General features: G+C 63.7%; 37 protein-coding genes. 20 read left to right on the forward strand and 17 right to left on the reverse strand.

Features of this window, described 5'->3' with window-relative positions; translation table 11 throughout:
* Positions 1–434: 434 nt before the first annotated feature.
* A complete protein-coding gene (locus VJS90_RS20265) occupies positions 435–1,655 on the reverse strand; it encodes a CaiB/BaiF CoA-transferase family protein (protein WP_324123414.1) in 1,221 nt (406 codons plus the stop codon).
* A 15-nt stretch (positions 1,656–1,670) separates the two neighbouring features.
* Complete coding sequence (locus tag VJS90_RS20270; RefSeq protein WP_324123415.1) at positions 1,671–2,852, reverse strand: acyl-CoA dehydrogenase; 1,182 nt, start codon at positions 2,850–2,852, stop codon at positions 1,671–1,673.
* A 159-nt stretch (positions 2,853–3,011) separates the two neighbouring features.
* Between VJS90_RS20270 and VJS90_RS20275 the strand changes: the two genes are divergently transcribed.
* From VJS90_RS20275 to VJS90_RS20320, 10 genes are all read left to right on the forward strand, one after another.
* A complete protein-coding gene (locus tag VJS90_RS20275; protein ID WP_324123416.1) occupies positions 3,012–3,929 on the forward strand; it encodes a LysR family transcriptional regulator in 918 nt (305 codons plus the stop codon).
* Between the two features lie 271 nt (positions 3,930–4,200).
* The gene (locus VJS90_RS20280) at positions 4,201–5,322 is read left to right on the forward strand and encodes a Re/Si-specific NAD(P)(+) transhydrogenase subunit alpha (RefSeq protein ID WP_324123417.1); all 1,122 of its coding nucleotides are present in this window, start codon (positions 4,201–4,203) and stop codon (positions 5,320–5,322) included.
* A gap of 11 nt (positions 5,323–5,333) precedes the next feature.
* Entirely contained in the window at positions 5,334–5,651 is a 318-nt protein-coding gene (locus VJS90_RS20285) for an NAD(P) transhydrogenase subunit alpha (protein WP_324123418.1), read from the forward strand.
* A gap of 2 nt (positions 5,652–5,653) precedes the next feature.
* Positions 5,654–7,090 (forward strand): NAD(P)(+) transhydrogenase (Re/Si-specific) subunit beta, encoded by a 1,437-nt coding sequence (locus VJS90_RS20290; RefSeq protein WP_324123419.1) that lies wholly within the window; start codon positions 5,654–5,656, stop codon positions 7,088–7,090.
* A 117-nt stretch (positions 7,091–7,207) separates the two neighbouring features.
* Positions 7,208–8,701, forward strand: coding sequence for an acetyl-CoA hydrolase/transferase family protein (locus tag VJS90_RS20295; RefSeq protein ID WP_324123420.1), 1,494 nt, complete (start codon positions 7,208–7,210; stop codon positions 8,699–8,701).
* A 321-nt stretch (positions 8,702–9,022) separates the two neighbouring features.
* The gene (locus tag VJS90_RS20300) at positions 9,023–9,238 is read left to right on the forward strand and encodes a DUF1127 domain-containing protein (RefSeq protein WP_324123421.1); all 216 of its coding nucleotides are present in this window, start codon (positions 9,023–9,025) and stop codon (positions 9,236–9,238) included.
* Positions 9,239–9,527: 289 nt separating this feature from the next.
* Entirely contained in the window at positions 9,528–9,845 is a 318-nt protein-coding gene (locus tag VJS90_RS20305) for a DUF2388 domain-containing protein (protein WP_324123422.1), read from the forward strand.
* Positions 9,846–9,924: 79 nt separating this feature from the next.
* The gene (locus VJS90_RS20310; RefSeq protein WP_324123423.1) at positions 9,925–10,218 is read left to right on the forward strand and encodes a DUF2388 domain-containing protein; all 294 of its coding nucleotides are present in this window, start codon (positions 9,925–9,927) and stop codon (positions 10,216–10,218) included.
* Between the two features lie 37 nt (positions 10,219–10,255).
* Entirely contained in the window at positions 10,256–10,576 is a 321-nt protein-coding gene (locus VJS90_RS20315; protein WP_324123424.1) for a DUF2388 domain-containing protein, read from the forward strand.
* Complete coding sequence (locus VJS90_RS20320) at positions 10,573–12,531, forward strand: DUF4105 domain-containing protein (protein WP_324123425.1); 1,959 nt, start codon at positions 10,573–10,575, stop codon at positions 12,529–12,531. The genes VJS90_RS20315 and VJS90_RS20320 overlap by 4 nt, the downstream gene beginning before the upstream one ends.
* Before the next feature lie 16 nt (positions 12,532–12,547).
* Here the strand turns inward: VJS90_RS20320 and VJS90_RS20325 are convergent, their stop codons facing one another.
* Positions 12,548–12,949: a GFA family protein gene (locus VJS90_RS20325; protein ID WP_324123426.1), complete on the reverse strand. Its 402-nt coding sequence runs from the start codon at positions 12,947–12,949 to the stop codon at positions 12,548–12,550.
* A gap of 266 nt (positions 12,950–13,215) precedes the next feature.
* Here VJS90_RS20325 and VJS90_RS20330 point away from each other — a divergent pair, with 266 nt between their 5' ends.
* The 5 genes from VJS90_RS20330 to VJS90_RS20350 all read left to right on the forward strand — a co-directional run bounded on the left by VJS90_RS20330 (position 13,216) and on the right by VJS90_RS20350 (position 19,743).
* Complete coding sequence (locus VJS90_RS20330; protein WP_324123427.1) at positions 13,216–14,523, forward strand: CitMHS family transporter; 1,308 nt, start codon at positions 13,216–13,218, stop codon at positions 14,521–14,523.
* A 69-nt stretch (positions 14,524–14,592) separates the two neighbouring features.
* On the forward strand, positions 14,593–15,363 hold the full coding sequence (locus VJS90_RS20335) for a TerC family protein (protein ID WP_324123428.1): 771 nt from the start codon (positions 14,593–14,595) through the stop codon (positions 15,361–15,363).
* Positions 15,364–15,548: 185 nt separating this feature from the next.
* Positions 15,549–17,207, forward strand: coding sequence for a Na/Pi cotransporter family protein (locus VJS90_RS20340; protein WP_324123429.1), 1,659 nt, complete (start codon positions 15,549–15,551; stop codon positions 17,205–17,207).
* 36 nt (positions 17,208–17,243) lie between these two features.
* Positions 17,244–18,650, forward strand: a complete 1,407-nt coding sequence (locus VJS90_RS20345) for a pitrilysin family protein (protein ID WP_324123430.1) — start codon at positions 17,244–17,246, stop codon at positions 18,648–18,650.
* Positions 18,651–18,693: 43 nt separating this feature from the next.
* The gene (locus VJS90_RS20350) at positions 18,694–19,743 is read left to right on the forward strand and encodes a DUF5924 family protein (RefSeq protein ID WP_324123431.1); all 1,050 of its coding nucleotides are present in this window, start codon (positions 18,694–18,696) and stop codon (positions 19,741–19,743) included.
* Here the strand turns inward: VJS90_RS20350 and VJS90_RS20355 are convergent.
* The 6 genes from VJS90_RS20355 to VJS90_RS20380 all read right to left on the reverse strand — a co-directional run bounded on the left by VJS90_RS20355 (position 19,725) and on the right by VJS90_RS20380 (position 25,060).
* Positions 19,725–20,954, reverse strand: a complete 1,230-nt coding sequence (locus VJS90_RS20355) for a nucleoside recognition domain-containing protein (RefSeq protein WP_324123432.1) — start codon at positions 20,952–20,954, stop codon at positions 19,725–19,727. The genes VJS90_RS20350 and VJS90_RS20355 overlap by 19 nt on opposite strands.
* Before the next feature lie 128 nt (positions 20,955–21,082).
* Positions 21,083–22,414, reverse strand: coding sequence for a glutamate/aspartate:proton symporter GltP (gene gltP / locus VJS90_RS20360; RefSeq protein ID WP_324123433.1), 1,332 nt, complete (start codon positions 22,412–22,414; stop codon positions 21,083–21,085).
* Positions 22,415–23,143: 729 nt separating this feature from the next.
* Positions 23,144–23,614: an inhibitor of vertebrate lysozyme family protein gene (locus VJS90_RS20365; protein ID WP_324123434.1), complete on the reverse strand. Its 471-nt coding sequence runs from the start codon at positions 23,612–23,614 to the stop codon at positions 23,144–23,146.
* Between the two features lie 2 nt (positions 23,615–23,616).
* Positions 23,617–23,781 (reverse strand): DUF1328 domain-containing protein, encoded by a 165-nt coding sequence (locus VJS90_RS20370; RefSeq protein WP_009401691.1) that lies wholly within the window; start codon positions 23,779–23,781, stop codon positions 23,617–23,619.
* A 47-nt stretch (positions 23,782–23,828) separates the two neighbouring features.
* A complete protein-coding gene (locus tag VJS90_RS20375; protein WP_324123435.1) occupies positions 23,829–24,113 on the reverse strand; it encodes a hypothetical protein in 285 nt (94 codons plus the stop codon).
* 173 nt (positions 24,114–24,286) lie between these two features.
* A complete protein-coding gene (locus VJS90_RS20380; protein WP_414704961.1) occupies positions 24,287–25,060 on the reverse strand; it encodes a BON domain-containing protein in 774 nt (257 codons plus the stop codon).
* A gap of 266 nt (positions 25,061–25,326) precedes the next feature.
* Between VJS90_RS20380 and algB the strand changes: the two genes are divergently transcribed.
* Together algB and VJS90_RS20390 are read left to right on the forward strand one after the other, a co-directional pair.
* The gene (algB, locus tag VJS90_RS20385; protein WP_324123436.1) at positions 25,327–26,673 is read left to right on the forward strand and encodes a sigma-54-dependent response regulator transcription factor AlgB; all 1,347 of its coding nucleotides are present in this window, start codon (positions 25,327–25,329) and stop codon (positions 26,671–26,673) included.
* A gap of 8 nt (positions 26,674–26,681) precedes the next feature.
* Positions 26,682–28,448: a KinB sensor domain-containing domain gene (locus tag VJS90_RS20390; protein WP_324123437.1), complete on the forward strand. Its 1,767-nt coding sequence runs from the start codon at positions 26,682–26,684 to the stop codon at positions 28,446–28,448.
* Between the two features lie 6 nt (positions 28,449–28,454).
* Here VJS90_RS20390 and VJS90_RS20395 read toward each other — a convergent pair whose 3' ends face one another.
* From VJS90_RS20395 to VJS90_RS20425, 7 genes are all read right to left on the reverse strand, one after another.
* Positions 28,455–30,071 carry an EAL domain-containing protein gene (locus VJS90_RS20395; RefSeq protein ID WP_324123438.1) on the reverse strand — a complete coding sequence of 539 codons (1,617 nt, stop codon included), beginning with the start codon at positions 30,069–30,071 and terminating at the stop codon, positions 28,455–28,457.
* A 73-nt stretch (positions 30,072–30,144) separates the two neighbouring features.
* Positions 30,145–30,921 carry an N-acetylmuramoyl-L-alanine amidase gene (locus VJS90_RS20400; RefSeq protein WP_414704960.1) on the reverse strand — a complete coding sequence of 259 codons (777 nt, stop codon included), beginning with the start codon at positions 30,919–30,921 and terminating at the stop codon, positions 30,145–30,147.
* Positions 30,922–31,077: 156 nt separating this feature from the next.
* Positions 31,078–32,982: a GGDEF domain-containing protein gene (locus tag VJS90_RS20405; RefSeq protein WP_324123440.1), complete on the reverse strand. Its 1,905-nt coding sequence runs from the start codon at positions 32,980–32,982 to the stop codon at positions 31,078–31,080.
* Positions 32,983–33,010: 28 nt separating this feature from the next.
* Complete coding sequence (locus VJS90_RS20410; RefSeq protein ID WP_324123441.1) at positions 33,011–33,865, reverse strand: endonuclease/exonuclease/phosphatase family protein; 855 nt, start codon at positions 33,863–33,865, stop codon at positions 33,011–33,013.
* Between the two features lie 11 nt (positions 33,866–33,876).
* Positions 33,877–34,512 carry a thiol:disulfide interchange protein DsbA gene (dsbA, locus tag VJS90_RS20415; RefSeq protein WP_324123442.1) on the reverse strand — a complete coding sequence of 212 codons (636 nt, stop codon included), beginning with the start codon at positions 34,510–34,512 and terminating at the stop codon, positions 33,877–33,879.
* Between the two features lie 164 nt (positions 34,513–34,676).
* Positions 34,677–35,294, reverse strand: coding sequence for a c-type cytochrome (locus tag VJS90_RS20420; protein WP_324123443.1), 618 nt, complete (start codon positions 35,292–35,294; stop codon positions 34,677–34,679).
* A 31-nt stretch (positions 35,295–35,325) separates the two neighbouring features.
* Positions 35,326–35,628, reverse strand: coding sequence for a c-type cytochrome (locus VJS90_RS20425; RefSeq protein ID WP_324123444.1), 303 nt, complete (start codon positions 35,626–35,628; stop codon positions 35,326–35,328).
* A gap of 192 nt (positions 35,629–35,820) precedes the next feature.
* Between VJS90_RS20425 and yihA the strand changes: the two genes are divergently transcribed.
* On the forward strand, positions 35,821–36,453 hold the full coding sequence (gene yihA / locus VJS90_RS20430) for a ribosome biogenesis GTP-binding protein YihA/YsxC (protein ID WP_324123445.1): 633 nt from the start codon (positions 35,821–35,823) through the stop codon (positions 36,451–36,453).
* 325 nt (positions 36,454–36,778) lie between these two features.
* On the opposite strand, the gene polA is transcribed toward yihA, so the two are convergent.
* Positions 36,779–39,553 carry a DNA polymerase I gene (polA, locus tag VJS90_RS20435; protein ID WP_324123446.1) on the reverse strand — a complete coding sequence of 925 codons (2,775 nt, stop codon included), beginning with the start codon at positions 39,551–39,553 and terminating at the stop codon, positions 36,779–36,781.
* A gap of 75 nt (positions 39,554–39,628) precedes the next feature.
* Here polA and VJS90_RS20440 point away from each other — a divergent pair, with 75 nt between their 5' ends.
* Complete coding sequence (locus tag VJS90_RS20440; protein WP_324123447.1) at positions 39,629–39,916, forward strand: DUF2782 domain-containing protein; 288 nt, start codon at positions 39,629–39,631, stop codon at positions 39,914–39,916.
* Between the two features lie 70 nt (positions 39,917–39,986).
* On the forward strand, positions 39,987–40,840 hold an 854-nt coding region (locus VJS90_RS20445), incomplete at its 3' end, for a homoserine kinase (protein WP_324123448.1).

A 40,840-nucleotide genomic window follows, 5' to 3' on the forward strand; every position in this document is an offset into this window, starting at 1 on the left:
TGTGATGCTGATAATCTTGCAGACTATCAGTCCGTACTCACAAGCACCCACACGAATTGCTTGATTCAATTGTTAAAGAGCGGTTGGTTCGAAGCGCTTGGCTTGCTGAACCGAGGTGCGCATTCTACGCTTTCCTCTGAGTCTGTCAAGCGTTTATTTTGAAGTTTTTAACCAGAAACCTGTTTAACTTCAAACACTTGACTCGCTGCGATCTCTCGTTAGCGGGAGGCGAATTCTACAGCGTTTCAACTCGCTGTCAACCACCTTTTTTCACCGCTGCCGATCTTTCGATCGAAGCCCCTCCAGCGCTGCCTGAAACGTTTAACTCGTTGATTCTCAAGGAGTTTCGCGCTCCCACTACGCTGGAAGTGGGGCGCATTATAAGGGGATTCAAAAGCCCGTCAACCCTTTATTTCATAAATGTTTCAAATACTTCAAATCACCCCGGTTTCGCGCAGTCGGCGGACATGATCCGCCTCCAGACCCAGCATCTCGCCCAGCACGGTGTCCGTATGCTCTCCTAATAAAGGAGGCGCATGCCGATATTCCACAGGCGTCCGGGACAGCCGGATCGGGCTGGCCACCTGCGGCACACTGCCAGCCAGAGGATGAGCCAGACTCAGTGACAAGCCCCGCGCCAGCACCTGGGGATCCTGGAACATCTGCGCCAGGTCATTGATAGGCCCGCAAGGCACGCCTGCCTGCTCCAGCAGCGCCACCCATTCGGCCGTCGTCCTGAACACGGTAGCCTGGCGGATCAACGGGATCAGCTCGGCGCGATGGGCAACCCGCTGCTTGTTGGTGGAAAACCGAGGATCGTCCGCCCACCCCGGCTGGCCCGCCACCTCGGCGAACTTGCGGAATTGGCCATCATTACCCACGGTAAGAATGAAGTCGCCATCGGCCGTGGGAAAATCCTGATACGGCACGATGTTAGGGTGGGCGTTACCCAGACGACGCGGCGGCGCCCCCGTCGTCAGGTAGTTCATGGCCTGGTTGGCCAGGCAGGCCACCTGCACGTCCAGCAACGCCATGTCTATATATTGGCCCGCGCCTTCCTGGTCGCGATGAGCCAGGGCCGCAAGGATCGCCACGCTCGAGTACAGACCCGTCAGGATGTCAGTCAAGGCCACGCCCACTTTCACAGGCCCGGCACCCTCCTCGCCTTCCGGCCGACCCGTCAGGCTCATCAAGCCGCCCAGTCCCTGGATCATGAAGTCATAACCGGCGCGCTTGGCATACGGCCCGGTCTGGCCGAAGCCGGTGATGGAGCAATAGATCAGCTTCGGGTTGACCGCCTTGAGGCTCGGGTAATCCAGCCCATACGCGGCGAGCCCGCCTACCTTGAAGTTTTCTATGACGATATCGGACTTGGCCGCCAGCTCGCGGACCAGGCGCTGGCCCTCGGGCCGGGTGAAATCAATGGTCACCGAGCGCTTGTTACGATTGGCGGATAGATAGTAGGCCGCCTCGCTGGTGTTCTCGCCCTGAGCGTCCTTGAGGAAAGGTGGCCCCCAGGCGCGAGTATCGTCACCGCTACCCGGGCGCTCCACCTTGATGACATCAGCCCCAAGGTCGGCAAGGATCTGACCGGCCCAAGGGCCCGCCAGCACGCGTGACAGGTCCAGCACCCGCAGATGGGATAACGCGCCCATGAACCGGCCCCTCTATTAATAGAACGCCTGGATGCCCGTCTGCGCGCGCCCGAGGATCAGCGCATGCACATCGTGGGTGCCTTCATAGGTGTTGACCACTTCGAGGTTGACCAGGTGACGCGCCACGCCGAACTCATCGGAGATACCGTTGCCGCCGAGCATGTCACGAGCCATGCGCGCGATATCCAGCGCCTTGCCGCAGGAGTTGCGCTTCATGAGCGAGGTGATCTCCACCGCCGCGGTGCCTTCGTCCTTCATGCGCCCCAGGCGCAGGCAGCCTTGCAGGCCCAGAGTGATTTCGGTCTGCATGTCGGCCAGCTTCTTCTGGATCAGCTGGTTGGCGGCCAGTGGACGACCAAACTGTTGACGGTCGAGGGTGTACTGGCGCGCGGTGTGCCAGCAGGCCTCGGCCGCACCGAGGGCGCCCCAGGAGATGCCATAACGCGCCGAGTTCAGGCAGGTGAACGGACCCTTGAGGCCGCGCACATCAGGGAAGACGTTGTCCTGCGGCACGAACACGCTATCCATGACGATTTCACCCGTGATCGACGCACGCAGGCCGACCTTGCCGTGAATCGCCGGCGCGCTCAGGCCCTTCCAGCCTTTCTCGAGGATAAAGCCGCGGATATCGCCAGCATCGTCCTTGGCCCACACCACGAACACATCGGCGATCGGGCTGTTGGTGATCCACATCTTGCTGCCGCTGAGGCGATAGCCGCCGTCGACCTTCTTCGCCCGAGTGATCATCGCCCCCGGGTCCGAGCCGTGGTTGGGTTCGGTGAGGCCGAAGCAGCCAATCCATTCGCCACTGGCGAGCCGGGGCAGGTACTTCTGCTTCTGCTCTTCGGTGCCAAATTCGTTGATCGGCACCATCACCAGCGAAGACTGCACGCTCATCATCGACCGGTAGCCCGAGTCGATACGCTCGACCTCGCGGGCGATCAGTCCGTAGCACACATAGTTGAGGCCACTGCCACCGTACTGCTCAGGGATGGTCGCGCCCAGCAAGCCGACCTCGCCCATCTCGCGAAAGATCGCGGGATCGGTCCGTTCATGCCGGAAGGCCTCGAGCACGCGCGGGGCCAGCTTGTCCTGGGCGAACTGATAAGCGCTTTCACGCACCATGCGCTCTTCGTCAGTGAGCTGCTGATCGAGCAGCAGCGGGTCGATCCAGTTGAAGTGTGCTTTACCGGCCATTGCGGATACCTCGAAGTAGGGGCGCTGGTTCTTGTGCATTGATCCTAGGCGCGATCCGGGGACGCGACAAACGAGGATTGCGCATGCCCCTGTGCCGATCTCTCACTCCGTGCTACCAATTCAGGGGCAATCAGACCTTCATGAGTGAGGTAGATGTACATGCGCCGCAAAATCCCCAACACCACCGCATTGATCTGCTTCGAGGCCGCCGCGCGCCATGAAAGCTTTACCAAGGCCGCCCACGAGCTTGCGCTGACCCAAGGCGCCGTCTGCCGCCAGATTGGCGGACTCGAAGCCTTCCTTAATGTCGAACTGTTCCGCCGCTCTCACCGGGGCGTGAAGCTGACCGAGGCCGGCCTTTCTTACAGCCGCCAGGTTGCCGCGCAGCTGGACGCGGTTGAACGCGACACCCTTTCGGTGATGCGCCAGCAGGGCGCCAGCGTGATCGAGCTCGCGGTGGTCCCCACCTTCGGCACCCAATGGCTGCTGCCACGCCTGAAGGACTTCCAGCAGTTGCACCCGGAGGTCACGGTCAACCTGACCAATCGCACGCGACCCTTCCTGTTTGCCGACACTACCTTCGACGCCGCCATCTATTTCGGTGACGGCGACTGGTCGGGCACCCAGTCCCACCGCCTCATGGGCGAGAACCCGATGCCTGTGTGCAGCCCGGTCCTGCTCGAGGGGCAGGACGCACTGGATGCCAAGCAGATCTCCCGGTTGCCGCTGCTGCAGCAGACCACGCGCCCGTATGCCTGGCGACAATGGTTCGACAGTCAAGGGATAACCGTGGACCGCGACATGACAGGCCCGCGTTATGAACTATTCTCGATGCTGAGCCAGGCGGCGATGCACGAGATGGGCATCGCCCTGATCCCGCCGTTCCTGATCCAGCGGGAGCTGGAGGAGGGCAGGCTGGTGATTGCCAATACCCAGGCACTGTCCAGCACCAGGGCCTATTACCTGATGATCCCCGACCGCAAGGTCGAGTCCGCTTCGCTACGGGCGTTTCGGGATTGGCTGGTCCGCCAGGCCCATCGTTACGCCGCTACTCACGAGGGGCTCACGCCGCCATGACCACCCAGTCAATTATATTAAACGCCCCCTCGTAAGCTTTTGAAACCAAAGTGAATTTTCCTCAAGTTGCGGAAAACCCTCGGTTTGGTCCCGATATTCCGGGGGTTTGGGCTGATTACGACCTCGGTGAATGCAAGGGCGAACTCTCCCGAGTGCTTGCGTTTTTTTCCCCTAAGCTGCGAGTAGCCTGTGCTGATCGGCCGCCCCAGACGCACCATCCGCAGTGCGCTGATGCACCCCTACAAGAACAAGGTCACGCAGGAGATAAGTCGTGCACATTGGTGTTCCTCTCGAAACACACCCAGGTGAGGCACGGGTTGCCGCCACGCCGGAAACCATCAAGAAGCTGGTCACCCAAGGCCACCAGGTCACTGTCCAGCGAGGCGCCGGCGTCAATGCCAGCATCCTGGACAGCGCCTATGAAGCCGCGGGTGCCTCGATCGGCAGCGCCGCCGATGCCTTTGGCGCCGAACTGGTGCTCAAGGTCGTCGCCCCGCACGACAGCGAGCTTTCCCAGCTCAACAGCGGCACCGTCGTGGTGGGCATGCTCAACCCCTTCAACAGCGAATTGATCGCCCGGATGGCCGAGCAGGGCATCACCGCCTTTGCCCTGGAAGCGGCACCGCGCACCTCTCGCGCCCAGAGCCTCGACGTGCTGTCGTCCCAGGCCAATATCGCCGGTTACAAGGCTGTGCTGCTGGCCGCGCACCATTACCCACGCTTCATGCCGATGCTGATGACCGCCGCCGGTACCGTGAAGGCCGCCCGCGTGCTTATCCTGGGTGCCGGCGTCGCCGGACTTCAGGCCATCGCCACCGCCAAGCGCCTGGGCGCGGTGATCGAGGCCTCCGATGTGCGTCCGGCGGTGAAGGAACAGATCGAATCGCTCGGCGCCAAATTCATCGACGTACCCTACGAGACCGACGAGGAGCGCGAGTGCGCCGAAGGCGTGGGCGGCTATGCGCGGCCAATGCCCGCGAGCTGGATGCAGCGCCAGGCCCAGGCGGTGCACGAGCGCGCCAGGCAGGCCGATATCGTCATCACCACCGCGCTTATCCCGGGCCGAAAGGCGCCCACGTTGCTTAGCGCCGAGACCGTGGCGCAGATGAAGCCGGGCTCGGTGGTCATCGACCTGGCCGCGGCCCAGGGCGGCAACTGCCCGCTGACCGTGGCCGACCAGGTGGTGGTGGAGCAGGGCGTGACCATCGTCGGCCCGACCAACCTGCCGGCCCAGGTCGCGGCCGATGCCTCGGCGCTGTATGCGCGCAACCTGCTGGATTTCCTCAAGCTGATCTGCACGCCGCAGGCCGCGCTGTCGATCAACCTCGAAGACGACATCGTCGCCGCGTGCCTGATGTGCCGCGACGGCCAGGTCATCCGCAAGAACGGGTAAGGAGCAACACGATGGAAGACATGCTGATTTCAGACGGTCTCTACAACCTGATCATCTTCGTGCTGGCGATCTATGTCGGCTACCACGTGGTATGGAACGTCACCCCCGCGCTGCACACCCCGCTGATGGCGGTCACCAACGCCATCTCGGCGATTGTCATCGTCGGCGCCATGCTGGCCGCGGCACTGACCGTGACCACGGCAGGCAAGGTCATGGGCACGCTGGCCGTGGCCCTGGCGGCGGTCAACGTATTCGGTGGTTTCCTCGTCACCCGGCGGATGCTGGAAATGTTCAGAAAGAAAGCCACGAAGGCTGAGGGGCGCACGTAAAGATGAGCATGAACCTGGTAACACTTCTCTACCTTGTCGCCTCGGTCTGCTTCATCCAGGCGCTCAAGGGCCTGTCGCATCCGAACACCTCGCGGCGCGGCAATGTCTTCGGCATGCTTGGCATGGCGCTGGCGATCGTCACCACGGTGGGACTGATCTACAAGCTCGGCGCCGAGCTTGCGACCCAGGGCATCGGCTACGTGATCCTTGGTCTGCTGATCGGCGGCACCGCCGGCTCGATCATGGCCAAGCGCGTCGAGATGACCAAGATGCCCGAGCTGGTTGCCTTCATGCACAGCATGATCGGCCTGGCCGCGGTGTTCATCGCTATCGCCGCGGTGCTCGAGCCGCAGTCGCTGGGCATCGTCGCCAGCATCAGCGACCCGATCCCCGCGGGCAACCGGCTGGAACTGTTCCTCGGCGCGGCGATTGGTGCGATCACCTTCTCGGGTTCGGTCATTGCCTTTGGCAAGCTGTCTGGCAAGTACAAGTTCCGCCTGTTCCAGGGCGCGCCGGTGCAGTTCAACGGCCAGCACAAGCTGAACCTGATCCTGGGCATCACGACCCTGGCCCTGGGCCTGCTGTTCACCTTCACCGGCCACTACAGCGCCTTTACCCTGATGCTGGTTCTGGCCTTCGTCATGGGCGTGCTGATCATCATTCCGATCGGCGGCGCCGACATGCCGGTGGTGGTGTCGATGCTCAACAGCTACTCGGGCTGGGCGGCGGCGGGGATCGGCTTTTCCCTGAACAACTCGATGCTGATCATCGCAGGCTCCCTGGTCGGCTCGAGCGGTGCGATCCTGTCGTACATCATGTGCAAGGCAATGAACCGCTCGTTCTTCAATGTGCTGCTCGGCGGCTTCGGTGGCGCGACGGCAGCGGCCTCCGCGGGCGGCAGCCAGGAAGCCCGCCCGGTGAAGACCGGCTCGGCCGACGATGCCACCTTCCTGCTGAGCAACGCCGATACGGTGATCATCGTCCCGGGCTATGGCCTGGCGGTGGCGCGCGCCCAGCATGCGCTCAAGGAACTCACCGAAAAACTCACCCACAACGGCGTGACCGTGAAGTACGCGATCCATCCGGTGGCCGGGCGCATGCCGGGGCACATGAACGTGCTGCTGGCGGAGGCCGAAGTGCCGTACGACCAGGTATTCGAGATGGACGACATCAATGCCGAATTCGGCCAGGCCGATGTGGTACTGGTGCTGGGCGCCAACGACGTGGTCAACCCGGCGGCGAAGAACGACCCCGGCTCGCCGATCGCCGGCATGCCGATTCTCGAGGCGTTCAAGGCCAAGACGATCATCGTCAACAAGCGCTCGATGGCCAGCGGTTATGCGGGGCTGGATAACGAGCTGTTCTATCTGGACAAGACGATGATGGTATTCGGGGACGCCAAGAAAGTGATCGAAGACATGGTCAAGGCGGTGGAGTAGGGCGCTGATGCCCGGCCTTTTCATGAGGAAGGCCGGCATTCGACCTTGGTCGTGGGACGGGGCGGGGCTAAATCACTAGACTGCGCATCTAGCTTCAGTAGCCCGAGATAACAATCCATGTACCGTGATCGTATCCGCTTGTCCTCCCTGCACAGCAAGGTAATGAGTGCGGCTGATGCCGCTGGTCTGATCGAGGACGGCATGACCGTCGGCATGAGCGGCTTCACCCGCGCCGGCGAAGCCAAGGCTGTGCCTCTCGCACTGGCCGAGCGCGCCAGGCACTCGCCCCTGAAAATCAGCCTGATGACCGGCGCAAGCCTGGGCAACGACCTCGACAAGCAGCTGACCGAGGCCGGTGTGCTGGCCCGTCGCATGCCGTTCCAGGTCGACAGCACGCTGCGCAAGGCCATCAACGATGGCCGGGTCATGTTCATCGACCAGCACTTGTCGGAAACCGTCGAGCAGCTGCGCAACAAGCAGCTGACGCTGCCGGACATCGCGGTCATCGAAGCCGTCGCCATCACCGAGCAGGGGCACATCGTGCCGACCACCTCGGTGGGCAACTCGGCCAGCTTCGCGATTTTCGCCAAGCAGGTGATCGTCGAGATCAACCTGGCGCACAACGCCAATCTCGAGGGTCTGCACGACATCTACATCCCCACCTACCGCCCGACGCGCACGCCGATTCCGCTGGTGCAGGTCGATGACCGCATCGGCAGCACCGCCATCCCGATCGACCCGGCCAAGATCGTCGGGATCGTGATCAGCGAACAGCCGGACTCGCCGTCCACTGTGCTGCCACCGGACAACGAGACCCAGGGCATCGCCAATCACCTGATCGACTTCTTCAAGCAGGAAGTAGCGGCTGGCCGCATGACCAACAGGCTCGGCCCACTGCAGGCCGGTATCGGCAGCATCGCCAATGCGGTGATGTGCGGGCTGATCGACTCGCCGTTCGAAGACCTGACCATGTACTCCGAAGTCCTGCAGGACTCGACCTTCGACCTGATCGACGCGGGCAAGATGAGCTTTGCCTCGGGCAGCTCGATCACCCTGTCGAGCCGCCGCAATGCCGACGTGTTCGGCAATCTCGAGCGCTACAAGGACAAACTGGTGCTGCGCCCGCAGGAAATCTCCAATCACCCCGAGGTGGTCCGCCGTCTGGGGATCATCGGCATCAACACGGCGCTCGAATTCGACCTGTACGGCAACGTCAACTCCACCCACGTCTGTGGCACCCGGATGATGAACGGCATCGGCGGCTCGGGTGACTTCGCCCGCAACGCGCACCTGGCTATCTTTGTCACCAAGTCGATTGCCAAGGGCGGCGCGATCTCCAGCGTGGTGCCGATGGTCAGTCATGTGGACCATACCGAGCATGACGTGGATATCCTCGTCACCGAGCAGGGCCTCGCCGACCTGCGCGGCCTGGCGCCACGCGAGCGCGCCCGGGTGATCATCGACAACTGTGTCCACCCGGACTACCGCGAAGCGCTGAACGACTACTTCGAGCGCGCCAGCCAGCGCGGTGGCCACACCCCGCATATCCTGCGCGAGGCGTTGGCCTGGCATGACAACCTGGAAGAGACAGGGCGCATGATCGCGGTCTGATCCAGCACAGATACCCGGTCGGTGACGTGCAATGCGTACCGACCGGATGACTGTTGCACTGACGCCCTCCTAAACTGTACTACTGTACCGCTTTAAACCCCCACTTCGACCCCGTCCTGCCTGACGCCCTTACTCGAAATGCACCATATAGGAGCAGACCGGTACAGTTGCGCCATTTTCAAGTGCAACAGTAGGGTCTATCAGTTAACTGAGTGATCGCTTTACTGTTGAACTGTATCTACTGTTCTGGGCGGGAGAGGAGGATCATTGGCACCAGTTAAATCACTCTCTAATGCCGCCATAAGCGGAAGGAAAAACATCATGGAACGTACCCTCAGTTCCGACATGGTTTTTGAAAGCAACGCCCAACAGTCCCACGCCTCGCTGCCGCTGCGCGTACTGTCCAACCTGCTGCTGTGGCAGCGCCGCCTCTCGAGCCGCCGTCAACTGGCTCGCCTGGATGCCCGCCTGCTGGCTGACGCCGGTATCAGCGAAGCCCAGCGCTACGAAGAGCTGAGCAAGCCGTTCTGGCGTTGAGCCAGGCAGCCGGCCAAGGCCGGCACCGAATTCGAAAACCCGTTGCAGGTGACTGTGACGGGTTTTTTTATGTGTACGCATAAACTGTACTGGTCATATTCAATGACCGACATAACTGTATTGTTGCGCAACGTGCGCATGCGCACCTTCACTCTGCAGCAGGCGCGCTCCCGCCACGGCGCCACGTGGTACGCTTGTGCGTCACCAGCTTGGTAAAAAGTACCGCAACAAGCTGTGAGTGCGTCTGAAAGCAAGAACCACCCTCAGCCCATGCAGGAGACAATCGATCATGTTCCGTACCCATTTGTTTGGCGCCGCGTTGCTGCTGTCACTGGCCGGTGCCGCCAATGCCACCAGTTTCATCGTTACCACGGACGCGGTCGTCGGTGCGGTCGCCGAGTCCACGGATGCGACCTCCGACATGACCTCGTCCCTGCGTGACGACAAGGTCGTGCGCGCAGCGCGTGACGATGCCGCCAGCTTCGTCGGCAGCGAAGGCGCCATTCGTGGCGTCAAGCTCGAAAGCGCCTTCGCCCACATCCGTCAGCAGATGCCTGCCCTGCAAGCCAGCGACACCGAGCTGGCCCAGGCGATCCTCGCCATCTGATGCATTACCCGATGCGCTGGCCCAGGCCGGCGCATTCGGGGTAGCCTTGGCGCCCCCTCAATACCAGTCTTCGAGACCCATGCGTTATTTGTCGCTACTGCTGTTCGCGCTTGCAGGGATGGGCACTGCCCATGCCATGGACGTCACCACCCAGACCCTGGTCGCCAGCGGCTATGTCACCAGCCAGGTGACCACCGCGCCCTTCGACCGCAAGCTGGTGCTGGAGGCCCGCGACGATGCCGCGGCCTTTGTCGCCAGTGATGGGCGGATACGCGGCGCACGCCTGCAGGCCGCCCTTGCCGCGCTGCACGAACAGTACCCGCGGGAATCCGTCGACGACCTTGAACTGGCGCAGGCAATCCTCGTCCAATGACCATCCTATGACTCCCTGTATTACCCGGAGATGCTCCATGCGTAAACCGCTGATCGCCGCCGCCCTCGGCTTCCTCATGCTGGCCGATGTGGCCCAGGCGCAAACCCTGGTGGCCACCAGCAACATCATCGTCCGCGCCTTTGGCCGGTCGATCGACTTCACCTCCGACACCACCACCTCGATCCGTGACTCCAAGGTTGTGCGCGAGGCCCACGATGACGCCGCAAGCTTTGTCGCCAGCAACGGCGATATCCGTGGCGCCCAGCTCGAAGCCGCATTCGATACCGTGCGCCAGCGCGTGCCCGAGGCTCGCGATGCCAGCGACCAGGTCCTGGCCGAAGCCATTCTCGCCCTGTGAAGTGCGTGCGTGCCTGGCTGCTTGGCTGCGCCCTGACGCTGCTGGGCGCGCCCGCCCTTGCCGACTTGCAGCTTGAGCTACAGGCCGCGGGTCTTGATTCGCAACAGCAGCGTGCAACCCAGGCATTGCTCGACGAGGCCTTAGGCAAGCTGCCGCCCAGGTTCAGGCAGCAGCTCGACCGCCGTGTCAAGGTGAGCTGGCGCGATGACATGCGCACCGATGCCTACGGCCAGGCCTCGCTGGTTTCCACCCTCGAACTCAACCGCCGCCTGCTCCCCGGCCTGGTGGATGGCAGCGCTGCCCGCGAGCAGACTGGGCGTCCCCACGGCACGGTGCGCCAGGAGCTGCTGGCCACCGTCCTCCACGAACTCACCCATATCTATGATCGGGCCCGCCTGTGGTCCAGCCCCGAGCGGCGGGAGATCAACCTCTGCAAGCGCCAGCATTCCAGCCTCGGCGACATCGGCCTGCCGGAACACTGCCGCGGTCAGACCGAACGCCGCTTCACCCTCAGCGATGACCCGCGTCTGCTCGACCTGGCTGGCTGGCCGCAGTACGTTGGCCGGCGGGGCGAGCGCGAGCAGCACAACCGCCAGCTGGTGCGCAGCCCCGACAGCTACGAGCTGAGCAGCCCCAAGGAATTCATCGCGGTCAACATGGAGTACTTTCTCCTCGACCCGAGCTTTGCCTGCCGCCGTCCGGCGCTCAACCGCTACCTGAGCGAGCATTTCAGCTGGGCGCCGCAGCAGTCCAGCTGCGCCAAGGGCTTGCCGTTCCTCAATGCGGGCAACGACTTCGCCCGTCAGCCCTTGGGCGAGATCGACCCCGAGCGCGTCTACTCGGTGGACTACCTGCTGGCCGAAGCCAACCAGAACTGGGTCAGCCGCTGGGGCCACAGCATGCTGCGCCTGGTGATCTGTGCCCCAGGCCGCCCACGCGGCCCAGACTGTCGCCTGGACCTGGACCAGCACCTGGTGCTGTCCTACCGCGCCTTCGTCAACGACTTGCAGCTGTCGAGCTGGGATGGCCTGACCGGCGCCTACCCATCGCGTCTGTTCGTGCTGCCGTTGGGACAGGTGATCGACGAGTACACCAAGACCGAGCTGCGTAGCCTCGCCTCGATCCCCCTCAAGTTCAGCCGCACAGAGCTCGAAAACCTGGTACGCCAGGCCGCCGAGATGCACTGGAGCTACGACGGCAACTACTATTTCCTGTCCAACAACTGCGCGGTCGAAACCCTCAAGCTGCTGCGCAGCGGCAGCGCCAATCCGCGTCTGGCCGACCTGGACAGCATCATGCCCAACGGCCTGCTCGAAGTGCTCAAGGGCCGCGGCCTCGCCGACACCAGCGTGCTCGACGACCCGCGCGAAGCGCTGCGCATGGGCTATCGCTTCGACTCCTACCGGGACCGCTACCAGGCCATGTTCCAGGTGCTCAAGCAGCAGTTGCCGATTCCGCAGACAACGGTCGAAGGCTGGCTGGAACAGGATGCCGAGCAACGCCGCCAGTGGTTTGCCAAGGCCGACCTGCGCACCAGTGCCGCCTTGCTGCTGCTCGAACAGGCCAGCCTGCGCCGGCAACTGCTGCTGGCCCAGGACGAGGTCAAGCAGCGCTATTTCACCGCTCGCGCGCAGAACGACGGCTCCATTGCCAAGGCCAACCAGACCCTGCAACAGATCCTCGCCAACAGCGGCTTCCTCAGCCGTCCGGCCGAACTGCTGGGCACCCAGGGCTACGGCCTGCCGCAGGCGGACGAGCGTCGGCAGCTGCAGAAGTCCAGCAGCGAGCGCCAGGCGCAGTTGCATCGCCTGAGCGCCGACCTGGACAAAGAGGCACGGGCATTGCTCGAACCCGCCCGCGCCAAGGAGATCGCGGCCGTCGAGACCAACGTCAAGCAGATCGGCGAACACCTGCGCGCCCTGCACAAGGCCGCGGGCGGCTTGCAACTGCCCTGAGCCTGGCAGACCGGGACTAGGGCGATTCCTCAGGTTCGCCAGGCAGATGCTCGTCCAGGCGCAGCCAGGGCAGGCGGCTGTCGGTCCAGATATGCCGCCGCGGCGGGGCCAGTTGCGGCCTGTCCAGCGTCGCTACGGTGATGTCGATGGTCTGGGGACTGTGCAGCGTGATCAACGCGACATGGGCGCCGCATCTGCCGCAGAAGTACCGGGTGCAACTGGCCGGCGCCCGGTAGGCGCGCGGCGTGCCCGCCAGCCACTGGAAGCGCGCGTAGGGCAGGGTGACCCAGGTCATCAGCAGGCCGCCGCTGACTTTGCGGCAGATCGAGCAATGGCAGTGGGCGACATCTTCCAGTGCACCTTCCAGCCTATAGCGCAGTGCCCCGCAATGGCATCCGCCTTCGTGAACGTCAAACATGCATGCCACCTCCTGCCTGGGGTCGAAAGCTGAATGAAAGCTTTGGCTCTTAGGATAGCGTCACTACCGGCGTAAGACCGGTCAGCCAGGGCAGTCGGAAAACTCCGCGCCCGGCCCAATTAACAACAACAATGGTGATACTGATGTCCTTCCGCGCCCGCCTTCCCTTCGTACACCCTCCGCGACTCCCTGCGCAGCGCCACCCGCGCTGATCCCAACGCCCGAAACGCCATTCCCGTTCGCCGCGCCACGCCTGGAGTACTGCCATGCTGACCTTCCTCGGCTTTGCCATGGTCATCACCTTCATGTACCTGATCATGACCAAGCGCCTGTCGGCCTTGATCGCACTGATCCTGGTACCCATCCTGTTCGCCCTGTTCGGAGGTTTCTACTCCGATATCGGCCCGATGATGCTGCAAGGCATCAGCAAGCTTGCGCCGACCGGCGTGATGCTGATGTTCGCGATTCTCTATTTTGCCCTGATGATCGATTCCGGCCTGTTCGACCCGGCCGTGCGCAAGATCCTCAAGATGGTCAAGGGCGACCCGCTCAAGGTCTCGGTCGGTACCGCCGTGCTGGCCCTGGTGGTGTCGCTGGACGGTGACGGCGCCACCACCTACATGATCTGCGTCGCCGCCATGCTGCCGATGTACAGCCGCCTGGGCATGAGCCCGCGGATCATGGCCGGCCTGATCATCCTGGCCGGTGGCGTGATGAACATGACCCCATGGGGCGGCCCCACCGCGCGCGCCGCCAGCGCGCTGCACGTCGACCCCTCGGACATCTTCGTGCCGATGATCCCGGCCATGCTGTTCGGCGTGTGCGCGATCCTGGCCATCGCCTACCTGTACGGCAAGCGCGAGCGCGCGCGCCTGGGCGAGCTGCACCTGCCGGGTGACGAGGTCGATCACAGCGAGATCAGCGTGTCCCAGTTCCCCGAGGCCCGCCGCCCCCGGCTGATCTACTTCAACGCCGCCCTGACCGTGGCTTTGATGGTTGCGCTGATCAGCGGCGTGCTGCCACTGCCGGTGCTGTTCATGATCGCCTTCAGCATCGCGATGATCGTCAACTACCCGTGCCTGCAGCAGCAGAAAGACCGTATCGCCGCTCACTCCGGCAGCGTGCTGGCCGTGACCGGGCTGATCTTCGCAGCGGGTATCTTCACCGGCATCCTGTCCGGCACCGGCATGGTCGATGCCATGTCCAAGAGCCTGCTGGCGGTGATCCCGGACGCGCTCGGGCCGTACCTGGCGGTGATCACCGCCATCGTCAGCATGCCGTTCACCTTCTTCATGTCCAACGACGCCTTCTACTACGGCGTGCTGCCGGTACTGACCGAAGCTGCCGCTCACTACGGCATCAGCCCGGTCGAGATGGCGCGCGCGTCGATCGTCGGACAGCCCGTACACCTGCTCAGCCCCTTGGTACCCTCTACCTACCTGCTGGTCGCGCTGGCGGGTATCGAGTTCGGCGATCACCAGCGCTTTACCCTCAAGTGGGCAGTGCTGGTCTGCCTGTGCATAATGCTCGCCGCGCTGCTCATGGGCATTTTCCCGCTGTTCAGCAGCCTCTAGAAATCCCGCATCACCCCCGCGATGCGCCTGACTCCGGGCGCATCGCCTTTATCGTTCGAAGGAATAGACATGGAATGGCTGACCAACCCGGAAATCTGGGTTGCCTTTTTCACCCTTACAGCGCTTGAGATCGTTCTCGGCATCGACAACATCATCATGATCTCGATCCTGGTCAGCCGCATGCCCAAGCACATGCAGCCCCGTACCCGGATCTTCGGCCTGGCCCTGGCCATGGTCACGCGCATCCTGCTGCTGCTCTCGATCACCTGGGTCATGCGCCTGACGGCCGACCTGTTCGAGGTGTTCGGCCAGGGCATCTCGGGCCGGGACCTGATCCTGTTCTTTGGTGGCCTGTTCCTGCTGTGGAAGAGCTCGCAGGAGATCTACCACGGCCTGGAAGGCGAGGACGAAAGCGGCGAGGAGCCCAAAGGCACCGGCGGCCAGTTCTTCTACACCATCATCCAGATCGCCATCATCGACATCGTGTTCTCGCTCGACTCGGTGATCACCGCGGTTGGCATGGTCTCGCACGTACCGGTGATGATCGCCGCGATCATCGTTGCCGTGCTGGTGATGATGCTGTGCGCTGGCACCATCAGCGACTTCATCGACAAGCACCCGTCGCTGAAGATGCTCGCGCTGTCGTTCCTGATCGTGGTCGGCACCGTGCTGATCGCCGAGGCCTTCGATGTGCACGTGCCCAAGGGCTACGTCTACTTCGCCATGGCGTTCTCGCTGGCGGTCGAAGCCATCAACATTCGCATGCGCACCGCCCTGGCACGCAAGCGCGGGCAGGATCGCGAGGCCGTGAAGCTGCGCAAGGACTATCCGGGCCAGTAAGCGTTCGGACTGCAGCACAAGAAGGCCCCTCGGGGCCTTTTTTCGTGCCCGCCGGGGGCGCCAGAGTTGTTTCAAAAATGTTTCAGCCTGTGCGATGCTGGCGGCACGGCCATGAGCCGACTACACCAAGAAGAACGCCCGCGGCCAGGCACGGCCCACGGCGTCACCCACAGGGGGCCTGCCTTATGCTCACCCTGCTCAACCTGCTCTCCGCCGTGGCCCTGCTGATCTGGGGCACGCATATCGTGCGTACCGGTGTCCTCAGGGTCTACGGGTCGAACTTGCGAAGAGTGCTGAGCCAGAACATGTCCAGGCGTCCACTGGCATTCATTGCCGGGATCCTGGTCACCGCGCTGGTGCAGAGCAGCAATGCCACCGCCATGCTGGTGACGTCGTTTGTCGGCCAGGGTCTGATGGCGATGACGCCGGCCATGGCAATCATGCTCGGTGCCGACGTGGGCACGGCATTGATGGCGCGCGTGCTGACGTTCGACCTGTCATGGCTGTCGCCGCTGCTGATCTTCCTCGGCGTGATCTTCTTCCTCTCGCGCAAGCAGACTCGCGCAGGCCAGCTGGGCCGGGTGGGCATCGGCCTGGGGCTGATCATCCTGGCCTTGCAACTGATCGTCGAAGCCGCCGCGCCCATCACTCAGGCCCAGGGCGTGAAGGTGCTGTTCGCCTCGCTGACCGGCGATATCCTGCTCGATGCCCTGGTCGGCGCGCTGTTCGCCTTGATCTCCTACTCAAGCCTGGCAGCGGTGCTGCTCACCGCGACCCTGGCTGGCGCCGAGCTGATCAGCCTGCCGGTGGCCATCGGCCTGGTGATCGGCGCCAACATCGGCAGCGGCCTGCTGGCCTTCCTCAGTACCAGCATGCAGAACTCCGCCGGGCGCCGCGTCGCCTTGGGCAGCCTGCTGTACAAGCTGATCGGCCTGCTGCTGGTGATTCCGGTACTCGACCCGCTGGTGCGCTGGATGGACCAGCTGCGCTTCAGCCCGCAGGAGCTGGTGATCGGCTTCCACCTGCTCTACAACACCTTGCGCTGCCTGCTGATGCTGCCCACTGTCACCCCGATGGCGCGTCTGTGCACCTGGCTGCTGCCTGACCGCGAGGACACCAACGGCCGCGCGCGCCCCCGTCATCTGGACCCCACCGCGCTGGTGACGCCAAGCCTGGCGTTGGCCAACGCGGTTCGCGAAACCCTGCGCCTGGGCGATCTGGTCGACAACCTGCTCGATGCCATGCTTGGCGCGCTGCGTGGTACTCAGTCAGCCCTGCCGCAACAGGTGCGTGCCACGGCGGAGGACGCCGAGGCCTTGTACAACGCCATCAAGCTGTACCTGGCGCAAATGCCGCGCGAGGACCTGGGCGAGCAGGACAACCGGCGGTGGGCGGAGATCATCGAGCTTGCGATCAACCTCAAGCTTGCCAGCGACCTGATCGAGCGCATGCTGCGCAAGGTCCAGCAGCAGAAGACCTCCCAGCGCCGCGAGTTCTCCGAGGTGGGCCTGCAGGAATTGTCCGGCCTGCAGGAACAGCTGCTGGCCAACCTGCGCCTGGGCCTGTCGGTGTTTCTCAGCGCGGACCCCGAAAGCGCACGCCAGCTGCTGCGGGAGAAACGCCGTTTTCGCGCCCAGGAACGGCGCCTGGCGCATGCCCATGTCAGCCGGCTGCAGCGCAAGGTGGTGCAGAGCATCGAGACCAGTTCGCTGCACCTGGAACTGATCGCCGACATGAAACGTTTGAACTCTTTGTTCTGCAGCAGTGCCTATGTGGTACTGGGTAGCGCGGACACCGGCGGGCTGATGCTCGACAGCGTGCCGGACGAGGCCCGCCTGTCCTGACCCGCACATTTTCCAAACACTGGCCTGGAAGCTTTCATGCGTTGCCTGTTGCTCATCTGCCTGCTGATCTGCAGCCTTCCGGGGTTTGCCCTTGACCGCACGAGGACCGAGGGCTACCTGTTGCCCAACGGCCTGCAGGTGATTCTCAAGCCTGGCTACGAGCGTGACCACGTGGCGATACGCCTGGTGGTCGGCGTGGGCCTGGATGACTTCAACTGCGAGCAGAAAGAGCTGCCGCACCTGCTTGAGCACTTGCTGTTCAGCGGCGTCGACGACACCGGCGAGGGCGGCCTGGAAGCCCGCATGCAGGCGCTGGGCGGGGAGTGGAACGCCTACACCAGCAGCACCGACACCACCTTCGTGATCGAGGCCCCCGCACGCAACCAGCGCAAGGTGCTCGACCTGCTGTTCGCCGTGATCCACGACACCCGTATCGATGCCAAGGCGCTGGCGACGGCCAGGAAGATCATCGAGCGAGAGGATGGCGGCCATTACGGCCACCTGCAGCGCTGGCTCGACCGCCAGGACATCGGCCATCGCGCCAGCGACCAGCTGGCGATCGAGCTCGGCCTCAAGTGCCCTGAGCGCTCGTCGCTGGACGACATGACCCTCGAGCAGGTCGAGGCCTTGCGCAACCACTGGTACGCCGCCAACAACATGACCCTGATCATGGTCGGCGGCCTCGACCGCCTGCTGCCGGCCTACCTGGAACGCACCTTTGGCGAGCTGCCGGCGGTGGAGCCGGCCGAGCGACGCGACCTGGAGTCGATCACCCAGCAGGCCGAACATCGCCGCGACCTGACGCGCGGCTGGGTAGGCGACAGCGTCAAGCTGCACTGGCTATTCATCGAGCCGGTGCTCGACAACGCCCACGACCAGACCCTCGAGCTGCTGTCGCGCTACATGGACTGGGCGCTGTACGACCAGCTGCGCCTGCGCAACGGCCTGTCCTATGGGCCGAGCATCCAGCGCGAGAGCTTCGGCAACAGTGGCATGCTGGGCCTGAACGCCGACCTCGAGCGCCAGGACCTCGACAAGGCGGTCAAGGTGCTGGAGGAATTGTTCGAGCAGTTGCGCAAGGACGGCCTCGACCCCGATACCTTCGAGCGCATCAAGCAGGCCGCCATCGCCCGCGAGAGCTGGACCACCCAAGGCAACAGCGCCCTGGCCGACTACTACTGGGGGGCGCTCAACGACTACACCGATGGCCGCTTCACCGACCCGGTCAAGAAGCTGCGCGAAGTAACGCTCAAGGACGCCAACGAGGCGCTGGACGGCCTGCTCAAGGAGCCGGGCTACCTGCGCATCGAGAAACCCTTGCTCGGCTATGACGAGCTGTACGGCATGGTGGCACTGGTGCTGGGGCTGATCCTGGCCGCTGGCCTGCTACGCCGTCGGCGCCACGCACCGCCGCCCCCGAGCGGCGCTACACGGGATCGATGAATCGGCGGTATCCTGTGCAGGTACTTAATCCAGACGGCCCTCCATGCCTCCTATACCGCAACTCATCCAGCGCGTGATCGAACTGCTCAAGCGCTACCCCGGGGTCATTGCCCTTGGGGGGTTCCTTTCGGGAATCGGCAGTTTCATCCTGGTTGACCGTCAGGCCGGGCTGGCCAGCTGGATCGCGGTGCTGATGCTGGTCAGCTGGGTCTGGCTGATGCTCGAGAACACCGTCACGCGGCTGTTCAGCCGCACCTTCCACCGCGAGATCCCGCAACCGCTGCTGCGCTATGCGACGCAGATGATCCACCAGGAAAGCCTGTTCTTCGTCCTGCCGTTCTTCTTCATCACCACCACCTGGAACAGCGGCCAGCTGCTGTTCACCGGCCTGCTCGGCGCGGCGGGGCTGATCTCGATCATCGACCCGCTGTACTACCGTTGGCTCGCGCCACGGCGCTGGCTGTTCATGGCCCTGCACACCCTGACGTTGTTCGCGGCTCTGCTCACGGCGCTGCCGATCATCCTGCACCTGACCACCTCGCAGAGCTTCAAGCTGGCTTTGATCGCGGCCATGGTGCTGTCATTCCCGAGCCTGGCGAGCAGCTTCCCGATCACCGACTGGCGCCGCGGCGTGGGCCTGGTGGCGCTGACCCTGGCGGTCGGCGGCTGCGGCTGGCTGCTGCGCTCTTGGGTGCCGCCCGCGACGTTGTGGATGACCGAGGTGGCGGTGAGCACCGAGCTGCAGAACCGCACGCCCGGCGACTCGCTCGACGAGGTGGCCGCCAGCCGCATCCGCGGTAACGGCCTGTATGCCTACACCGCGATCAACGCCCCGCGCGGCCTGAACGAGCGCATCTACCATGTCTGGCAGCTCAACGGCAAAGAGGTCGACCGTATCGCGCTCGACATCAAGGGCGGGCGCAAGGAAGGCTACCGGGCCTGGACCCACAAGCAGAACTTCCCCCCTGATCCGGTCGGCCGATGGCAGGTCCGGGTACTCACCGAAGACGGCCAGGTGATCGGTGTGCTGCGCTTCAAGGTGGTCGACGATGCGTCAACCACCCAAGGCCAGGCTCAGGCGAAGAACCAGTAGCAGACCAGGATCGCCGCGATCACGCCCGACAGCTCGGCCAGCAGCGCGCAGCCCACGGCATGGCGCGCACGCTGGATGCCGACCGCGCCGAAGTACACCGCCAGCACATAGAAGGTGGTCTCGGTGCTGCCCTGGATGGTCGCCGCCACCAGCGCCGGGAAGCTGTCGACGCCATGGGTCTGCATGGTCTCGATCAGCATCGCGCGCGCAGCGCTGCCCGAGAACGGCTTGACCAGGGCGGTGGGCAGGCCTTCGACGAAGCGGGTGTCCATACCCATCCAGTCGACTGCATGGCGAATCCCATCGAGTGCCAGCTCCAGCGCGCCCGAGGCCCTCAGCACACCCACCGCGCAGAGCATGGCAACCAGGTACGGCAGCAGGCTCTTGGCCACATCGAAGCCTTCTCGAGCGCCTTCCACGAAGGTCTCGTACACCTTCACCCGCTTCAGCGCCCCGATCACCAGGAACAGCACGATCAGCCCGAACAGGGTGAGGTTGCCAAGAATCGACGACAGGCTGGCCAGCGCCGCCGCCGACAGGGTGCCCAGGAAGGCCATGAACACGCCCAGCAGCACCGCGCCAGGGATCAGGTAGGCGAGCACCACAGGGTCCCACAGGCGCAAGCGCTGCATCACCGCGACCGACAGCAGGCCGACCAGGGTCGAGCAACTGGTGGCCAGCAGGATCGGCAGGAACACCAGAGTCGGGTCCATCGCGCCCTGCTGGGCGCGGTACATGAAGATGGTCACCGGCAGCAGCGTCAGGGACGAGGCATTGAGCACCAGGAACAGGATCTGTGCGTTGCTCGCCGTGGTGCTGCTGGGGTTGAGTTCCTGCAGCGCGCGCATGGCCTTCAGGCCGATCGGGGTGGCGGCGTTGTCCAGGCCCAGGCCATTGGCGGCGAAGTTCAGGGTGATCAGGCCAAGGGCAGGGTGACCGGGCGGTACCTCGGGCATCAGCCGGGCGAACAAGGGGCCGAGCACCTTGGCCAGCCATTCGACGATGCCCGCCTTCTCGGCGATTTTCAGGAAGCCCAGCCACAGCGTGAGGGTACCGAACAGCAGCACCATCACCTCGACCGACAGCTTGGCCATGGCGAAGATGCTCTCGACCATGGCCGCGAAGATGCCCGCATTGCCCCCGATCAGCCACTGCGCCATCGCGGAGACGGCCGCCACCAGGAAAAAGCCGAGCCAAAGGCCGTTGAGCATCCGAAAAGTCCCCGTGAAAAATGGGTGGGATCATAGCCTATCTTGTGGTCTCCAGCCCGGAGGATGTGGCTATCCAGACATGAAAAAGCCCCGACAAGTCGGGGCTTCGGATTCAGCTCAACGCTGGCTCAGCGATTGGCGGTCTCGCCAACGGCGGCCGCCTGCTGGCCGCGCAGGTGCGGCAGCGAGTTCCAGTAGCGCTCGCCCTTGGCGGCGTCGTACATGCCTTCCCAACGGGAAACCACCAGCACGGCCAGCGCGTTGCCGATCACGTTCAGCGCGGTACGGGCCATGTCCATGATGCGGTCGACACCGGCGATGAACGCCAGGCCTTCCAGCGGAATGCCGACGCTGCCCAGGGTGGCGAGCAACACCACGAACGATACGCCCGGAACACCGGCGATGCCCTTGGAGGTGACCATCAGGGTCAGTACCAGCAGCAGCTGCTGGCTCCAGGACAGGTCGATGCCGTACAGCTGGGCAATGAACAGCGCTGCAATGCTCTGGTACAGCGTCGAACCGTCGAGGTTGAACGAGTAGCCGGTCGGCACCACGAAGCTGCAGATCGCCTTGGGCGCGCCGTAGGCTTCCATCTTCTCGATCACCCGCGGCAGCACGGTCTCGGAACTCGACGTGGAGTACGCCAGCACCAGCTCGTCTTTCATGATGCGCATGATCTTGATGATCGAGAAGCCGAACAGGCGCGCCACCAGGCCCAGCACCATGAAGGCGAAGAAGGCGATGGCGAAGTACACCAGCAGCACCAGCTTGGCCAATGGCAGCAGCGAGGCGAAGCCGAAGTTGGCCACGGTCACGGCGATCAGGGCGAACACGCCGATCGGCGCGTAGTTCATGATCATGTGGGTGACCTTGAACATGGCTTCCGACACGCCCTGGAAGGTGCGTACCAGCGGCTCGCGAAGATCGGCCTGCAGGCTGGAGAGGCCCAGGCCGAACAGCACCGAGAAGAAGATGATCGGCAGCATCTCGCCACGCATCAGCGCCGCGAAGATGTTCGACGGGATCAGGTTGAGCAGGGTCTCGATGAAGGCATGCTCATGTTGCACCTCGGCCGCGGTGGCCGTGTACTTGGAGATGTCGACGGTCCCCAGGGTGCTCATGTCGATGCCGGCGCCCGGGTGGAACACGTTGGCCAGCCCGAGGCCGACCACGATCGCGATGGTGGTCACGATCTCGAAATAGATGATGGTCTTCAGGCCGATGCTGCCCAGCTTCTTCGCGTCGCCAACCCCGGCGATCCCCACGACCAGCGACGAAATCACGATCGGGATGACAATCATCTTGATCAGGCGAATGAAGATGTCGCCGGCAGGCTGGAGCACGTTGCCGATCCACCATGCCTTTTCCGCACTGAAATGGTTCAGCAGAGCGCCAACCGCGACGCCGAGGACGAGGCCGATGAGGATCTGCCAGGCGAGGCTTAGTTTTGCCTTCTTCATGTCATTACCTTTACTTCAAGTGGACACTGAAACCGGGCTAAAACCATTGTCCTAGAGCCATCCTGGGCAACCTGGAAAGACATGGCGCGGCGCGCGGCGACGGTGTGGAAGATCGTCGCAGGCGAACGCAACCGCGCCGTGGCCTGCGAAAAAGGCCGCAACTATTGCCATGGGAGGAGGGTCAGTCTAATGCCGGAAACGACTACCCCATACCGATTCGGCATAGGAAAGTGACGCTGAAAAGGGTGCGTGGACAGCGGCATCCGGACACGTTCGGTTTCCCGAACATGGCTCAAGCGCCAGAATCCGGCAGATTAGTCCGAATGCATTCGAGGGCATCGCATAGGTGTTCGACAATCCGAATGATTGTCGAAAGGCGGGTGACACAGCATGTCGGAGCGGAAAAAATATCGATATACGGTCGCCCGCAAATGTGCCCTATAGGAATAATCCTACGTAAGGGCAAGAAGATTCACTCCATAAGCGCTCCGGAAGCCAGGCCAGTGAAGCGTCATGTCTGACTCTGCTGACCTGAAGCTTCCGATGCTGCTTTACCTGACCCGGCCCATCAAGGAGGTACTCCCTGTACCCCTAGGCCACTCCGGTCCTGTAGCAACCAGAACAGCCCGACCCCTTGGTCATGCATCGACTCTCTTCAAGTGACGCACTATAGAAACGCGAATACGTGAACGTTCGGCTTCTATACAGTTACAACGCGATGAATTGTGCTCAGTACCAGTTCGGATCGCGCTTGAGCTGTTCACGAAGCAACGCCTGCATGCCTTCATCCGGTTCGCCGAGCCAGCGAGTCTGGGCATGACGCGTTGGTGACTTGTCAGCGGGCAGCCCCTCGGGAACCTCGACCAGCATTCCGTAGGCCTTGTCCTTGTCCCAGCTGAACGCCACGATCAGGCGCTTGTTCAGGCAATTCTGCTCTGTCTCGCACACAGGCCCGACCAGATACTTGTCGCCGTCTTCCTCGACGGCAGACATCTGTTGTTCGGAGCTACCGCTCAGGTTGATCACCCAGTCCGGCAGCCTTTCCTCCTTTTGGACCACGTCCTGCCAGGTATCCCTGTATTCAGGGTCCGCGCTCAACAGTTGATTGACGCGGAGCTGGCCGTCATTGGCCGCCATCGCCGCAGTACCACTGCCCAGGAGCAGGGCAGTGGCCAGGGCTGCGCAAAACGCCCGACTCATCGTCAACCTCGACCGCGACGTCCAAAGAAGAAGGAAGCGACGAACAGGACCAGGAAGACGATGAACAGAATCTTCGCGATACCGGTAGCGGCGCCGGCGATACCACCGAAGCCCAGTACGGCAGCGACAATGGCGATGATCAGGAAAGTAATGGCCCAACTCAGCATGGTGATTCTCCTTACTGTTTTTTGTCCGAAATCATTTCGGACGGCGCTTAGAAAACCCAGCGCTCCTGGGGTACGACAGTGTTCAACGTGGCCGGTGCAGCATTTGTCTCCGGCAGCCGATCGGCGGCTTGCACCAAGGTGCTGGCACGGGTCGACTGGATCTGCGCGAGCAAGGCGGTTTGCGCGGCGACCTGATCGGCCAGCCGGGCAGTCTGCCAGCTGTGGTACAGCTGACCGGCGACCAGCGTCAACATCAGCGCCAGGGTCAGAAACAGGACCTGGCGCAGGGGCAGTGTGGTGATCTGCGAGTTGTTGACGTCTTGGCGGTTCATGCCGGCTTCTCCTGCTGTACTTTTTATAAACCCTGCAAGGAGTATTGCAGCCTGCATGCCAGCTTTTGAAACCGCACAAAATCCTTTAAAATCAACTACTTAGCACGTACTTAGAGTGCTAGGCAGGACGTATCCTGCACGATCCCCCCTGCCAGGTCGTGCGATTTGCATGATCAGCCCTCGACCTTGGTCGCGACCTTGAGCATGTCGGCGTCAACACCACGCACACCGTTGATCTGCCGCGCGACCTCGCTGGCGATGGTTTTCTGCTCGGCGCTGACCACCTCCCCAGACAAGCACACCATGCCCTCCTGGCTCGTGACCTTGATGTTCAGGCCGTCCAGATTGCGGCTGAAGCGCAAGCTGGTCTGGATCTTGTCGATGATCCAGCTATCACTTGGCTGCGGGCCTTTGGGAGCGTCAACCGGGGTTTCGCGAGCCTTGGCCATCGCGGCGGTATCCATGCTGACCAGGTTGTTGACCAGGTAGACCCCGTCCGTGGAGCGGGCCAGGATACCGGCCAGCTCCTTGGCCTCTGCGCTGGCGACCTTGCCACGCAGGGTAACCACGCCTTCGCGGCTTTCCACCTCGATCGGCGCTTCATGGGTGACCCGGCTCCACAGCAGACGGGCACGGATGACCGCACCGAGCGTGGCGTCCTCCAGGCGCTGGGCATAGGCGCGCAGCTCCAGCGGCTGCTCCACCAGTTCCGGGTTGACCCGCAACTGGTTGTCGACCTGCTCGACCCCTTTGGTCGCCAGCGCGACGCGCTCAGCCAGGTCACGCTCCACGGAGTTTTCCACTTCGCCACTCAACCGCGCGGTGTTGTCGCTCACCTGAACCTTGATGGGGTACGCGTTGAGTACGCGGTTCAGCGTCAGGGCCGTCTGCAATGCACCTTCACGCCGCGCATCCTGCACGCCGTCGGCGCTAGCCACCGGCATCATCAGCATCTGGCCGAGCACCACCGCGGCACTCACCGCGGCCAATGGACGTGGAATGGGCATAAGACACCTCCGTAGGGCTAAAACCCAAGATCCTCGCAACCTGCATGCCAAATGACACCGCGCGAGAATTTGGATGTTTTTCAATGAGTTAGCGTAAGGTTGATCAAGCGGCTAGCATGCAATCAAGAAAATCAATCAGAATTGACCATGCAACTTGCCCGATTTTTCCGACACTAACCAAGATCTATCCCAAAGGAGCGTAGGAAATGGAATCAGCCCAGGACAACAAAGGCCGCATTCTATTGGTGGATGACGAGTCCGCCATTCTGCGGACCTTTCGTTATTGCCTGGAGGACGAGGGCTACAGCGTGGCGACCGCCAACAGCGCGGCCCAGGCCGAGACGCTGTTGCAACGCCAGGTCTTCGACCTGTGTTTCCTCGACCTTCGCCTGGGCGAGGACAACGGCCTGGATGTACTGGCGCAGATGCGTATCCAGGCACCCTGGATGCGGGTGGTCATCGTGACCGCTCATTCGGCGATCGACACGGCCGTGGACGCCATCCAGGCCGGCGCCGCCGACTACCTGGTAAAACCGTGCAGCCCCGATCAACTGCGCCTGGCGACGGCCAAGCAGCTGGAAGTTCGACAGCTATCGGCACGCCTCGAGGCCCTTGAAGGCGAGGTGCGCAAGCCCAAGGACGGCCTGGATTCCCACAGCCCGGCCATGATGGCGGTGCTGGAGACCGCGCGGCAGGTCGCCACCACGGATGCCAACATCCTCATTCTCGGCGAGTCGGGCACAGGCAAGGGCGAGCTGGCCCGTGCCATCCACGGCTGGAGCAAGCGTGCGCGCAAGTCCTGCGTGACCATCAACTGCCCGTCACTGACCGCGGAGCTGATGGAGAGCGAACTGTTCGGCCATAGCCGCGGTGCGTTCACCGGCGCCAGCGAAAGCACATTGGGGCGGGTCAACCAGGCCGATGGCGGTACGCTGTTCCTCGACGAGATCGGCGACTTCCCGCTGACCTTGCAGCCCAAGCTGCTGCGCTTCATCCAGGACAAGGAATACGAGCGCGTGGGCGATCCGGTCACGCGCCGGGCCGATGTGCGCATCCTCGCGGCCACCAACCTCAACCTCGAGGACATGGTTCGCGAAGGGCGTTTCCGGGAAGACCTGCTCTATCGCCTGAACGTGATCACCCTGCACCTGCCGCCGCTGCGCGAACGCAGCGAAGACATCCTGACCCTCGCCGAGCGTTTCCTGGCGCGCTTCGTGAAGGAATATTCGCGCCCCGCCCGAGGCTTCAGCGACGAAGCTCGCGCCGCGCTGCTCAACTACCGCTGGCCGGGCAACATTCGCGAACTGCGAAACGTGATCGAGCGAGCCAGTATCATCTGTGCGCAAGACCGGGTAGAAATCGCACACCTGGGCATGGGAGAACAACCTGCTGGCAATGCACCTCGGGTAGGCGCCGCGCTGAGCCTTGATGAGCTCGAGCGGGCGCACATCGGTGCGGTCCTGGCAACCAGCGACACCCTCGACCAAGCCGCCAAGACACTGGGCATCGATGCCTCGACGCTTTATCGCAAACGCAAGCAGTACAACCTGTGAAGTGGGCGATGAAGCTGCGCACGCGGCTTTTCCTCAGCATATCGGCGCTGATCACCGTTGCCTTGCTGGGACTGGTGATCGGCCTGGTCAGCGTGCTGCAGATGGCGTCGTCGCAGCAGACGCTGGTGCGCGATGCCACGCACGTCCTGGAGGTGGGCCTCAAGCTGCGCCAGAACCTCGGCGAGCAGTTGATCCTTATTCTCGACGATACGCCCGACCCGAAAAGCCTTGCGGCCTTGCAGGGCGGATTCCAGCAATTGCTGGACCAGGGACTGGAGCAGGGCGGCGAACGCTCCGGCCTGAGCAAGACCAGCAGCAACTACCAGGCCTTCCTGCAGGCGTACCGCAGCACGCCGGTCCCCGCCAACAGCATGGGGGTGGACGAGCCTTTGGGGGCGTCCTTCAACCAGGTGCGCACCGACCTGATCGAATCGCACAAGCAGGCCCTGGAGCACATCGCCCGCAGCGAGGAGCAAGCGCGCGACCGCGCCTTGCTGATCGGTGGGATGCTCGGCCTGATGGGTCTGGCCGTGCTGATCCTCGGTTTCATCACTGCCCATAGCATTGCCCGGCGCTTCGGTCAGCCCATAGAAGCCCTGGCCCAGGCCGCCGACCAGGTCGGCCAAGGCAACTTCGAGGTGACCTTGCCGGTAACCCAGGCCACCGAGCTGAACCAGCTGACCCGGCGGTTCGGCCTGATGGCCCAGGCGCTGCGCAAGCACCAGGCCACCAACATCGACGAATTGCTGGCCGGCCAGCAGCGCTTGCAGGCAGTGCTCGACAGCATTGACGACGGCCTGCTGATCATCGATCGTCAAGGCCGCCTGGAGCACCTGAACCCGGTGGCCCAGCGCCAGTTGGGCTGGGACGACAGCCGCCTGGGCAGTGGCCTGGGCGATGCCCTGCAGCGCCCGGAGCTGGACGAGCAACTGCGCCAGGTACTGCGCGGTGGCACCCTCGACCGTTTGCCGGAAGACCTGTGCCTGGAGGTCGAAGAGGAATCACGCCTGCTGACCTACAGCCTGACGCCGGTGAGCCACCCTCAAGGCCCGATCCTTGGCGCGGTGATGGTGCTGCACGATGTCACCGAACAGCGCGCCTTCGAACGGGTGCGCAGCGAATTCGTGCTACGCGCCTCCCATGAGCTGCGCACGCCGGTCACCGGCATGCACATGGCGTTCGGCCTGCTCAGCGAGCGGGTGAAGTTCGGCGCCGATAGCCGCGAGCATGACCTGTTCGAGACGATTGGCGAGGAGATGCAACGGCTGACCCAACTGATCAACGACCTGCTGAATTTCTCGCGTTACCAAAGCGGATTGCAGAAGCTTGAGCTGTCGCCTTGCGTGATCGATGAACTGCTTGACCGGGCCCGGCTGCGCTTTGCCGACCAGGCCGCGGACAAACAGATCGAGCTGGTCAACGAGCTGGAGCAGCCCCTGCCACGCATCCAGGCCGACATGGCGCAGCTCGACCGCGTGCTGGACAACCTGCTGCACAATGCCATCCGCCATACCGCCAGCGGCGGGCGCATCCGCCTGCATGCCCGGCGCCACGCCGAGCGTGTCATCATCAGTGTCGAGGACAATGGTGAAGGCATCGCCTATGGCCAGCAGGGACGCATCTTCGAACCGTTCGTCCAGGTCGGGCGCAAGAAGGGCGGGGCGGGGCTGGGCCTGGCGCTGTGCAAGGAGATCGTGCAGCTGCACGGCGGGCGCATGGGTGTGTTCTCCCGTCCTGGTCAAGGCACCCAGTTCTACATGGCGCTGCCGGCGTGACGCGGCTCAGGCCTCGTCGCCAAAGCGCCGGGCGCCCATGCGCCGGCCACGGGTGATCAGCTCGCTGAACTGCCGGGCGCTGAGCGGATGGGCGAATAGCCAGCCCTGGCCGTAGTTGACGCCTTCGCTGTTGAGCAACTCGGCCTGGTCTTCATACTCGATGCCTTCGGCGATCACTCGCAGCTGCAGCGCGTGCGCCATGCGAATGATGTGCGGAGCAACGCCACTGCTGGCCGCATCATGGCCCAGCGCATCGATGAAGGCCTTGTCGATCTTCAGGCAATCCACAGGCAGGGTCTGCAGGTAGGCCAGGCTGCAATAGCCGGTGCCGAAGTCATCGATCAGTACCTGGTGCCCCACCGAGCGCAGCGCCTGCAGGTTGTCACGCGCCACCACGACATCTATCAGCCCACGCTCGGTGACCTCGAAGGCGATCTGGTTGGGGCAGACGTGATGAAGCGCCAGCAACCTGGCGGCCACCACGCCGATGCGTGGCACCATCACATCGCAGGCCGCGAGATTCACCGAGATATACAGATGGCGGTTGCTGCGCAGCAGCTGGCCGAGCTGCTCGAGCACCCGCTGCAGGACAAAATCGGTGATCTGGCGGATCTGCCCGGTGTTCTCGGCCAAGGGAATGAACAGCTCTGGGCTGGTCAGGGTGCCGTCGTGCCGCCGCCAGCGCACCAAGGCTTCGGCACCCACGCAGCGTCGGCTCTCCAGTTCGAAGATCGGTTGGTAGAGCACCTGCAGCTCGCCGCGGCGCAGCGCCCCCTGCAACTCGGCGCTCATCGAGTGGCGCTGGCGGATCAGTTGCAGCACCAGCCAGCCGATGCAGCTGGCCAGCAACAGGCTGCCGGGAAACAGCAGCCAGAGCATGCCATGCATCTTCAAGGGCATGCTGGCCCGCGGCACGATCAGCGCCAGCTGGTAGTCCGGCGAGTTCGTCGGCATGCGGTAGACCAGGCGGTCGGTGGGTTCGAGCAGCGATGTATCAGGCGATAGCCACTGGGCCTGCGGCGGCCAGGGCTGGGCGGGGCCAAGCACGGGGATTGCCCTCCCGCCACGGTCGAGCACCACCAGCAAGCTGCCGCCTGGCGGCAGGTCGACCACATCGGCCAGGTGCCCGCGGGATGTCGAGACCCTGAACTTGCCGCGGCCGAGCATCAGCGCGGCCAGGTTGTCGTCCGGTTCGGTGGTGGTGTTGAGCCAGTAGCTGTACGTCGGCCCCTGGATATCCGGAGGGCGCAAGGAATGGACCAGGTGCTCGCCCACCCGGTTGGAACAGGCGACATTGCCATCAACGTAGGACGCTTCATAAATGAAGCGAGAGCTCAGGCCAACCTGCTGCAGGGCCGAAAGCATGTACGCGTCGCAACCCCGCAAGGGCTGGCCCTGGAGCTGGTCGACGCCTTCTCGCAGTTGCCCGAACACCTGTTCCAGGCGCTGCAGGAAGCGCTCGCCCCGGGCGTTCATCCGCTCGCTTTCGCTTTCGCGCGCCTGGTGCAGGATCACCCCGACGCTTGCGAACAGCAGTAGTCCCGCGCTGGCCAAGGCCGCAAGGGAGGCCAGCAGCCAGGGCCTGTAGAACACATGGCGCAGAGCGGCGAGGGTGGGTGACATCTGCAAGCATCCAGTTGAGTACCATGAGGTATAGCAACTGGGACGCAAAACAGCGTCGCCGTTGGGCGGCGCCTTAACGCTTGCTGTTCAGCACCTGGAGCATGGCGGCGGTCTGGGCATCCGGCACACCGTCGAAACGTTGCGGACGGAAGCGCATCTGGAAGGTTTCCAGGACCTGCCGGGTGGTGACGTCCAGCTCGCCGGTCTGCTCGATGGCGTAGCCGAAGCGGGCGAGCTGCTGCTGGTACCACAGGATGCTCGGCAGGCTGGCCGTGAAGCGCGCCTGCTGCTGCGCGACCGCGCGGGCATCCGGCCAGACCCCAAGGCCGGCATCGGCCAGGCGCTTCCAGGGGAACAGAGGCCCCGGGTCGAGCTTGCGCGCCGGCGCGATGTCGCTGTGCCCGATGATATAGCGCGGGTTGATACCGTTACGCTGGACAATGTCCTTGAGCAAGGCGATCAGCGACTGGACCTGGGCTTCGCTGTAGGGATACCAGACCCGTCCGGTGGGCGTATCGGTGAAGCCCGGGTTGACGATCTCGATGCCGATGGAGCTGGAGTTCAACCAGGTGCGTCCGTCCCACTGGCTGTCGCCGGCGTGCCAGGCGCGCCGGCTTTCGTCCACTAGCTGGTAGACCTTGGCCGGGCCGTCGCCGATCAGGTAGTGACTGCTGACCTCGCCATGGGTGAGCAGCGCCAGCGAGCGATCCAGCGAGGCGTTGGTGTAGTGCAGCACGACAAACTGGATGCGGTTGTCATGGTTGGCGGAGGGGTGGCTACGGTCGATGCGCAGGCCGGTCGAACAGCCGGCGAGGGTGAGCAACAGCAAAGCGGCGACAAGTTTTTTCATTGAGAAGGGCACGTTAGGGTCTGCGCGAAATCGCTACAGTATAACGTGCGCCCTGCTCAACGCGCAGCGCCTGGCACTTTATCGATCAGCGGCGGCTCCAGATACGTGCGCTGACCGTGGAGCGCCAGGGTTACCGAGGTATGCGCACGGTCCGGGCTATTTGTGCTCGACGCGGTTTCGCCCGCGATCCTTGGCCAGGTACAACGCTTCATCCGCCCGCTTGAGCACGCTATCGGCACGCTCGCCCGAGCGGAAGGCGCTGATGCCGATCGACAAGGTGGTCACCACCCGCTCGCCCTTGAAGTGGAAGGGGCATGCCTCGATCGCCGCGCGCAGGGTTTCCACCAGTTGGCTGCCCGTTGCCAGCGGCGTTTGCGGCAGCAGCAGCACAAACTCCTCGCCGCCAAAGCGGGCGATGACGTCACGGCCCCGCAGGTGCTTGCGCAATACATTGGCAACGATCTTGAGCACCTTGTCGCCGGCCAGGTGACCGTACCCGTCGTTGATACGCTTGAAATGATCCAGGTCGAGAATCGCCATCGACAGGTGGCCGCCGTTGGCCTGCCAGGCCTGTACCTGCTGTTCGACCTGCTCGGCCCAGCCAGCCCGGTTGGGCAAGCCGGTCAATGGATCGACCAGCGCTTTCTGGCGTTGCTCCTCAAGGTGCTCGCGATAGCCCATCGCCTCCTGCTCCATGTCCGCCACCCGCTCGGACAAGCCATGCAGCCGTTCGGCCAGGTCCTGCTCGCGCTGGTCGCGCTTTTGCCGGTGATCATCCATGGTCAGCAGCAGGCCTTCGAGCCGGTTGTCCAGCACCTGCCGCAGGCCGGCGAGGTCGGCGGCGCCGTGCACGCTGCTTTGCAGGCCATCGACCTGCTCGCGCAGCTCGCTGTCGAGGTCGCGCGCGGCGTCGGTATTGTCGGCATGACCGGCGCTGGCTTCCTGCAAATTGCTCTGGAACGATTCCAGACGCTCGTTGAGCTGTTGCAGATAGGCCTGGAATTCGTGCTGGCCGCTGTCGCTGATCGCCAGCATCAACACTGCCAGGTCATCGAGCACCGGGATCAGTTCGTACCAGTTCAGCCCATGCACCACGCGCTCGCGCATGGCGAGGGCTTGGGCCTTGTGGTGTTCAGGCAGGCTGAGCTCGTCGAGCAGGCCGACCAGGGTCTGCTCGATATGCGTGGCCACCGAGCTGTAGGAAGGCTCGCGGGCATCGGGAAGGGCGTAGGGGCCGTCTTCGTCGACCACTTCGGCGCGAGCGTGTGGCTCTGGCCCCTGGGGCAGCACGGTCACGGTGGGTTCGGGCGGCTCGGCGGGCAGCTCGGGAGATGGCTCTGGCAGTTCGAGGGGTGACCGTGCGACATCCTCGGCCTGCGCCTGAGGTTGCGCGAATGGCCCTGGCCCATCGGCATCGTCCGCGGGTTCCTGATCCGGGACAGGTGGCGGCGTCTCAGGCTCACCTTCACTCGTCACCGGTGGCGGTGCTGTTTCGACCGGTGCGGCCGCCGTTTCGGGGGCTGCTTGCGCCTCGCCCTCGCGTCCACCGAACAGCCGTTGCAGCAAGCCGGGCCGCGCGGCGTGTTCCGGGGGCTCCAGCGCCGAGAGGGCACGCCCCTGCAAGCCACTGAGCTCGCTGAGCAACAAGGGCATTTCACGGGACTGGGTAACGCGGCTTTCGAGCTGTTTGGCGAACTTCTTGAGGGGGCGGCGGACCTCGCCGGGCAGCGGCAGCGTTTGCAACTGAGCGACCAGCGCCGTCAAGGCCGTGCTGACCTGCCCGGTCCGGACTTCGCGACGCTGCTCGGAGTCGAGCACGGCCTTCTCCAGCCTTGGGATCAGCCCGGACAAGGCAGCGTCCATGTTGTCGCTGCGAATGACGTCGCGCATCTCTTTCATGCACTCGTCCACCGCCCGGTCACTGCCCTCGGCCGCCAGGGTGCTGCGCACCAGGCCACGGCGCAGCAAGTCGAGGCGGGCCGCCCAGCGGCGCTCCTGCTTTTCCTGTTGTTCGAGGCTCTTTAGGTATTTTTCTTTCCAGCGCTCGGCTTCTTCGGTCATGCCTTGAGTCCGCAAGGGGTTATGGCAATTAGCTCAAAACCGGCAGCGTATCCACAGTCAGGGCATCAGGCAAACGAATCTCGACGGCGACCGGAAGATGGTCGGAAATCGGTTGGGCGAGCACCTCGAAACGCTCGAGCGTGAGGCTGGGGCTCAACAGGATATGGTCCAGGCAGCGCTGGGGGCGCCAGCTGGGAAAAGTCGCCTGGACTTGCGGGGCAATCAGCCCCAGGTCACGCAGCGGGGAGTGCTGCAGCAGGTCGTTGGCGTGGGTATTCATGTCACCCATCAGCACCTGGTGGCGGTAGCCACCGATCAGCTCGCGGATGTAGGCCAACTGCCGGGCGCGGGTCTTGGAACCCAGGGCCAGGTGCATCATCACCACGATGAGCGCGTCCTTGCCCTCGCCGAACCGCACCAAAATCGCCCCGCGCCCGGCGGGGCCTGGCAGGGGGTGATCCTCGAGCAGCTGCGGCTTGAGACGGCTGAGCACGCCATTGCTGTGCTGGGCGAAGCGTCCAAGGTTGCGGTTGAGCTGCTGGTACCAGTAGGGGAAGGACCCCAGGTGGGCCAGGTGCTCGACCTGGTTGACGTAACCCGAACGCATGCTGCCGCCATCGGCTTCCTGCAGGGCCACCAGGTCGAAGTTGCCCAGCAGTTCGCCGATCTTCTGCAGGTTGCCGGCGCGGCCGATGTGCGGCAGCAGGTGCTGCCAGCTGCGGGTCAGGTAGTGCCGGTAACGCTCGGTGCTGATGCCGACCTGGATATTGAAGCTGAGCAGCCGCAAGCGCCCGTCCTCGGGCAACCCCGAGGCCTTGAGGTGAGCTTCGTTGACCTTCGGCTCATGAAGGCCAACGATGCGCGGGGCTGTCCAGCGTCGCATGCAGGCGCCGCCTACTTGGCGGCGCGCTCCTTGGCGATCAGCTGGTCGGCGACGTCGAGCACGCCTTCAGGCCCACCCGCGGTGCCCAGGTCGAAGCGGTACTTGCCGTTGACGACCATGCTTGGCACGCCGGTGATCTCGTACTTCTTCGCAAGCTCCTTGGCTTTCTGCACCTGGCCCTTGATGGCGAAGGAGTTGAAGGTCGCCAGGAACTTGTCCTTGTCGACACCCTGGGTGGCGAGGAACTCGGCCATTTCTTCAGGCTTGACCAGTTGCTTGCGCTGCTTCTGGATGGCATCGAACACCGCCGCATGCACGCTGTGCTCCACACCCATGGCTTCGAGGGTCAGGAACATCTGGCCGTGTGCGTCCCACGGGCCGCCGAACATGGCCGGAATGCGCTTGAAATTGACGTCGGCAGGGAGCTTCTCTGCCCAGGGGTTGATGGTGGGTTCGAAGTGATAGCAGTGGGGGCAGCCATACCAGAACAGCTCCACCACCTCGATCTTGCCCGGCTGGGAGACCGCCACGGGGGTGCTCAGCTCGATGTATTGCTCACCCGCCTTGGCCGGCTCGGCGGCCTGGACAGCGGCCATGCCGAAGGCGCTGGCGGCGACCAGCGCAGCGCCGAGAATCAGTTTACGCATGCTTTACTCCTGAGCATTCAAAGGTCGCCTCTACCGCGACCTGTATTGAGACAGGTCATGGAGGGCTCAAGTTCTTTAGTGTAACGGCAGTGAACATGAAAAAGGGCGGCTCGCGCCACCCTTTCATGTTTGCCCCGGCAGTATTAACACAGGGTTAACCCCGCTCAGTGAAGCCCTTGGATGTAGCTGGCCAGAGCTTCGATGTCCTTGTTGCCGAGCTTGGCGGCAATCGAGCGCATGGTCATGGCATCGCCGTCGTTGGTGCGGTTGCCCTCGCGAAAATCGGTCAGTTGCTTGGCCACGTACTGCGCATGCTGGCCGCTCAGGTGCGGGAACCCGGCCAGGGCCAGGCCCGCGCCGTTGGGTGAGTGGCAGCCGGTGCAGGCCGGCACGCCCTTGACCAGGTCACCCCCGTTGAACAAGGCACGCCCGCGCTCGACCAGCTGCGGGTCGGCCGCGCCCACGCTGCCTTTCTGGGCGGCGTAGTACGCGGCAATGTCTGCCAGGTCCTGCTCGGTGAAGGGAGCGAGCATGCCAGTCATCTCGAGCACGACGCGCTTGCCCGACTTGATGTCATGCAACTGCTTTTCGAGGTAGCGCTGGCCCTGGCCGGCCAGCTTGGGAAAATTGGGTACCAGGCTGTTGCCATCCGGGTTGTGGCAGGCGCCGCATACCGCGGTCTTGGCCTGGCCGGCCGCGGCATCGCCCTGGATGACGGACGCAGCATTGGCCGCACCTGCGACCCCCAAGGTCAAGAGCAGACTCACGATTGTCTTGTTCATCAGCTAATCCAACACGGCTAAGGGTGAAATGTTATGTGCCGGGACTGCCGCTCATCCACTCGATGATTGCGCGGTAGTCGTCGGTACTACAGTCCATGCACAATCCACGCGGCGGCATAGCCTTGAAACCCTGGGTAACATGTGCCACCAGTCTCTCCATACCCTGCGCGAGCCTCGGCTCCCAGGCCGCCCGGTCACCCACCCTGGGCGCCTGCGGCAACTGCCCTGCGTGACAAGCCGCGCACGTGCGGTTGTACAACGCCACGGGATCCTGTGTAGCCTGCGCGCTGAAAAACGGTATCAAGACACCGACGACCATCAGCCATCTGGTCATTTGCAATGACCTTCAGGGTTGGGGACCGAGCTGCGTTCTGCTGCGCGAGCTTGAAACCGGCACCCTGTGCGCATCGTCCTACGCTGGGATAATGCGCACACAAAAACTAAGGCATTATATACTTCCGTGGTCCATACGGAAACGACACTGCTTGCCGGGCAAGGCCTTGGCAACACCCACATCGGATATCGCATGCAAGTCAAAAACCCCATCCTCGGCCTCTGCCAGAAAGCCACTTTCGCCATCAGCGCGGCCAAGGTCGACCAATGTCCGGACGACCAGGGTTACGAGGTGGCTTTCGCTGGCCGTTCGAACGCTGGCAAGTCCAGCGCCCTCAACACCCTGACCCACGCAAGCCTGGCACGGACCTCGAAAACCCCGGGGCGCACCCAGCTGTTGAATTTCTTCAGTCTGGACGATGAACGGCGTTTGGTCGACTTGCCGGGCTACGGTTACGCAAAAGTGCCGATCCCGCTCAAGCAGCACTGGCAGCGCCACCTCGAGGCCTACCTGGGCAGCCGCGAATGCCTGAAGGGCCTGATCCTGATGATGGACGTGCGCCACCCGATGACCGACTTCGACAAGATGATGCTCGACTGGTCGCTGGCCAGCGGCATGCCGATGCACATCCTGCTCACCAAGGCCGACAAGCTGACCTTTGGCGCCGCGAAGAACACCTTGCTCAAGGTGCAGAGCGAGATCCGCAAGGGGTGGGGCGAAAGCGTGACCATCCAGCTGTTCTCGGCGCCCAAGCGCCAGGGGCTGGAAGAGGCGTACGGGGTGCTGGCGGGCTGGATGGAGCTGGAGGACAAGCCGGAGGCGTGAGGCTTTGGGGAGCCTTTCTGGATCGGGAGCGGCCGCTGCGCGGCCGATCGCGGGCGGTCCGGCGCCCCGGCGAGCCCGCTCCCACAGGGGTTCGAGCTGCACCGGGGAAGCTTCCACAGGTCAAATCGCGGGCAAAAAAAACCCCGGACTTCGTATGGGGAGGGGGAAGTTCGGGGTCCAAGTTCGGACCGCTAGGGCGGGGTCCGAATATCTGCCAACACTTAACACAACATAGGAGCATCGAAAGGCTTCACCAGCCAATCGAGTACTCAGAGTCACAATGCGTCGCGAAAGTTCCAGCGAAGTGCAAACTATTTGCGATGGATCAATGCGCCTCGTCCCAGTTCGCGCCCACGCCCACTTCCACCAGCAGCGGCACGTCAAGTTGCGCGGCATTGCTCATGTGCGGGCGGATCCCGGCCTTGACCTGCTCCACCAGGTCCTCGCGAACCTCCAGCACCAGTTCGTCGTGTACCTGCAGGATCACCCGCGCATCCAGCCCTGACTCGCACAGCCACGTATCCACCGCCACCATGGCACGCTTGATGATATCGGCCGCCGTGCCTTGCATCGGCGCGTTGATCGCCGTGCGTTCGGCGCCCTTGCGCAGGGCCTGGTTCTTGGCGTTGATGTCGGGCAGGTACAGGCGCCGGCCGAACAGCGTCTCGACGAAGCCTTGCTCCGCGGCCTGGGCGCGGGTGCGCTCCATGTAGGCGAGCACGCCGGGATAGCGGGCAAAGTAGCGGTCGATGTAATCCTGGGACTGCTTGCGGTCGACGCCGATCTGCTTGGCGAGGCCAAACGCGCTCATGCCGTAGATCAGGCCGAAGTTGATTGCCTTGGCGCTACGGCGCTGATCGTTGGTGACCGCTTCGAGCGCTACGCCGAACACTTCGGCGGCGGTGGCCCGGTGCACGTCCAGATCGTTGCGGAAGGCATGCAGCAAGCCTTCATCCTTGGCCAGGTGGGCCATGATGCGCAGCTCGATCTGCGAGTAGTCCGCGGCCAGCAGGCGGTAGCCCGGGCTTGCGACGAACGCCTGGCGGATACGCCGCCCTTCGGCGGTACGGATCGGGATGTTCTGCAGGTTCGGGTCGCTGGACGACAGGCGCCCCGTGGCAGCCACGGCCTGCTGGTAGGAGGTGTGGATGCGCCCGGTGCGCGGGTTGATCTGCTCGGGCAGGCGATCAGTGTAGGTGCTCTTGAGCTTGCTCAGCGAGCGATACTGCATCAGCACCCGCGGCAGCGGGTAGTCCTGCTCGGCCAGCTCCGCCAGCACGGCCTCGGCGGTGGAGGCCTGGCCCTTGGCGGTCTTGCTCAGCACAGGCATGCCAAGCTTGTCGTAAAGGATCACGCCCAGCTGCTTGGGCGAGCCGAGGTTGAATTCTTCACCAGCGATCTCGAATGCTTCGCGCTCGAGCTGGGCCATCTTCACACCCAGTTCCTGGCTCTGGATGCCCAGCAGCGCGGCATCGACCAGCGCGCCCTGGCGCTCGATCTTCGCCAGCACCGGCACCAGCGGCATCTCGATGTCCGCCAGCACCGGCCGCACGCTCGGGGTCTTCTCCAGGCGTGCCTGCAAGGCCTGGTGCAGGCGCAAGGTGATATCGGCGTCTTCGGCGGCGTACGGCCCCGCCAGTTCCAGCGGGATCTGGTTGAAGGTCAGCTGCTTGGCACCCTTGCCGGCCACGTCCTGGAAGGCAATGGTGGTGTGGCCCAGGTACTTGAGCGCCAGGCTGTCCATGTCATGGCGGGTGGCCGTGGAGTCCAGCACGTACGACTCGAGCATGGTGTCGTACGCCACGCCACGCATGTGGATGCCCTGGGACGGGTCACCGCCAAGGGCGCAATTGGCAAGTATATTGATGTCGTACTTGGCGTTCTGGCCGACCTTTGCCTTGGCCGGGTCTTCGAGCAAGGGCTTGAGCGCCAGCAGCACGCTGTCGCGGTCCAGCTGCCCGGGGGCATCGGCGTAGTCATGGGTCAGTGGCACGTAGGCCGCTTCATGGGCCTGGACCGCAAACGACAGGCCGACCAGCTGGGCACGCTGAGCGTCCAGCCCGGTGGTCTCGGTGTCGAAGGCGAACAGCGGGGCCTGGCGCAGTTTTTCGAGCCAGGCGTCGAAGCGGGCCTGGTCGAGAATGGTCTCGTACTTCGCTTCGACGGCTTGCGCTGGCGCAACCTCCTCGGCGACCTCGGGCACCGGTTCACCGGAGCGCGCGGCGTCGCGCTGCACCTCGGCGATCCAGCTGCGGAACTCCATCTCGGTGTACAGCGCCAGCAGCGCCTCGCGATCGGGCTCGCCGCAGACCAGCGCCTCGACCTCGACCTCCAGCGGCACATCGATCTTGATGGTTGCCAGCTGATAGGACATGAACGCCGCGTCGCGGTGTTCCTCAAGCTTCACCGCCAGGGACTTGGCACCCCGCACGCTCAGGCCCGCGACCTTGTCGAGGTTGTCATACACCTCACGCAGGCCACCGCCGATGCCGGTCAGCAGGCCCACGGCGGTTTTCTCGCCCACCCCAGGCACGCCCGGAATGTTGTCGACCTTGTCGCCCATCAGCGCCAGGAAGTCGATGATGTGCTCGGGGCCGACGCCGAACTTCTCGTGCACGCCGGCCACGTCCAGCACACTGCCGGTCATGGTGTTGACCAGGGTGATATGGCCATCGACCAGCTGCGCCATGTCCTTGTCGCCGGTGGAGATGACCACCGGCCGGCCCGCCGCGGCGCTGCTGCGGGCCAGCGTGCCGATCACATCGTCGGCCTCCACGCCTTCCACGCACAGCAGCGGATAGCCCAACGCTCGCACGCTGGCGTGCAACGGCTCGATCTGCACACGCAGGTCATCGGGCATGCTCGGGCGATTGGCCTTGTATTCGGCGAACATGGCATCGCGGAACGTACCGCCCTTGGCGTCGAAGACCACCGCGAACAACCCGTCCGGGTACTGCTTGCGCAGGCTCTTGAGCATGTTCAGCACGCCTTTGACCGCGCCCGTCGGCATGCCCTTGGAGGTGGTCAGCGGGGGCAGCGCGTGAAACGCGCGGTACAGGTAGGAGGAGCCGTCCACAAGGACGAGGGGCGCTAGGCTCATGAGCAGAATCAACCTTTTCGACGGGTCCGGCGCTAGAATATCCGGAAAACTGGACGACAAAGGGACAAGGTTATCATGCGGACACTCAATCGCCTGTTACTGCTCAGCCTGTTGGCAACCACGCCTGTCGTCTCCCTGGCGGCGGACGACGCCCCCTCGGCCGATCCCGAGGTGACCATTCGCACGGAAGGCGACAAAACCATCCAGGAGTACCGCCAGAACGGCTTCCTGTATGCGATCAAGGTGACGCCGAAGACTGGCAAGCCTTATTTCCTGGTACGCGCCGACGGCTCGGAAGGCAACTTCGTACGATCCGACCAGCCGGACATGCTGATCCCATCGTGGAAGATCTTCGAGTGGTAAGGTAGCGCGGTACCCTTCACATCAACCTGGCACTTCCAGGCGGAAGTGCCCGTATGGGCATTTTTTGATCATGTCAGTCTTCACCCCCGTGACCCGGCCGGAGCTGGAAACCTTTCTGGCGCCCTATGGCCTGGGCCGCCTGCTCGATTTCCAGGGCATTGCAGCAGGTACAGAGAACAGCAATTTCTTCATCAGCCTGGAACAAGGGGAATTTGTCCTGACGCTGGTCGAACGTGGCCCGGTCGAGGACATGCCGTTCTTCATCGAACTGCTCGACGTCCTCCACGAAGCCGACATGCCGGTGCCCTATGCCCTGCGCGACCGCGACGGCAACGCCCTGCGCGAACTGGCGGGCAAGCCGGCGCTGCTGCAGCCGCGGCTTTCGGGCAAGCACATCAAGGCGCCGAACAACCAGCACTGCGCCCAGGTGGGCGAGCTGCTCGCGCATATCCACCTGGCCACCCGCGACCGGATGATCACCCGCAGGACCGATCGCGGCCTGGACTGGATGCTGGACACCGGCGCCGACCTGCTGCCGCGCCTGACCCCCGAACAGGGCCGTTTGCTGCAGGCCAGCCTGGACGAGATCAATGCCCACAAGGCACAGATCCTGGCCCTGCCCAAGGCCAACCTGCACGCCGACCTGTTCCGCGACAACGTGATGTTCGACGGCGAGCGCCTGACCGGCTTCTTCGACTTCTACTTCGCCGGCTGCGATAGCTGGCTGTTCGACGTCGCAGTGACCGTCAACGACTGGTGCATCGACCTGGCTACCGGCGCGCTCGACGAAGCGCGCGTGCGCGCCATGCTGGACGCCTACCACGCCGTGCGGCCCTTCACCGCCGCCGAACACTCGCTGTGGCCTGCCCTGCTGCGCGCCGGCGCGTTGCGCTTCTGGCTCTCGCGCCTGTACGATTTACATTT

The sequence above is a fragment of the Pseudomonas sp. genome, assembly GCF_035277045.1.
Taxonomy (GTDB): domain Bacteria; phylum Pseudomonadota; class Gammaproteobacteria; order Pseudomonadales; family Pseudomonadaceae; genus Aquipseudomonas.

What these genes read in the sequence shown, in the direction of transcription:
- yihA (WP_324123445.1), top strand. Translation starts at nt 35,821, where the DNA reads ATGCAAGTCAAAAACCCCATCCTCGGCCTCTGCCAGAAAGCCACTTTC.
- VJS90_RS20330 (WP_324123427.1), top strand. Translation starts at nt 13,216, where the DNA reads ATGCTGACCTTCCTCGGCTTTGCCATGGTCATCACCTTCATGTACCTG.
- VJS90_RS20410 (WP_324123441.1), bottom strand. Translation starts at nt 33,865, where the DNA reads ATGCGACGCTGGACAGCCCCGCGCATCGTTGGCCTTCATGAGCCGAAG.
- VJS90_RS20355 (WP_324123432.1), bottom strand. Translation starts at nt 20,954, where the DNA reads ATGCTCAACGGCCTTTGGCTCGGCTTTTTCCTGGTGGCGGCCGTCTCC.
- VJS90_RS20265 (WP_324123414.1), bottom strand. Translation starts at nt 1,655, where the DNA reads ATGGGCGCGTTATCCCATCTGCGGGTGCTGGACCTGTCACGCGTGCTG.
- VJS90_RS20395 (WP_324123438.1), bottom strand. Translation starts at nt 30,071, where the DNA reads ATGTCACCCACCCTCGCCGCTCTGCGCCATGTGTTCTACAGGCCCTGG.
- VJS90_RS20295 (WP_324123420.1), top strand. Translation starts at nt 7,208, where the DNA reads ATGTACCGTGATCGTATCCGCTTGTCCTCCCTGCACAGCAAGGTAATG.
- VJS90_RS20335 (WP_324123428.1), top strand. Translation starts at nt 14,593, where the DNA reads ATGGAATGGCTGACCAACCCGGAAATCTGGGTTGCCTTTTTCACCCTT.
- VJS90_RS20315 (WP_324123424.1), top strand. Translation starts at nt 10,256, where the DNA reads ATGCGTAAACCGCTGATCGCCGCCGCCCTCGGCTTCCTCATGCTGGCC.
- dsbA (WP_324123442.1), bottom strand. Translation starts at nt 34,512, where the DNA reads ATGCGTAAACTGATTCTCGGCGCTGCGCTGGTCGCCGCCAGCGCCTTC.
- gltP (WP_324123433.1), bottom strand. Translation starts at nt 22,414, where the DNA reads ATGAAGAAGGCAAAACTAAGCCTCGCCTGGCAGATCCTCATCGGCCTC.
- VJS90_RS20325 (WP_324123426.1), bottom strand. Translation starts at nt 12,949, where the DNA reads ATGTTTGACGTTCACGAAGGCGGATGCCATTGCGGGGCACTGCGCTAT.
- VJS90_RS20380 (WP_414704961.1), bottom strand. Translation starts at nt 25,060, where the DNA reads ATGATGCCGGTGGCTAGCGCCGACGGCGTGCAGGATGCGCGGCGTGAA.
- VJS90_RS20365 (WP_324123434.1), bottom strand. Translation starts at nt 23,614, where the DNA reads ATGAGTCGGGCGTTTTGCGCAGCCCTGGCCACTGCCCTGCTCCTGGGC.
- VJS90_RS20375 (WP_324123435.1), bottom strand. Translation starts at nt 24,113, where the DNA reads ATGAACCGCCAAGACGTCAACAACTCGCAGATCACCACACTGCCCCTG.
- VJS90_RS20440 (WP_324123447.1), top strand. Translation starts at nt 39,629, where the DNA reads ATGCGGACACTCAATCGCCTGTTACTGCTCAGCCTGTTGGCAACCACG.
- VJS90_RS20310 (WP_324123423.1), top strand. Translation starts at nt 9,925, where the DNA reads ATGCGTTATTTGTCGCTACTGCTGTTCGCGCTTGCAGGGATGGGCACT.
- VJS90_RS20340 (WP_324123429.1), top strand. Translation starts at nt 15,549, where the DNA reads ATGCTCACCCTGCTCAACCTGCTCTCCGCCGTGGCCCTGCTGATCTGG.
- VJS90_RS20270 (WP_324123415.1), bottom strand. Translation starts at nt 2,852, where the DNA reads ATGGCCGGTAAAGCACACTTCAACTGGATCGACCCGCTGCTGCTCGAT.
- VJS90_RS20290 (WP_324123419.1), top strand. Translation starts at nt 5,654, where the DNA reads ATGAGCATGAACCTGGTAACACTTCTCTACCTTGTCGCCTCGGTCTGC.
- VJS90_RS20425 (WP_324123444.1), bottom strand. Translation starts at nt 35,628, where the DNA reads ATGACCAGATGGCTGATGGTCGTCGGTGTCTTGATACCGTTTTTCAGC.
- polA (WP_324123446.1), bottom strand. Translation starts at nt 39,553, where the DNA reads ATGAGCCTAGCGCCCCTCGTCCTTGTGGACGGCTCCTCCTACCTGTAC.
- VJS90_RS20345 (WP_324123430.1), top strand. Translation starts at nt 17,244, where the DNA reads ATGCGTTGCCTGTTGCTCATCTGCCTGCTGATCTGCAGCCTTCCGGGG.
- algB (WP_324123436.1), top strand. Translation starts at nt 25,327, where the DNA reads ATGGAATCAGCCCAGGACAACAAAGGCCGCATTCTATTGGTGGATGAC.
- VJS90_RS20400 (WP_414704960.1), bottom strand. Translation starts at nt 30,921, where the DNA reads ATGAAAAAACTTGTCGCCGCTTTGCTGTTGCTCACCCTCGCCGGCTGT.
- VJS90_RS20420 (WP_324123443.1), bottom strand. Translation starts at nt 35,294, where the DNA reads ATGAACAAGACAATCGTGAGTCTGCTCTTGACCTTGGGGGTCGCAGGT.
- VJS90_RS20285 (WP_324123418.1), top strand. Translation starts at nt 5,334, where the DNA reads ATGGAAGACATGCTGATTTCAGACGGTCTCTACAACCTGATCATCTTC.
- VJS90_RS20390 (WP_324123437.1), top strand. Translation starts at nt 26,682, where the DNA reads ATGAAGCTGCGCACGCGGCTTTTCCTCAGCATATCGGCGCTGATCACC.
- VJS90_RS20370 (WP_009401691.1), bottom strand. Translation starts at nt 23,781, where the DNA reads ATGCTGAGTTGGGCCATTACTTTCCTGATCATCGCCATTGTCGCTGCC.
- VJS90_RS20405 (WP_324123440.1), bottom strand. Translation starts at nt 32,982, where the DNA reads ATGACCGAAGAAGCCGAGCGCTGGAAAGAAAAATACCTAAAGAGCCTC.
- VJS90_RS20305 (WP_324123422.1), top strand. Translation starts at nt 9,528, where the DNA reads ATGTTCCGTACCCATTTGTTTGGCGCCGCGTTGCTGCTGTCACTGGCC.
- VJS90_RS20350 (WP_324123431.1), top strand. Translation starts at nt 18,694, where the DNA reads ATGCCTCCTATACCGCAACTCATCCAGCGCGTGATCGAACTGCTCAAG.
- VJS90_RS20300 (WP_324123421.1), top strand. Translation starts at nt 9,023, where the DNA reads ATGGAACGTACCCTCAGTTCCGACATGGTTTTTGAAAGCAACGCCCAA.
- VJS90_RS20275 (WP_324123416.1), top strand. Translation starts at nt 3,012, where the DNA reads ATGCGCCGCAAAATCCCCAACACCACCGCATTGATCTGCTTCGAGGCC.